General features: G+C 62.0%; 40 protein-coding genes and 2 pseudogenes (1 of these 42 cut by a window edge). 20 read left to right on the forward strand and 22 right to left on the reverse strand.

Annotated features, from left to right (window positions below):
• Window positions 1–1,909 carry the 5' portion of an NADP-dependent isocitrate dehydrogenase gene (locus AB4Z20_RS08045; protein ID WP_442089667.1) on the reverse strand. Its footprint begins 317 nt before the window's first position, so only the first 1,909 of its 2,226 coding nucleotides appear in the window; its start codon is at window positions 1,907–1,909; its stop codon lies beyond the left edge, outside the window.
• A 482-nt stretch (window positions 1,910–2,391) separates the two neighbouring features.
• Here AB4Z20_RS08045 and icd point away from each other — a divergent pair, with 482 nt between their 5' ends.
• Window positions 2,392–3,648, forward strand: coding sequence for an NADP-dependent isocitrate dehydrogenase (icd, locus tag AB4Z20_RS08050; protein WP_018609234.1), 1,257 nt, complete (start codon window positions 2,392–2,394; stop codon window positions 3,646–3,648).
• Window positions 3,649–3,725: 77 nt separating this feature from the next.
• Here icd and AB4Z20_RS08055 read toward each other — a convergent pair whose 3' ends face one another.
• Complete coding sequence (locus AB4Z20_RS08055) at window positions 3,726–3,995, reverse strand: cold shock domain-containing protein (RefSeq protein ID WP_253476213.1); 270 nt, start codon at window positions 3,993–3,995, stop codon at window positions 3,726–3,728.
• Window positions 3,996–4,221: 226 nt separating this feature from the next.
• On the opposite strand from AB4Z20_RS08055, the gene clpS reads away from it, so the two are divergent.
• Together clpS and clpA are read left to right on the forward strand one after the other, a co-directional pair.
• Entirely contained in the window at window positions 4,222–4,584 is a 363-nt protein-coding gene (gene clpS / locus AB4Z20_RS08060; RefSeq protein WP_003180089.1) for an ATP-dependent Clp protease adapter ClpS, read from the forward strand.
• A gap of 29 nt (window positions 4,585–4,613) precedes the next feature.
• Window positions 4,614–6,884: an ATP-dependent Clp protease ATP-binding subunit ClpA gene (gene clpA / locus AB4Z20_RS08065; RefSeq protein WP_053123178.1), complete on the forward strand. Its 2,271-nt coding sequence runs from the start codon at window positions 4,614–4,616 to the stop codon at window positions 6,882–6,884.
• A 458-nt stretch (window positions 6,885–7,342) separates the two neighbouring features.
• Here the strand turns inward: clpA and infA are convergent, their stop codons facing one another.
• The 4 genes from infA to trxB all read right to left on the reverse strand — a co-directional run bounded on the left by infA (window position 7,343) and on the right by trxB (window position 10,172).
• Window positions 7,343–7,561, reverse strand: coding sequence for a translation initiation factor IF-1 (gene infA, locus AB4Z20_RS08070; RefSeq protein WP_002553999.1), 219 nt, complete (start codon window positions 7,559–7,561; stop codon window positions 7,343–7,345).
• A 123-nt stretch (window positions 7,562–7,684) separates the two neighbouring features.
• Window positions 7,685–8,392, reverse strand: a complete 708-nt coding sequence (locus AB4Z20_RS08075; protein WP_014337689.1) for an arginyltransferase — start codon at window positions 8,390–8,392, stop codon at window positions 7,685–7,687.
• A 57-nt stretch (window positions 8,393–8,449) separates the two neighbouring features.
• Window positions 8,450–9,130, reverse strand: a complete 681-nt coding sequence (gene aat / locus AB4Z20_RS08080) for a leucyl/phenylalanyl-tRNA--protein transferase (RefSeq protein ID WP_253476211.1) — start codon at window positions 9,128–9,130, stop codon at window positions 8,450–8,452.
• A gap of 82 nt (window positions 9,131–9,212) precedes the next feature.
• Window positions 9,213–10,172, reverse strand: coding sequence for a thioredoxin-disulfide reductase (trxB, locus tag AB4Z20_RS08085; RefSeq protein ID WP_442089668.1), 960 nt, complete (start codon window positions 10,170–10,172; stop codon window positions 9,213–9,215).
• Between the two features lie 308 nt (window positions 10,173–10,480).
• Between trxB and AB4Z20_RS08090 the strand changes: the two genes are divergently transcribed.
• The 6 genes from AB4Z20_RS08090 (at window position 10,481) to cysG (ending at window position 18,154) form a co-directional block, all read left to right on the forward strand.
• Complete coding sequence (locus AB4Z20_RS08090) at window positions 10,481–12,886, forward strand: DNA translocase FtsK (protein ID WP_003203332.1); 2,406 nt, start codon at window positions 10,481–10,483, stop codon at window positions 12,884–12,886.
• 57 nt (window positions 12,887–12,943) lie between these two features.
• On the forward strand, window positions 12,944–13,567 hold the full coding sequence (gene lolA / locus AB4Z20_RS08095; RefSeq protein WP_123341670.1) for an outer membrane lipoprotein chaperone LolA: 624 nt from the start codon (window positions 12,944–12,946) through the stop codon (window positions 13,565–13,567).
• Between the two features lie 199 nt (window positions 13,568–13,766).
• Entirely contained in the window at window positions 13,767–15,092 is a 1,326-nt protein-coding gene (locus AB4Z20_RS08100; RefSeq protein ID WP_442089669.1) for a replication-associated recombination protein A, read from the forward strand.
• Complete coding sequence (crcB, locus tag AB4Z20_RS08105) at window positions 15,089–15,463, forward strand: fluoride efflux transporter CrcB (RefSeq protein ID WP_013693703.1); 375 nt, start codon at window positions 15,089–15,091, stop codon at window positions 15,461–15,463. The genes AB4Z20_RS08100 and crcB overlap by 4 nt, the downstream gene beginning before the upstream one ends.
• Window positions 15,464–15,478: 15 nt before the next feature.
• Complete coding sequence (serS, locus tag AB4Z20_RS08110) at window positions 15,479–16,759, forward strand: serine--tRNA ligase (protein ID WP_134924964.1); 1,281 nt, start codon at window positions 15,479–15,481, stop codon at window positions 16,757–16,759.
• Window positions 16,760–18,154 (forward strand): siroheme synthase CysG, encoded by a 1,395-nt coding sequence (gene cysG, locus AB4Z20_RS08115; protein WP_063320496.1) that lies wholly within the window; start codon window positions 16,760–16,762, stop codon window positions 18,152–18,154.
• 121 nt (window positions 18,155–18,275) lie between these two features.
• On the opposite strand, the gene AB4Z20_RS08120 is transcribed toward cysG, so the two are convergent.
• The 8 genes from AB4Z20_RS08120 to AB4Z20_RS08155 all read right to left on the reverse strand — a co-directional run bounded on the left by AB4Z20_RS08120 (window position 18,276) and on the right by AB4Z20_RS08155 (window position 22,575).
• A complete protein-coding gene (locus AB4Z20_RS08120; protein WP_253476209.1) occupies window positions 18,276–19,280 on the reverse strand; it encodes a glutathione S-transferase family protein in 1,005 nt (334 codons plus the stop codon).
• Window positions 19,281–19,368: 88 nt separating this feature from the next.
• A complete protein-coding gene (locus AB4Z20_RS08125; RefSeq protein ID WP_258688758.1) occupies window positions 19,369–20,370 on the reverse strand; it encodes a glycosyl transferase family protein in 1,002 nt (333 codons plus the stop codon).
• Complete coding sequence (locus tag AB4Z20_RS08130; RefSeq protein ID WP_253476205.1) at window positions 20,367–20,702, reverse strand: TusE/DsrC/DsvC family sulfur relay protein; 336 nt, start codon at window positions 20,700–20,702, stop codon at window positions 20,367–20,369. The genes AB4Z20_RS08125 and AB4Z20_RS08130 overlap by 4 nt, the downstream gene beginning before the upstream one ends.
• Window positions 20,699–20,992, reverse strand: coding sequence for a sulfurtransferase complex subunit TusB (gene tusB / locus AB4Z20_RS08135; protein WP_003203312.1), 294 nt, complete (start codon window positions 20,990–20,992; stop codon window positions 20,699–20,701). Before tusB ends, AB4Z20_RS08130 begins: the two co-directional genes overlap by 4 nt.
• Window positions 20,992–21,354 carry a sulfurtransferase complex subunit TusC gene (gene tusC / locus AB4Z20_RS08140; RefSeq protein ID WP_014337699.1) on the reverse strand — a complete coding sequence of 121 codons (363 nt, stop codon included), beginning with the start codon at window positions 21,352–21,354 and terminating at the stop codon, window positions 20,992–20,994. The genes tusB and tusC overlap by 1 nt, the downstream gene beginning before the upstream one ends.
• Window positions 21,354–21,746, reverse strand: a complete 393-nt coding sequence (gene tusD, locus AB4Z20_RS08145; RefSeq protein WP_258688757.1) for a sulfurtransferase complex subunit TusD — start codon at window positions 21,744–21,746, stop codon at window positions 21,354–21,356. The genes tusC and tusD overlap by 1 nt, the downstream gene beginning before the upstream one ends.
• A gap of 230 nt (window positions 21,747–21,976) precedes the next feature.
• A complete protein-coding gene (locus AB4Z20_RS08150; protein ID WP_253476201.1) occupies window positions 21,977–22,312 on the reverse strand; it encodes a DUF6388 family protein in 336 nt (111 codons plus the stop codon).
• A 2-nt stretch (window positions 22,313–22,314) separates the two neighbouring features.
• Window positions 22,315–22,575, reverse strand: coding sequence for a hypothetical protein (locus AB4Z20_RS08155; protein WP_014337702.1), 261 nt, complete (start codon window positions 22,573–22,575; stop codon window positions 22,315–22,317).
• Between the two features lie 142 nt (window positions 22,576–22,717).
• On the opposite strand from AB4Z20_RS08155, the gene AB4Z20_RS08160 reads away from it, so the two are divergent.
• Window positions 22,718–23,068 carry a hypothetical protein gene (locus tag AB4Z20_RS08160; protein WP_013693699.1) on the forward strand — a complete coding sequence of 117 codons (351 nt, stop codon included), beginning with the start codon at window positions 22,718–22,720 and terminating at the stop codon, window positions 23,066–23,068.
• Between the two features lie 209 nt (window positions 23,069–23,277).
• Here the strand turns inward: AB4Z20_RS08160 and AB4Z20_RS08165 are convergent, their stop codons facing one another.
• Window positions 23,278–23,709 carry a GNAT family N-acetyltransferase gene (locus AB4Z20_RS08165; protein WP_442089670.1) on the reverse strand — a complete coding sequence of 144 codons (432 nt, stop codon included), beginning with the start codon at window positions 23,707–23,709 and terminating at the stop codon, window positions 23,278–23,280.
• A 164-nt stretch (window positions 23,710–23,873) separates the two neighbouring features.
• Between AB4Z20_RS08165 and ggt the strand changes: the two genes are divergently transcribed.
• The 4 genes from ggt (at window position 23,874) to AB4Z20_RS08185 (ending at window position 28,235) form a co-directional block, all read left to right on the forward strand.
• Window positions 23,874–25,601: a gamma-glutamyltransferase gene (gene ggt / locus AB4Z20_RS08170; RefSeq protein WP_253476197.1), complete on the forward strand. Its 1,728-nt coding sequence runs from the start codon at window positions 23,874–23,876 to the stop codon at window positions 25,599–25,601.
• 40 nt (window positions 25,602–25,641) lie between these two features.
• Window positions 25,642–26,175: a cysteine hydrolase family protein gene (locus tag AB4Z20_RS08175; protein WP_320388988.1), complete on the forward strand. Its 534-nt coding sequence runs from the start codon at window positions 25,642–25,644 to the stop codon at window positions 26,173–26,175.
• Window positions 26,176–26,347: 172 nt separating this feature from the next.
• Window positions 26,348–27,568: a helix-turn-helix domain-containing protein gene (locus tag AB4Z20_RS08180; protein WP_253476193.1), complete on the forward strand. Its 1,221-nt coding sequence runs from the start codon at window positions 26,348–26,350 to the stop codon at window positions 27,566–27,568.
• 34 nt (window positions 27,569–27,602) lie between these two features.
• Entirely contained in the window at window positions 27,603–28,235 is a 633-nt protein-coding gene (locus AB4Z20_RS08185; protein ID WP_024616063.1) for a Vgb family protein, read from the forward strand.
• A gap of 152 nt (window positions 28,236–28,387) precedes the next feature.
• Here AB4Z20_RS08185 and AB4Z20_RS08190 read toward each other — a convergent pair whose 3' ends face one another.
• Together AB4Z20_RS08190 and AB4Z20_RS08195 are read right to left on the reverse strand one after the other, a co-directional pair.
• Window positions 28,388–29,248: a CAP domain-containing protein gene (locus AB4Z20_RS08190; RefSeq protein ID WP_253476191.1), complete on the reverse strand. Its 861-nt coding sequence runs from the start codon at window positions 29,246–29,248 to the stop codon at window positions 28,388–28,390.
• Between the two features lie 177 nt (window positions 29,249–29,425).
• Window positions 29,426–30,391: an EamA family transporter gene (locus AB4Z20_RS08195; RefSeq protein WP_320388985.1), complete on the reverse strand. Its 966-nt coding sequence runs from the start codon at window positions 30,389–30,391 to the stop codon at window positions 29,426–29,428.
• A gap of 549 nt (window positions 30,392–30,940) precedes the next feature.
• Here AB4Z20_RS08195 and AB4Z20_RS08200 point away from each other — a divergent pair.
• Both AB4Z20_RS08200 and AB4Z20_RS08205 read left to right on the forward strand, forming a co-directional pair.
• Window positions 30,941–31,093, forward strand: a pseudogene (locus AB4Z20_RS08200) (ATP-binding protein); the annotation flags it as partial.
• Window positions 31,094–31,189: 96 nt separating this feature from the next.
• On the forward strand, window positions 31,190–32,281 hold the full coding sequence (locus AB4Z20_RS08205; protein WP_442089671.1) for an SMP-30/gluconolactonase/LRE family protein: 1,092 nt from the start codon (window positions 31,190–31,192) through the stop codon (window positions 32,279–32,281).
• Window positions 32,282–32,493: 212 nt separating this feature from the next.
• Here the strand turns inward: AB4Z20_RS08205 and AB4Z20_RS08210 are convergent, their stop codons facing one another.
• Window positions 32,494–33,498, reverse strand: a complete 1,005-nt coding sequence (locus AB4Z20_RS08210) for a LacI family DNA-binding transcriptional regulator (protein ID WP_253476181.1) — start codon at window positions 33,496–33,498, stop codon at window positions 32,494–32,496.
• Window positions 33,499–33,664: 166 nt separating this feature from the next.
• Here AB4Z20_RS08210 and AB4Z20_RS08215 point away from each other — a divergent pair, with 166 nt between their 5' ends.
• The 3 genes from AB4Z20_RS08215 to AB4Z20_RS08225 all read left to right on the forward strand — a co-directional run bounded on the left by AB4Z20_RS08215 (window position 33,665) and on the right by AB4Z20_RS08225 (window position 37,414).
• Window positions 33,665–34,840: a Gfo/Idh/MocA family protein gene (locus AB4Z20_RS08215; RefSeq protein WP_442089672.1), complete on the forward strand. Its 1,176-nt coding sequence runs from the start codon at window positions 33,665–33,667 to the stop codon at window positions 34,838–34,840.
• The gene (locus AB4Z20_RS08220; protein WP_253476177.1) at window positions 34,837–35,916 is read left to right on the forward strand and encodes a sugar phosphate isomerase/epimerase family protein; all 1,080 of its coding nucleotides are present in this window, start codon (window positions 34,837–34,839) and stop codon (window positions 35,914–35,916) included. Before AB4Z20_RS08215 ends, AB4Z20_RS08220 begins: the two co-directional genes overlap by 4 nt.
• A gap of 265 nt (window positions 35,917–36,181) precedes the next feature.
• Window positions 36,182–37,414 carry a nucleoside permease gene (locus tag AB4Z20_RS08225; protein WP_442089673.1) on the forward strand — a complete coding sequence of 411 codons (1,233 nt, stop codon included), beginning with the start codon at window positions 36,182–36,184 and terminating at the stop codon, window positions 37,412–37,414.
• Window positions 37,415–37,438: 24 nt separating this feature from the next.
• On the opposite strand, the gene AB4Z20_RS08230 is transcribed toward AB4Z20_RS08225, so the two are convergent.
• Window positions 37,439–38,095 (reverse strand): polysaccharide lyase family 7 protein, encoded by a 657-nt coding sequence (locus AB4Z20_RS08230; protein WP_442089674.1) that lies wholly within the window; start codon window positions 38,093–38,095, stop codon window positions 37,439–37,441.
• A 245-nt stretch (window positions 38,096–38,340) separates the two neighbouring features.
• Between AB4Z20_RS08230 and AB4Z20_RS08235 the strand changes: the two genes are divergently transcribed.
• The gene (locus AB4Z20_RS08235) at window positions 38,341–38,676 is read left to right on the forward strand and encodes a hypothetical protein (protein ID WP_100264074.1); all 336 of its coding nucleotides are present in this window, start codon (window positions 38,341–38,343) and stop codon (window positions 38,674–38,676) included.
• A 167-nt stretch (window positions 38,677–38,843) separates the two neighbouring features.
• On the opposite strand, the gene AB4Z20_RS08240 is transcribed toward AB4Z20_RS08235, so the two are convergent.
• The 3 genes and pseudogenes from AB4Z20_RS08240 to AB4Z20_RS08250 all read right to left on the reverse strand — a co-directional run.
• On the reverse strand, window positions 38,844–40,607 hold the full coding sequence (locus tag AB4Z20_RS08240; protein WP_253476171.1) for an L-lactate permease: 1,764 nt from the start codon (window positions 40,605–40,607) through the stop codon (window positions 38,844–38,846).
• Window positions 40,608–40,860: 253 nt separating this feature from the next.
• Window positions 40,861–41,196: pseudogene (locus AB4Z20_RS08245) on the reverse strand (DUF6124 family protein).
• Window positions 41,197–41,564: 368 nt separating this feature from the next.
• Window positions 41,565–41,756 (reverse strand): hypothetical protein (locus tag AB4Z20_RS08250; protein ID WP_442089675.1); only part of this gene is annotated, 192 nt, incomplete at its 5' end.

Genomic DNA, 41,756 nt, shown 5'->3' on the forward strand with positions numbered 1-41,756 from the left:
TAGCCTGGTCCAGGGTCTTGGCCAGCACCAGGGCTTTCGGGTTGTTGTAGGTCACGCCCAGGTGCTCGAGGGACGCGGCCAGGGCCAGGAACTCGCCCAGGGAATCCCAGCGCAGGAAGTTTTCTTCCAGCAACTGCTGCACGTGTTTGGGGGCCGAGCCGCCAGCGCCGGTTTCGAACAGGCCACCGCCGTTCATCAGCGGCACGATCGACAGCATCTTGGCGCTGGTGCCCAGCTCCATGATCGGGAACAGGTCGGTCAGGTAGTCGCGCAGTACGTTGCCGGTCACCGAGATGGTGTCCTTGCCTTCGCGGGTGCGGGCCAGGGTGAACTTCATCGCGTCGACCGGCGACATGATGCGGATGTCCAGGCCGGCAGTGTCGTAGTCCTTCAGGTAGGTCTGGACTTTCTCGATCACGACGCCGTCATGGGCGCGCATCGGGTCCAGCCAGAAGATCGCCGGGGTGCTGCTGGCGCGGGCGCGGTTGACGGCCAGTTTGACCCAGTCCTGGATCGGTGCGTCCTTGGTCTGGCACATGCGGAAGATGTCGCCAGCTTCGACGCTCTGCTCCAACAGGGTGCGGCCGTTGCTGTCCGAAACACGGACCACGCCGTCGACCTTGATCTGGAAGGTCTTGTCGTGGGAACCGTACTCTTCGGCTTTCTTGGCCATCAGGCCAACGTTCGGCACGCTGCCCATGGTGGTTGGGTCAAAGGCGCCGTGTTGCTTGCAGTCTTCGATCACCGCCTGGTAGATGGTGGCGTAGCAGCGATCCGGGATCACGGCCTTGGTGTCGTGCAGTTGGCCGTCGGTGCCCCACATCTTGCCGGAGTCACGGATCATGGCTGGCATCGAGGCGTCGACGATGACGTCGCTCGGCACGTGCAGGTTGGTGATGCCTTTGTCGGAGTTGACCATCGCCAGGGATGGGCGCGCTGCGTAGACCGCCTGGATGTCGGCTTCGATCTGCGCCTGCTGCTCGGCCGGCAGGGCCTTGATGCGGGCGTACAGGTCGCCGATGCCGTTGTTCAGGTTGAAGCCGATCTGCTCCAGCACTTGTGCGTGCTTGGCCAGGGCGTCTTTATAGAACTCGGCAACGATCTGGCCGAACATGATCGGGTCGGAGACCTTCATCATGGTGGCCTTGAGGTGAACCGACAGCAGGACGCCTTTTTGCTTGGCGTCTTCGATTTCAGCGGCGATGAAGTCGCGCAGGGCGTTTTTGCTCATCACGGCGCAGTCGAGGATCTCACCGGCTTGTACGGTGGTTTTTTCCTTCAGGACAGTGGCAGTGCCGTCCTGGGCGATCAGCTCGATTTTCACGCTGCCGGCGGCGTCGATCAGGGCGGCTTTTTCGCTGCCGTAGAAATCGCCGGTGCTCATGTGGGCCACGTGGGACTTGGAGTCGGCTGCCCAGGCGCCCATTTTGTGCGGGTGCTTGCGGGCGTAGTTCTTGACCGACAGCGGCGCGCGACGATCAGAGTTGCCTTCGCGCAGGACCGGGTTCACGGCGCTGCCCTTGATCTTGTCGTAGCGGGCGCGGGCGTCTTTCTCGGCGTCGCTGGCCACGGTTTCCGGGTAGTCCGGCAGTGCGTGGCCCTGGGCCTGCAATTCCTTGATCGCGGCCTGCAGTTGCGGTACCGAGGCGCTGATGTTCGGCAGCTTGATGATGTTGGCTTCAGGCGTAACGGCCAGGTCGCCCAGTTCGGCGAGGTGGTCGGCTACGGCTTTGTCACCCAGTTGCTCGGGGAAGCTGGCCAGGATGCGCCCTGCGAGGGAGATATCGCGGGTTTCCACGGCGATATCGGCCGAAGCGGTAAAGGCTTCGACGATCGGCAGCAGCGAATAGGTGGCGAGGGCGGGCGCTTCGTCGGTGAAGGTATAGATGATCTTCGAGCGGGTGGGCATATTCGGATTAACTCTCTTCTTTGCTAAAGCATGCGCAGAAACTCGAGGGGCGCCGGGTAAGCGCGTTCGTTCAAAGTCATCCGTGAACCGAATGTCGAGGTTTCTTCGCGGTGATGTTGGGTGCGTCAGTCGAGCGTCAAGCGGTTGGGCCGCGGTAACGGTCCGGCTTCTAAACTGGCGGAAAGTCCTGTGATAGAGCGCTCAACCAGTGTGACCCTGTGGTCAGCGGCGGCATTATACATAGGTAGCTGGCAATCTGCCGATGGTTCATGGACTTCCGTACACGTCCATTGGTCTAAACGTCGCAGTACCCAAGGAGCGGGCTATGCTCATGTTTGGCGCTTTTCCCTTGGCTTTCAGGGTTGTACACCGCGAACTGCAACGCTTTACCCCGGATGAGCCTAACGTAGGGTTTGCGCGCCGATTCAAGTGGGGTACGCTCGAACGCAGCCAGATGTTCAATCCAAGCAATGGAGTTCAGCATGGGGTATCAAAAGATTCAGGTTCCAGCCGTCGGTGACAAAATCACCGTCAATGCAGACCATTCTCTTAATGTTCCCGACAACCCGATCATCCCCTTCATCGAAGGCGACGGCATTGGCGTCGATATCAGTCCGGTCATGATCAAGGTTGTGGACGCTGCGGTTCAGAAGGCCTATGGCGGCAAGCGCAAGATTTCCTGGATGGAGGTCTATGCTGGTGAGAAAGCGACTCAAGTCTACGATCAGGACACCTGGCTGCCCCAGGAAACCCTGGACGCGGTCAAGGATTACGTGGTTTCCATCAAGGGCCCACTGACCACGCCGGTGGGCGGTGGTATCCGTTCGCTGAACGTGGCCCTGCGCCAGCAGCTCGACCTGTACGTGTGCCTGCGTCCGGTGCGCTGGTTCGAAGGCGTGCCAAGCCCGGTCAAGAAGCCTGGCGACGTAGACATGACGATCTTCCGCGAGAACTCCGAGGACATCTACGCTGGCATCGAGTGGAAGGCCGGTTCGGCCGAAGCCACCAAGGTCATCAAGTTCCTGAAAGAAGAAATGGGCGTGACCAAGATCCGTTTCGACGAGGATTGCGGCATCGGCGTCAAGCCGGTTTCCAAGCAGGGCACCCAGCGCCTGGCTCGCAAGGCTTTGCAATATGTGGTCGACAACGACCGCGATTCGCTGACCATCGTGCATAAAGGCAACATCATGAAGTTCACCGAAGGTGCCTTCAAGGAATGGGCCTACGAAGTGGCAGCCGAGGAGTTCGGCGCGACCCTGCTCGACGGCGGGCCGTGGATGCAGTTCAAGAACCCGAAGACTGGCAAGAATGTCGTCGTCAAGGACGCCATCGCCGATGCGATGCTGCAGCAGATCCTGCTGCGTCCGGCTGAATATGACGTGATCGCCACCCTGAACCTGAACGGTGACTACCTGTCCGACGCCCTGGCGGCGGAAGTGGGCGGTATCGGTATTGCGCCGGGCGCCAACCTGTCCGACACCGTGGCAATGTTCGAAGCCACCCACGGTACCGCGCCCAAGTATGCCGGCAAGGACCAGGTCAACCCGGGCTCGCTGATCCTGTCGGCGGAAATGATGCTGCGTCACATGGGTTGGACCGAGGCGGCCGACCTGATCATCAAAGGCACCAACGGCGCGATTTCGGCCAAGACCGTGACCTATGACTTCGAACGTCTGATGGAGGGCGCCAAGCTGGTGTCGTCCTCGGGCTTCGGCGATGCCCTGATCTCGCACATGTAAGCGGATCGGCGCTCAGCGCGAATGCCCGGCTCGAGTGATCGAGCCGGGCATTTTCATTTGTCCGGTGCGGCGGCCGGTCAATGAGTCTCGGTGACCCTGACATTGACAGGGGTGGGCACATCTTCGACGGTGACAAGCCTGATGTTGACCGCGTGCAGGCCCTTGGGTCCCTGGATGACGTCGAACGTCACAGGCTGTCCGGCCTTCAGGGTTTTATAGCCTTCCATGTTGATGGCCGAGTAATGGGCGAAAAGGTCTTCATCATCCCTGCCGGCCGCGATAATGAAACCGTAGCCCTTGGCATTGTTGAACCATTTCACCTTGCCATTCATCTTGACTACCGACATAACCCATTTCCCTCTGCAACGCACTCCATCACTGGAGTATCATCCAGTCCATCCGCAGGCTAATCTTGAAGTAAGGATAGATTCCACGGACCTTTTTAACCCACGATGGGCTCTATTGGTTGTAACACCGTTTTGCCGATAGTCAAGGTGGCCGGGTGGTCGTGGTTGAAATCGTCCACAAGCGCCCCCATCACTGTATTCGCCAACTAAACGAACCTTTCTTTCCATGCATGCAGTCAGCCAGATTCGACTAACATTCAATCAGGATCGCCCGGATCTACACGACGACGATTCCGCAGGCATTGCTGTTCAGGAGGCAAAGCCTGCATTACAGGCGCCACCGATGTACAAGGTGGTTTTGTTCAACGATGACTACACACCGATGGATTTCGTCGTCGAAGTGCTCGAGGTGTTTTTTAACCTGAATCGCGAGCTGGCGACCAAGGTCATGCTGGCCGTCCATACAGAGGGACGGGCAGTATGTGGAGTGTTTACCCGCGACATCGCCGAGACGAAGGCCATGCAGGTCAACCAGTACGCCCGGGAAAGCCAGCATCCGCTACTCTGTGAAATCGAGAAGGACGGTTAACGCCGACCACTTGGGTATGAGGTGAAGCTATGTTAAACCGCGAGCTCGAAGTCACCCTCAATCTTGCCTTCAAGGAGGCTCGTTCGAAGCGTCATGAATTCATGACCGTCGAACACCTGCTGCTGGCCCTATTGGATAACGAGGCTGCCGCCACCGTTTTGCGTGCCTGCGGCGCGAACCTCGATAAACTCAAGCATGATCTGCAGGAGTTCATCGACTCCACCACGCCACTGATCCCCGTTCATGACGAGGATCGCGAAACCCAGCCAACCCTGGGGTTCCAGCGTGTCCTGCAGCGTGCTGTCTTCCATGTACAGAGCTCGGGCAAGCGTGAAGTCACCGGCGCCAACGTGCTGGTTGCCATCTTCAGCGAGCAGGAAAGCCAGGCGGTGTTCCTGCTCAAGCAGCAGAGCGTTGCGCGTATCGATGTCGTCAACTACATCGCACATGGCATCTCCAAGGTGCCGGGGCATGGCGATCATTCCGAGGGTGAGCAGGATATGCAGGACGACGAGGGCGGTGAGTCTTCTTCTTCAGGCAACCCATTGGATGCCTATGCCAGCAACCTGAACGAACTGGCGCGCCAGGGGCGCATTGACCCGCTGGTCGGGCGCGAAGCGGAAGTCGAGCGTGTTGCCCAGATCCTGGCTCGGCGTCGCAAGAACAACCCATTGCTGGTGGGCGAGGCGGGCGTGGGCAAGACCGCAATCGCCGAAGGCCTGGCCAAGCGCATCGTCGACAACCAGGTGCCGGACCTGCTGGCCAACAGCGTGGTGTATTCCCTCGACCTGGGTGCCTTGCTGGCCGGTACCAAGTACCGCGGCGATTTCGAGAAGCGCTTCAAGGCGTTGCTCGGCGAGTTGAAAAAACGTCCGCAAGCGATCCTGTTCATCGACGAAATCCACACCATTATTGGTGCCGGGGCGGCGTCGGGCGGGGTCATGGATGCGTCGAACCTGCTCAAGCCATTGCTGTCGTCGGGTGATATCCGTTGCATCGGCTCGACCACGTTCCAGGAGTTCCGCGGGATCTTCGAGAAAGACCGTGCCCTGGCCCGGCGTTTCCAGAAGGTCGATGTGTCGGAGCCTTCGGTGGAGGACACCATTGGTATCCTGCGCGGCCTGAAAGGGCGTTTCGAGCTGCACCACAACATCGAGTACAGCGATGAAGCCCTGCGCGCGGCGGCTGAGCTGGCCTCGCGCTACATCAACGACCGGCACATGCCGGACAAGGCCATCGACGTCATCGACGAGGCGGGTGCCTACCAGCGCCTGCAACCGCTGGAGAAACGCGTCAAGCGCATCGAAGTGCCTCAGGTCGAGGACATCGTGGCGAAAATCGCGCGTATTCCGCCTAAACACGTCACCAGTTCCGACAAGGAGTTGCTGCGTAACCTGGAGCGTGACCTGAAGCTGACCGTGTTCGGCCAGGATGCGGCCATCGACTCGCTGTCGACCGCCATCAAGCTGTCCCGTGCCGGTCTCAAGTCGCCGGACAAGCCTGTGGGTTCGTTCCTGTTCGCCGGTCCTACCGGTGTCGGCAAGACCGAGGCCGCGCGGCAACTGGCCAAGGCAATGGGTATCGAGCTGGTTCGCTTCGACATGTCCGAGTACATGGAGCGCCACACCGTATCGCGTCTGATCGGTGCGCCTCCAGGCTATGTCGGTTTCGACCAGGGCGGCTTGTTGACCGAAGCCATCACCAAGCAACCGCACTGCGTATTGCTGCTCGACGAGATCGAGAAGGCGCACCCGGAAGTCTTCAACCTGCTCCTGCAGGTCATGGACCACGGTACGCTGACCGATAACAACGGGCGCAAGGCGGACTTCCGCAACGTGATCGTCATCATGACCACGAACGCCGGTGCCGAAACCGCAGCTCGCGCTTCGATCGGTTTCACCCATCAGGACCACTCGTCCGATGCGATGGAAGTGATCAAGAAGAGCTTCACGCCTGAATTCCGCAACCGCCTGGATACCATTATCCAGTTTGGTCGCCTCAGCCATGAAGTCATCAAGAGCGTGGTGGACAAGTTCCTTACCGAACTTCAGGCGCAGCTCGAAGACAAGCGTGTATTGCTGGAAGTCACCGATGCGGCCCGCAGTTGGCTGGCAGAAGGTGGTTACGATGTGACGATGGGCGCGCGGCCTATGGCTCGCTTGATCCAGGACAAGATCAAGCGTCCGCTGGCCGAGGAAATCCTCTTTGGCGAACTGGCCGAGCATGGCGGTGTGGTGCACATCGACATCAAGGACGGCGAACTGACCTTCGACTTCGAAACCACGGCCGAAATGGCCTGACCATTAGTCGCAACAAAGCAAAAGGCGCCGAAAGGCGCCTTTTTGCTATCCAGCCCCACACCACCCCCCTACAGTTTGTCTGGGGCAAGGCACAAGATGAGTTTCACCGCCAATCTCTGTGGGAGCCGAGCTTGCTCGCGATGGCGGCGGCACATTCGGCATCGATGCAAGCTGACCCTCCGCTATCGCGAGCAAGCTCGCTCCCACAGTTTGTCTTGGGCAAGACACAAGATTGAGCAGCGCCGCCAATCCCTGTGGGAGCCGAGCTTGCTCGCGATGGCGGCGGCACATTCGGCATCGATGCGCGCTGACCCACCGCTATCGCGAGCAGGCTCGCTCCCACAGTTTGTCTTGAGCAAGGCACAAGATTGAGTCTCACTGCCAATTCCCTGTGGGAGCAAGCTTGGCTCCCACAAACAAAAACGCCCGGCATCAGCCGGGCGTTTTGTATTGACTTGTTAGCGAGCGCGGTAAGTGATGCGCCCTTTGCTCAAGTCATAGGGCGTCAGCTCGACGCGCACTTTGTCACCGGTAAGAATACGAATGTAGTTCTTGCGCATCTTGCCGGAGATATGCGCGGTTACGACGTGCCCATTTTCCAACTCCACACGAAACATGGTGTTGGGCAGGGTGTCGACGACAGTGCCTTCCATTTCGAAGCTGTCTTCTTTCGACATGCAGTAAAGCCCTCGGTATCCAGTGAATGGCCCGGTGCAACTGCGCCAGGCAAAAGCGGCGTGCATTGTGCCCGAAAAAGGGGGTTCAAGCCAAGGGGTTCTAGCTTTATAAGCCGAAGGGGTCTAACTCAGGACAACCCACCGCTGGTTAATCAGCAGTTCAATGGGGCGATATTGGGTCTTGTAGTTCATTTTCTTGCAGTTCTTGATCCAGTAGCCCAGGTACACCGCTTCCAGTCCCAGGCGCCGGGCTTCGTTGATTTGCCAGAGAATGGCAAACCGTCCCAGGCTGCGCCGTTCTTCGTCCGGCTCGTAGAAGGTGTACACCGCCGAAAGCCCATTGGGCAGCAGGTCCGTGACGGCGATGGCGACCAGGCGCCCGTCCAGTCGGAACTCGTAGAAGCGGGAAAACGGCAGGTCACGCACCAGGAAGGTCGAGAACTGATCCCGACTGGGCGGGTACATGTCGCCATCGGCATGGCGTTGTTCGATGTAGCGCTGATACAGGTCGAAATATTCTTCGGTGAACTGCGGCTTGGCCGGGCGGACCTGAAGGTCGGCGTTGCGCTTGAAAATGCGTTTCTGCTGACGATTGGGCAAAAATTGCGCCACAGGGATGCGCGCCGGGACACAGGCGTTGCAATGCTGGCAATGGGGCCGGTAGAGGTGGTCACCGCTACGACGAAAGCCCATTTCCGACAGGTCTGCGTAGACATGCACATCCATGGGCTGGCTAGGGTCGAGGAACAGCGTCGTGGCCTGCTCCTCCGGCAGGTAACTGCAAGAGTGGGGCTGAGTGGCATAGAACTTCAAGCGCGCCAACTCGGTCATGATCAACCCTCGGATAAGCTTTTAAATTTAAGTGTAAGCCACGCACGCGAATGTCGCTCAGCAAACCCAGGTTGCGTGGCTGGGTTGATCCAGGTGGGCCTTGAGATAGCCAGCAAACTCAGCTCGTGGAATCGAGCGGGCGCCCAGGCTGTGCAGATGCTCGGTGGGCATCTGGCAGTCGATCAGCACGAAACCGGCGGCCTTAAGGTGTTGGACCAGCCTCGCGAAGCCGAATTTCGACGCATTGTCGGCCCGGCTGAACATGGACTCGCCAAAAAACAGCTGCCCCATGGCCAAGCCATACAGGCCGCCCACCAACGCCCCTTGGTCCCACACTTCCACCGAATGGGCGAAACCGCGTCGGTGCAGTTCCAGATAAGCGGTTTGCATGGCGTCGGTGATCCAGGTGCCCTCGGCATAGTCCCGCGGCGCGGCGCAGGCCTGGATGACCGCCGCAAAATCCCGATCGAACGTCACTTCATAACGCTGCTTGCGCAGCAGTTTGCCCAGGCTGCGGGATATGTGCAGTTCGTCGGGAAACAGCACCGTGCGCGGGTCCGGCGACCACCAGAGGATCGGTTGCCCCTCGGAAAACCATGGGAAGCAACCGTGGCGATAGGCCTGGATCAGCCTGTCGGCGGATAGATCGCCACCGGCGGCCAATAACCCGTTGGGATCGCGCATGGCTTTTGCCAATGGCGGGAACTCGAAGGTGTTGCGTTGTAACCAGGTCAGCATTGTTGTCCGGCTTAAGTAGAAGGGGAGGGCGGCAGGTGGCGGGCTTCGCCCATCAGCGAGCGCCCGCCTGGAAGGTTAACCGTCAAACGGCAGGGATGTCATCGAGATACTTCTCTGCGTCGAGTGCGGCCATGCAGCCGGCGCCGGCGGAGGTAATTGCCTGGCGATAGACGTGGTCGGCCACATCGCCAGCGGCGAACACACCTTCGATATCGGTCGCGGTGGCATTGCCCTCGCTGCCGCCGCGCACGATCAGGTAGCCGTCGCGCATCTTCAACTGGCCCTGGAACAGCTCGGTATTGGGTTTATGGCCGATGGCAATGAACACGCCGGCCAGGGACAAGGTGCTGGTTTCGCCGGTCTCGCTGTGGCGCAGGCGCGCGCCAGTCACGCCGCTGGCGTCGCCCAGGACTTCATCCAGGTTCTGGTTCCAATGCAGCTTGATATTGCCGCTGGCGGCCTTTTCGAAGAGTTTGTCCTGCAGGATCTTCTCTGAACGCAGCTTGTCGCGACGGTGGATCAGGTGTACTTCCCTGGCGATGTTCGACAGGTACAGGGCTTCCTCGACCGCGGTATTGCCGCCGCCGACCACGGCCACCACCTGGTTGCGATAGAAAAAGCCATCGCAGGTCGCACACGCGGAAACCCCTTTGCCGGCGAAGCTTTCTTCCGAAGGCAGGCCCAGATATTGCGCCGAGGCACCGGTGGCAATGATCAGTGCGTCGCAGGTGTAGGTGCCGCTGTCGCCGATCAATTCGAATGGGCGCTGTTGCAACTCGGCGGTGTGGACATGGTCGTAGACGATCTGCGTGTCGAAGCGCTCGGCGTGCCGTTGCATGCGTTCCATCAGTACCGGGCCCGTCAGGCCTTCGACGTCGCCGGGCCAGTTATCGACTTCCACCGTGGTGGTGAGCTGGCCACCGGCCTGCAGGCCGGTAATGACTACGGGTTTGAGGTTGGCGCGGGCAGCATAGACGGCCGCGCTGTACCCCGCAGGGCCGGAACCGAGAATGATCAGGCGTGAATGCTTCACTTCGCTCATAAAAAACACCTCATAAGCCTTTGTCACAAAAGAGAATGCATGGTCCAATTGGCGCGTGTACACCCTGTATCCGGCTATGCTGTCAGGCAATGCCTTGGCGCGGACAAACCCGTACAATGCTTGAGTTTTGAACGCAGGATGGGCTAAAGATCAAAATCTTCGGCAACACCTGCGGTTTTCTGGATGCACCCCACAGTGGTAAAAGTAGTACCGGTTGTGCACATTCACTTTTTTACCTGCTCGTCATGGGCAGTTTTTTATAGTCATTCAACAGATGGACGCGCCGTTGGCGCAGGAAAAGAAGCGTTTTGAAGAAATCCACCGCAGCACCCAAACCAGTCGTTCCGCTCTGGCGCCAGCAATTGCACTACCGGCTCAAGGAAGGTGCGTTGATCGCCATCGGCGCCCTGTGCCTGTTCCTGATGATGGCCCTGCTGACCTACGGCAAGGATGATCCGGGCTGGAGCCATAACAGCAAGATCGACGACGTGCAGAATTTCGGCGGTCCGGCCGGTTCCTACAGCGCCGACATCCTGTTCATGGTGCTGGGCTATTTCGCCTACATCTTCCCGCTGCTGCTGGCGATCAAGGCCTACCAGATCTTTCGTCAGCGCCACGAGCCGTGGCAGTGGAGCGGCTGGCTGTTCTCCTGGCGGCTGATCGGCCTGGTGTTCCTGGTGCTGTCGGGGGCCGCGTTGGCCCATATCCATTTCCACGCGCCCACCGGCTTGCCGGCCGGGGCGGGCGGGGCGCTGGGGGAAAGCCTCGGCGACCTGGCCAGGAACGCCCTGAACATCCAGGGCAGCACGCTGCTGTTCATCGCCCTGTTCCTGTTCGGCCTGACGGTGTTCACCGACCTGTCGTGGTTCAAGGTCATGGACGTCACCGGCAAGATCACCCTCGACCTGATCGAACTGATCCAGGGCGCCATGAACCGCTGGTGGGCGGCGCGCACCGAGCGCAAGCAACTGGTGGCGCAACTGCGTGAAGTCGACGACCGCGTCCACGACGTGGTAGCCCCGACGACGCCGGACAAACGCGAGCAGGCCAAGGTCAAGGAGCGCCTGATCGAGCGTGAGCAGGCGCTGAGCAAGCACATGTCCGATCGCGAGAAACAGGTGCCGCCGGTCATCACCATGGCCCCGGCCAAGCCGCCCGAGCAAAGCAAGCGCGTCCAGAAAGAGAAACAGGCGCCGCTGTTCGTCGACAGCGCGGTGGAAGGCACCTTGCCGCCGATCTCGATCCTGGACCCGGCCGAGAAGAAACAGCTCAACTATTCCCCCGAATCCCTGGCGGCCGTCGGCCATTTGCTGGAGATCAAGCTCAAGGAGTTCGGGGTCGAGGTCTCGGTAGACTCGATCCACCCGGGCCCGGTCATCACCCGCTACGAAATCCAGCCGGCCGCTGGCGTGAAGGTCAGTCGCATCTCCAACCTCGCGAAGGACTTGGCGCGTTCCCTGGCCGTGACCAGCGTGCGGGTGGTAGAAGTGATTCCCGGCAAGACCACCGTGGGCATCGAGATTCCCAACGAAGACCGGCAGATCGTGCGCTTTTCCGAAGTGCTGTCGACGCCTGAGTACGACAACCACAAGTCGCCGGTCACCCTGGCCCTGGGCCACGACATCGGCGGCAAGCCGGTCATCACTGACCTGGCGAAAATGCCCCACCTGCTGGTGGCCGGTACCACCGGCTCCGGTAAGTCGGTGGGTGTGAACGCGATGATCCTGTCGATTCTGTTCAAGTCAGGTCCCGAAGACGCCAAGCTGATCATGATCGACCCGAAAATGCTCGAGCTGTCGATCTACGAGGGCATCCCGCACCTGCTGTGCCCGGTGGTCACCGACATGAAGGACGCCGCCAATGCCTTGCGCTGGAGCGTCGCCGAGATGGAGCGCCGCTACAAGCTGATGGCGAAGATGGGCGTGCGCAACCTGTCGGGCTTCAACGCCAAGGTCAAGGAAGCCGAAGAGGCCGGTACGCCGTTGAGCGACCCGCTGTATCACCGCGAAAATATCCACGACGAGGCGCCGCTGCTGCACAAGCTGCCGACCATCGTGGTGGTGGTGGACGAATTCGCCGACATGATGATGATCGTCGGCAAGAAGGTCGAAGAGCTGATCGCCCGTATTGCCCAGAAGGCTCGTGCGGCCGGTATCCACCTGATCCTCGCCACACAGCGGCCGTCGGTGGACGTGATCACTGGCCTGATCAAGGCCAACATCCCGACCCGCATGGCGTTCCAGGTGTCGAGCAAGATCGACTCGCGGACCATCATCGACCAGGGTGGCGCCGAGCAACTGCTCGGTCACGGTGACATGCTCTACATGCCGCCGGGCACCAGCCTGCCGATTCGTGTGCATGGCGCGTTCGTCTCCGACGACGAAGTGCACCGCGTGGTGGAGGCCTGGAAACTGCGTGGCGCTCCTGAATACAACGACGACATCCTCAACGGTGTCGAAGAAGCTGGCAGCGGTTTCGAGGGTAGCAGTGGCGGCGGTGACGACGATGCTGAAACCGATGCGCTCTACGACGAAGCGGTGCAGTTCGTCCTGGAGAGCCGCCGGGCCTCGATTTCTGCCGTTCAGCGCAAGCTGAAGATTGGCTACAACCGCGCCGCCCGCATGATCGAAGCCATGGAAATGGCCGGGGTGGTGACGGCCATGAACACCAACGGCTCGCGCGAAGTACTGGCGCCGGGCCCGATGCGCGACTAACGACCCGGGCGGCCTGCTGACACGCCGCTCGACCCCCACGACTTCATGAGGACTCCCATGCGCCTGATTCGCATGTTGCTGTTGCCCGTACTGGCCCTGACCACCTTGTCGGCCCACGCCGACGAAAAGGACGTGGCCCGCCTGACCCAGTTGCTGGAGCGCTCCCAGACCCTGACCGCACGCTTCTCCCAGCTGACCCTCGACGGCAGCGGCACCCAGTTGCAGGAAACTGCCGGCGACATGGCCCTGCAGCGCCCGGGCCTGTTCTACTGGCATACCGATGCGCCAGCTGAACAGTTGATGGTCTCCGATGGCAAGAAAGTCTCCCTGTGGGACCCGGACCTGGAGCAGGTCACCATCAAGACCCTCGACCAGCGCCTGACCCAGACCCCGGCGCTGCTGCTCTCGGGTGACATCTCCAAGATCAGCCAGAGCTTCGACATCAGCGCCAAGGAAGCCGGTGGCGTGATTGACTTCACCCTCAAGCCCAAGACCAAGGACAGCCTGTTCGACAGCCTGCGCCTGTCGTTCCGTAACGGCCTGGTCAACGACATGCAACTGATCGACAGTGTCGGCCAGCGCACCAATATCCTGTTCACCGGGGTCAAGGCCAACGAGCCGATCGCCGCGTCCAAGTTCAAGTTCGACATCCCCAAGGGTGCGGACGTGATCCAGGAATAAACCCAAGACTCCTGTGGGAAATGGCCTGTAGGAATGGTCTGTGGGAGCAAGGCTTGCCCGCGATACAGGCACCTCGGTGTATCTGGTAGACCGAGGCGATGCAATCGCGGGCAAGCCTTGCTCCCACAGGTCTGCTCCCATAGATCTGCTTCTGCAGAGAGAATCGGCAACAGGACCCAGCGGAGGTTTTGTAGTAATCATGGACCTGTTTCGAAGTGCCCCGATTGCCCAGCCCTTGGCCGCCCGCCTGCGTGCGACCAACCTGGATGAGTACGTCGGCCAGGAGCATGTGCTCGCCCGCGGCAAGCCTCTGCGCGAGGCCTTGGAGCAGGGTGCGTTGCACTCGATGATCTTCTGGGGGCCGCCGGGCGTGGGCAAGACCACCCTGGCGCGACTGCTGGCGGAAGTCTCGGATGCCCACTTCGAAACGGTGTCGGCGGTGCTGGCCGGGGTCAAGGAGATCCGCCAGGCGGTGGAAGTGGCCAAGCAGCAGGCCGGGCAATACGGCAAGCGCACGATCCTGTTCGTCGACGAAGTCCACCGTTTCAACAAGTCCCAGCAGGACGCGTTCCTGCCGTACGTCGAAGACGGCACGCTGATTTTCATCGGCGCGACCACCGAAAACCCTTCGTTCGAACTCAACAACGCCTTGCTGTCGCGGGCGCGGGTCTATGTGCTCAAGAGCCTCGACGAGGCCGCGATGCGCAAGCTGGTGCATCGCGCGCTGACCGAGGAGCGCGGCCTGGGCAAGCGGCAGTTGAGCCTCGGCGATGAAGGCTTCCAGATCCTGTTTTCAGCCGCCGATGGCGATGGCCGACGCTTGCTCAATCTGTTGGAAAACGCCTCGGACCTGGCCGAAGACGACAGCGAGATTGGCGTCGAGCTGCTGCAAAGCCTGCTGGGCGATACCCGGCGGCGCTTCGACAAGGGCGGCGAGGCGTTCTACGATCAGATTTCGGCGCTGCACAAATCCATCCGCGGTTCCAATCCTGACGCGGCCTTGTACTGGTTTGCGCGCATGATCGACGGCGGCTGCGATCCGCTGTACCTGGCGCGGCGCGTGGTGCGCATGGCCAGCGAAGACATCGGCAATGCCGACCCGCGGGCCCTGAGCCTGTGCCTGGCAGCCTGGGATGTACAGGAGCGCCTCGGCAGCCCGGAAGGTGAACTCGCCGTAGCCCAGGCGATCACCTACCTGGCCTGCGCGCCGAAAAGCAACGCCGTGTACATGGGCTTCAAGGCGGCGATGCGCAGCGCTACCGAGCATGGCTCCCTTGAAGTGCCGCTGCACCTGCGCAACGCGCCGACCAAACTCATGAAGCAGCTGGGTTACGGCGAAGAATACCGTTACGCCCACGATGAGCCGGACGCCTATGCCGCCGGCGAAGACTATTTTCCCGATGAACTCGAACCCCAGCGCTTCTATCAGCCGGTGCCCCGGGGCCTGGAGCTGAAGATCGGCGAGAAGCTCAACCACTTGGCGCAACTGGACCGCTTGAGTCCACGGCAGCGGAGAAAACCTTGATCCCCTTGATTCTTGCTGTTTCTGCCGGTGGCGTTGCGGGTACGTTGGTGCGCTTCGCGACCGGCAATTGGATCAACGCAAATTGGCCGCGGCACTTCTATACCGCGACGCTGGCCGTTAATATCGTGGGCTGTCTGCTGATCGGTGTTCTATACGGTCTGTTTTTGATGCGCCCGGAAGTGCCTATCGAGGTGCGTGCGGGCCTGATCGTCGGCTTTCTTGGCGGCCTGACGACCTTTTCATCCTTTTCACTGGATACGGTGCGCTTGCTGGAAAGCGGGCAAGTGCCGCTGGCCCTGGGCTATGCGGCCATCAGCGTATTCGGCGGGCTGCTCGCCACCTGGGCTGGCCTGTCCTTGACCAAACTTTGATAACGAGAGACCGACATGCTCGATTCCAAACTGTTACGTAGCAACCTTCAGGACGTAGCGGACCGCCTGGCTTCCCGTGGCTTTGCCCTGGACGTCGCGCGCATCGAAGCGCTGGAAGAACAGCGCAAGACCGTCCAGACCCGCACCGAAGCCCTGCAGGCTGAACGTAACGCGCGCTCCAAATCCATCGGTCAGGCCAAGCAGCGCGGCGAAGACATCGCGCCGCTGATGGCCGATGTCGAGCGCATGGCGGGCGAGTTGAGCGCCGGCAAGGTCGAGCTGGACGCGATCCAGACCGAGCTGGATTCGATCCTGCTGGGCATCCCGAACCTGCCTCACGAATCGGTGCCGGTCGGTGAAGACGAAGAGGGCAACGTCGAAGTGCGCCGTTGGGGCACGCCGAAAGCCTTCGATTTCCCGGTGCAGGACCACGTGGCCCTGGGCGAGAAATTCGGCTGGCTGGACTTCGAAACCGCCGCCAAGCTGTCGGGCGCGCGTTTTGCCTTGCTGCGCGGGCCGATTGCCCGTCTGCACCGGGCCCTGGCGCAGTTCATGATCAACCTGCACGTCACCGAGCACGGCTACGAAGAAGCCTACACGCCGTACCTGGTCCAGGCCCCGGCGCTGCAAGGCACCGGCCAGTTGCCGAAGTTCGAGGAAGACCTGTTCAAGATCAGCCGCGACGGCGAGGCCGACCTGTACCTGATCCCGACTGCCGAAGTGTCGCTGACCAACATCGTGGCCGGCGAAATCGTCGACGCCAAGCAACTGCCGATCAAGTTCGTTGCCCACACGCCGTGCTTCCGCAGTGAAGCCGGGGCGTCGGGCCGTGACACCCGTGGCATGATCCGCCAGCACCAGTTCGACAAGGTCGAGATGGTGCAGATCGTCGAGCCTTCGAAGTCCATGGAAGCGCTGGAAAGCCTGACCGCCAACGCCGAGAAGGTCCTGCAACTGCTGGAGCTGCCGTATCGCACCCTGGCGCTGTGCACCGGTGACATGGGCTTCAGTGCGGTCAAGACCTACGACCTGGAAGTCTGGATCCCGAGCCAGGACAAGTACCGCGAGATTTCTTCGTGCTCCAACTGCGGCGACTTCCAGGCCCGCCGCATGCAGGCGCGTTTCCGCAACCCGGAAACCGGCAAGCCGGAACTGGTCCACACCCTCAATGGCTCCGGCCTGGCGGTGGGGCGTACCCTGGTGGCGGTGCTGGAAAACTACCAGCAGGCTGACGGTTCTATCCGTGTGCCTGAAGTGTTGAAGCCCTACATGGGCGGCATCGAGGTCATCGGCTGAATGGACTATTTGCCACTGTTCCACAACCTGCGCGGCAGCCGCGTGCTGGTGGTCGGCGGCGGGGAGATTGCCTTGCGCAAGTCCCGCCTGCTGGCGGATGCCGGCGCGTTGCTGCGGGTGGTCGCACCCGACATCGAACCGCAGCTGCGGGAACTGGTCAGTGGCAGCGGCGGTGAATGCATCCTGCGTGGTTACGTCGAAGCGGACCTGGACGGCTGCGGCCTGATCATCGCCGCTACCGACGACGAACCGCTCAATGCCCAGGTCTCGGCCGATGCTCATAAGCGTTGTGTGCCGGTCAACGTGGTGGACGCGCCGGCGTTGTGCAGCGTGATCTTCCCGGCGATTGTCGACCGTTCACCCTTGGTGATCGCGGTGTCCAGCGGCGGCGACGCGCCGGTGCTGGCGCGGCTGATCCGGGCCAAGCTGGAAACCTGGATTCCGTCGACCTACGGGCAGTTGGCTGGGCTGGCGGCGCGTTTTCGCAGCCAGGTCAAAGGCTTGTTTCCCGATGTGCAGCAACGACGGGCGTTCTGGGAAGAAGTGTTCCAGGGCCCTATCGCCGACCGGCAACTGGCCGGGCAGGGCGCTGAAGCCGAGCGTCTGCTGCGGGAAAAGATCGATGGCCAGGCGCCGAACGCGCCGGGCGAAGTTTATCTGGTGGGCGCCGGGCCGGGCGATCCGGACCTGTTGACCTTCCGCGCCTTGCGCTTGATGCAGCAGGCAGACGTGGTGCTGTACGACCGCCTGGTGGCGCCGGCGATCCTGGAACTGTGCCGGCGCGACGCCGAGCGCATCTACGTCGGCAAGCGCCGCTCCGAACACGCCGTGCCCCAGGACCAGATCAACCAGCAATTGGTGGACCTGGCCCGCCAGGGCAAGCGCGTGGTGCGGTTGAAGGGCGGCGATCCATTCATCTTCGGCCGTGGCGGCGAGGAGATCGAAGAACTGGCGGCCCATGGCATCCCGTTCCAGGTCGTCCCGGGCATCACCGCGGCCAGTGGTTGCGCGGCCTACGCCGGGATCCCGCTGACCCATCGCGACTACGCCCAATCGGTGCGTTTCATCACCGGCCATCTCAAGGACGGCACCAGCGACTTGCCATGGGCCGACCTGGTGTCGCCGGCGCAGACGCTGGTGTTCTACATGGGCTTGGTCGGCCTGCCGATGATCTGCAGCGAGCTGATCAAGCATGGCCGTGCGGCGGATACGCCAGCGGCGTTGATCCAGCAGGGCACGACGTCCAACCAACGGGTCTTCACCGGCACTTTGGCGGACTTGCCACGGCTGGTGGCTGAGCACGAGGTGCATGCGCCGACCCTGGTGATTGTTGGGGAAGTGGTGCAACTGCGCGAGAAGCTGGCGTGGTTTGAAGGGGCGCAGGGGCAGGTCTGAAGACCGCGTTGGCCCCAATCGCGAGCAAGCTCGCTCCCACATTGGACCGTGTTTGAATACAGTCCACTGTGGGAGCGAGCTTGCTCGCGATGAGGCCCTCAAATACAGCGAAAACCCAGGATCAATCCCCCGCCCCGCGCCAAATCCCTTTCCCACTCAACCTTCCCCGATCATGGGCGACCGTAAAGTCCTGCTTCGGCCCCTTGGGCACGATCCCATTCGGGTTGATGGTCTTGTGGCTGCCGTAGTAATGGCCCTGGATGTGGGCGAAATCCACGGTCTCGGCAATGCCTGGCCACTGGTACAACTCCCGCAGCCAGTTCGACAGGTGCGGATAATCGGCGATGCGCCGCAGGTTGCATTTGAAGTGGCCGAAGTACACCGCGTCGAAGCGGATGATCGTAGTGAATAGGCGAATATCCGCCTCGGTCAGGTATTCGCCAGCCAGGTAGCGGCGGGTTGCCAGTAACGCTTCCAGCCAATCCAGCTCGGCAAATAGCCGGTCGAAGGCTTCTTCATACGCTGTTTGGGTCGTGGCGAATCCGGCACGGTATACACCGTTGTTCACCGCCGGGTAGATCCGCTCGTTCAAGGCGTCGATATCGCGACGCAGGTGCTCGGGATACAGGTCCAGGTCGTTGCCGGTCAAGCCGTCGAAGGCACTGTTGAACATGCGGATGATTTCCGCCGATTCATTGTTGACGATGCGTTGTTGGCGTTTGTCCCACAGCACCGGCACGGTGACGCGGCCGGTGTAGTCCGCTGTGTCGGCGGTGTAGCGCTGATGCAGGAAGCTCAGGTTGTCGAGTTTGTCGCCAGTGGAGCCATGGGCCTTGTCGAAGGTCCAGCCGTTTTCCAGCATCAGGGAGCTGACTACCGACACATCGATCAAGTATTCCAGGCCCTTGAGCTTGCGCAAGATCAGCGTGCGGTGCGCCCAGGGGCAGGCCAGGGAGACGTACAAATGGTAGCGCCCGGCCTCGGCGACAAAACCGCTGTCGCCCGAGGGGCCGGCGCTGCCGTCGGCGGTCACCCAGTGGCGGCGTTGTGCCTGTTCGCGCTGGAAGGTGCCGTCCTTGCTTTCATACCACTGGTCCTGCCAGCGGCCCTCGACCAACAAACCCATCTGGATGTCCTCGCTCAATAGTCATTGGAGGCGAGTCTATTCCTATAGGTTCGAAGTAAAAGCGCAAAGGTTGGGCGCTAATGATCGGTTAAATCGAACGATCCCGGGCATCCCAATACTGCCGGGCTTTGTCGAACGCTTCTTCGCGAGCCAGGCCCAGGCCACGCAAGGCCAGGGCCATGGTGGCGATCAGCGCCAGTTGCGGGTAGCTGTCTTCGACGTCACCGCGCCAGATCGCTTTCAAGTGCTCGGGATCGAGGTTTTCCGGTTTGACGTGGCGCTGCTCGGCCAGTCGCGGCCATTCTTCGTCCCAGCTGACGCCGCCGGTGGTGCCGTACAGGTGGCTGTCGGCGTCCGGGTTGATCTCGATCTCGCCGCCGTCGCCCTTGATGACGATGGCGGTATCACCGAGCAAACCGCTGGCATCGCGGTGCACGGCCTGATAGCCCGGGTGGAAGATGCTTTGCAAGCCGCAACGGGCGGCCAGCGGGTTGAGGATGCGTGCCAGGGAGTGGATCGGCGAGCGCAGGCCCAGGGTGTTGCGCAGGTCGATCATCCGCTGCATCTGCGGCGCCCAGTCCACCAGCGGCATGAAGGCCAGGCCGCCGTTGTCCAGCGCGCTGCCGACCCGCTGCCAATCCCGGCACAGCGGAATCTGCAACAAGCCCAGCAATTGTTCGGTATAGAGCCGACCTGCCGTATGAGCGCCGCCGCCGTGCATGAAGATCCGCACGCCGTTCTGCCCAAGGCACTTGGCCGCCAGCAGGTACCACGGCAAATGGCGCTTCTTGCCGGCGTAGGTCGGCCAGTCGAGGTCCACCGCCAATGCCGGGACCACCAGGCGTTCACGCAGGGCCTCGGTGAAACCGGCCATCTCCTCGGCACTTTCTTCCTTGTGTCGCAGCAGCATCAGGAAGGCGCCAAGCTGGGTGTCCTCGACCTTTTCGTCGAGCACCAGGCCCATGGCTTCGCGGGCTTCCTCGCGGGTCAGGTTGCGGGCGCCGCGCTTGCCTTTGCCAAGGATGCGCACGAACTGGGCGAACGGGTGTTCGGCCGGGGTCTCAAGGGTCAGCGATGGGAAGTCGGTCATAAGCAATTCGTCGGTTTGGGCAGGCCCGCCAGCTTGGCGGCGAGTTTGGCGGGAGTGCCTTTGAACAATCGGTTCAGGTGCAGGCTGTTGCCTTTGTCCGCGCCCAGTTTCAGCGTCGTGTACTTGATCAGCGGCCGGGTCGCGGGGGAGAGCTGGAATTCGTCGTAGAAACCGCGCAGCAGTTCGAGGATTTCCCAGTGTTCGGGACTCAACTCGATGTCCTCAGCGGTGGCCAGGGCCGTGGCGACCTCGGCCGACCAGTCGTCAAGGTCGGCCAGGTAGCCGTCCTTGTCCAGCGCGATGGCGCGGTCGCCCACGTTCAGCGTCTTCATAGCCAGGTGTTGACCTTGTCGTGTTCGATCGACAGCTCGACGAAACCTGAGTAGTTGATGGCTTCGGCCCAGTCTGGCGTGTCCAGGGCGCGAGCCTGGAGGTCTTCGGCGAGCACGAACAGGTTCACACCGGCGGCCTGCAGCACTTCAAACGGTGGGCTGCCCGGTTGCAACGCGTACGTCGCGTCGCCGCACAGCAGCAGCGCATCCTGATTGCCCAGCACCCGCAGGCAACTGGCGAGGCGGTTATCGCCGAAGGGCGAATGAGACAACACATGCAAAGTCGACATCAGAGGGTGATCACCTGGTCGTAACGGTCAATGAGCGCGGCGATTTGCGGCGCGGTCAGTGCTTTCACGTCGCCCAGCGCCAGGGTATCGGTGGCGATACCTCGTTCGGCGGCGCTGTCGGCACAGAGGAACAGGTCCTCGACACCGAACATCGGCAACGCCTGCAGGTTGGCGCTCAGGTCTTTTTGCTGGACCGCCTTGGCGTTTTGGCCGGCCGTGAGCTGGAATACTCCGTCATCGAGAAACAGCAGGCCGATGGGCAGGTCGAACGCACCGCCGGCCAGGACGATGTCCAGCGCTTCCCGGGCACCGGGGCCGGACCATGGGGCCTGGCGGCTGATGAGCAATAAAGACTTGGCCATCACGCGCCTCCAAAGCAGATCAAACGGTCGGCGTCCTGGATCGCATCGTGCAACTGGCCCAGCCCGGACAAGGCCCAGGGCGCCTCGACGCTAACCGCCGAACGCTGGTAGCGCTGGGCCTCTTCCTCGTTCAACACCCCACGACGCAACGCCGCCGCGATGCAGACCACGCCGTCGAGCTGGTTGTCGCTGACAAAAGCACGCCACTGCTGGGGCAGGTCTTGTTCGTCCTGGGGCGTGACGACACTGGCGCAGGCGTTATAGACGCCGTCCTGATAGAAAAACAGCCGCACGATCTCATGCCCGCCCGCCAGCGCCGCCTGGGCAAATAGCAAGGCACGGCGCGAGGAGGGCGCATGGGCGGCGGAAAACAGCGCGATGGCGAACTTCATGACAGACCCGATCAGCAAAACTGCGGCCATGATAAAGCTTTATGGGCGGTGGGGCGATTGTGAGGAACGGGCAAGATCTTTGGAGGTTGACCCTGTGGCGAGGGAGCTTGCTCCCGCTGGGTCGCGCAGCGGCCCCAAAACCTGCCAAGGGAGTGTGTCAGGCGAACGACGGAGAATGAACGGGGGCTGCTTCGCAGCCCAGCGGGAGCAAGCTCCCTCGCCACAGGGGGTCAGTGCTTAACCTTTAGGCCATGCAACTCGCAATACTCCGCCCATTCCATCCCCGCCATCTCCGCCACTTCCTTGTGCACCTCCAGGCGCTGGGCCTGGTAGTCCTGGGGCGAGGCGGCGGTCAGTTGCAGGGTCAGTTCCCAGGCAAACAGGCCCAGGCGCTCGGCCTCGGCTTCGAAGGCTTCATGCAACCGCTCGGCGCGGTACTGCGCGGCGGTCTCGCCCTTGGCCTGGGCCAGCAGCGGGTTGAGGTGGTCCAACTCGACGCGCAGCTCGGGGCGCTCGTCGAGGAATTTTTCCAGGGCTCGTTCGTGTTGCTGTTCGGTTGCCGCCATGGTCACTCCTTGGGGGATGCAGACTGCTTCTTGCTGGCCTTGGCCGCAGCCGCCAGGCATTCGAGGGCGAACTGTTCGGTGTAGGTCATCTGGATCGGCGTGGTTTCGCCCTTGACGGTGCGTTCGCCGTCGAGGATGTAGCGAATCCGCTTGTCGGTGACGCCGATGCGCTTGGCGATCCAGGACGGTGTCTGGCCGATCTGGCTGATCAGTTTGTCGGCGTATTCGGCGGTGGGTTTGTAGAATTCGGCGTTGGGGGTCATGGGGTGTTCCGCGTGGCTGGTGGCAATGGCGCGACAGGGTGCGCGAATCGCAGGCCGATGTCCCGTGTAAATTTCAGTAAAGCAGCACGAAGGCCCGGGCCGCAGTGCTACAGTCCGTTTTTTTTCTTGATGAGTGAACGCAATGCGAATGTTGACCGTGGCCCTGGCCGCAACCTTGCTGGCCGGCTGCGCGGGTTCTGCGATGAACGAGGCCCGGACCCAGGCCCCTTACAAGACCCTGACCTCGGACAAACCAGAACAGGTCGTGGCCCAGTGCGTGCAATTCTCCTGGCAGGACGAAGCGGTGTTCGGTGTCGATGCCGGCGCCTACCTGCAACCGGGCAAGAAGGGCGGCTCGACGGTCTACACCCGCTCTGCCGAATCGTTTGTCGATTTGCATGCCGGTGCGACAGGCACCGAGTTGAGTTATTACGCCAAGCATGACGACTTCGTGGCCAAGCGCCGGTTGGCGGCGCTGGCGACGTGTCTTTAAGCAGATAGACCGATCGCGAGCAGGCTCGCTCCCACAGAGGATTGGCGGTGAATCCGGCCCCTTGTGGGAGCGAGCTTGCTCGCGATGGCGGTGGGTCAGACAACGGAAATATTGATTGTTAGATCGCTATCGCGAGCAAGCTCGCTCCCACACTGGTCCGGGGGGGCCGAAAGATTGCCATCTACCGCAACCCCCACAGGGGCTGGTTTTTAGTCAGAGGGTGTCAGGCGCTTCTGTAAGAAGAAGCGCTGGTGGCCTGGCGGGTAGTCGTCGATCTGGCCGATTTCCGTGAAGCCGTGTTTGCGGTAGAACTCCGGGGCCTGGAAGTCGAAGGTATCCAGCCAGATGCCCACGCAGTTTTTCTCCCGGGCCAGTTTTTCGGCCATCTGCATCAGGGTCGAGCCGGTGCCCTGGCCCCGGGCCTGTTCCGGTACTACCAAGAGCTCGATATACAGCCAGCGAAAAAACACCCGACCATACAGCCCGCCGACAATTTCGTCCTGTTCGTCCCGCACCAGCCAGGCCACCAGTTCAGGTGCACTGCCGCCGGTCTTCGCTGTGTTATAGGCGCGTAGCGGGGCGATGATGGCTTGGCGTTCTTCGTCGGTGGGCGTGTCCGTGCGTTCGATTCGTAGCGTCATCGGCGATGTCCTTATGCAGTCAAGATGAACCGCAGGAGCCTATCGCAAAGGCTACCGTGGCGTCACCCGGTCGACGGGTAAACAGGCGCATTACGCAAACCGGGCCATACTAGCTAGTTGCTTGATGCGATCCCCGACTTTTTAAAACAAGAAGAGGCCGACTCATGAAGTTCGAATCCTTTGCCCGGACCCTCGTTGCCACCACCCTGACCCTCAGCTGTTTGTATGCCCAGGCCGCCTCCCAGGCGCCAGTGGCCGCCGAGAACGGCATGGTGGTCACCGCCCAGCACCTGGCGACCCACGTGGGTGTCGATGTGCTCAAGAACGGCGGCAATGCCGTGGATGCGGCGGTGGCGGTGGGGTATGCCCTGGCGGTGGTGTATCCGGCGGCGGGTAATCTGGGCGGGGGTGGGTTCATGACCCTGCAACTGGCCGATGGCCGCAAGACGTTCCTGGATTTCCGCGAAAAGGCCCCCCTGGCCGCCACCGCCAACATGTACCTGGACAAGGACGGCAACGTCGTGCCCGAACTCAGTACTCGCGGCCATCTGGCGGTAGGCGTGCCTGGTACCGTGTCCGGCATGGAGTTGGCGCTGAAGAAGTACGGCAGTAAACCGCGGGCGGAATTGATCGCCCCGGCCATCAAGTTCGCCGACGAAGGTTTCACCCTGGAGCAGGGCGATGTCGATCTGCTGGAAACTGCCACCGATGTGTTCAAGAAGGACATGCGTGACTCCGGGGCGATTTTCCTGCACAACGGCGAGCCCATGCAGGTCGGCCAGAAACTGGTGCAAAAAGACCTCGCCAAGACCCTGCGGGAAATCTCCGCCAAGGGCGCCGACGGCTTCTACAAGGGCTGGGTCGCCGATGCCCTGGTCACCTCCAGCCAGGCCAACAAAGGCATCATCACCCAGGCCGACCTGGACAAGTACAAGACCCGCGAGCTGGCCCCGGTGGAGTGCGACTACCGCGGCTATCACATCATCTCGGCGCCGCCGCCCAGTTCCGGCGGGGTAGTGCTGTGCCAGATCATGAACATCCTCGACGGTTATCCGATGAAGGACCTGGGGTTCCATTCGGCCCAGGGCATGCACTATCAGATCGAAGCCATGCGCCACGCCTACGTGGACCGCAACAGTTACCTGGGTGACCCGGACTTCGTGAAGAACCCCATCGACCATCTGCTGGATAAAAACTACGCCGCCAAACTGCGGGCCGCGATCGAACCGCAAAAGGCCGGCGACTCGCAGAAGATCAAGCCCGGCGTGGCGCCCCATGAGGGCAGCAACACCACCCATTACTCCATCGTCGACAAGTGGGGCAATGCTGTTTCGGTCACCTACACCTTGAACGACTGGTTCGGTGCCGGTGTCATGGCGAGCAAGACCGGGGTGATTCTCAACGATGAAATGGACGACTTCACCGCCAAGGTCGGCGTGCCCAACATGTACGGCCTGGTGCAGGGCGAAGCCAACGCCATCGCGCCGGGCAAGGCGCCGCTGTCGTCCATGAGCCCGACCATTGTCACCAAGGACGGCAAGACGGTCATGGTGGTGGGTACCCCGGGCGGCAGCCGGATCATCACCGCGACGTTGCTGACTATCCTCAATGTGATCGACTACGGCATGAACCTCCAGGAGGCGGTCGACGCACCGCGTTTCCACCAGCAGTGGATGCCGGAGGAAACCAACCTGGAGACCTTTGCGGCCAGCCCGGATACCCGCAAGCTGCTGGAGAGCTGGGGGCACAAGTTTGCCGGCCCGCAGGACCCCAACCACATTGCCGCGATCCTGGTCGGTGCGCCGTCGTTGGCCGGCAAGCCGGTGGGCAAGAACCGCTTCTATGGCGCCAACGACCCCCGTCGCAACACTGGGTTGTCGCTGGGGTATTGAGTCATCGCGCGGCTCCGATATCGTTTGAAGAGGGAAGGTCATGAACACCGCATTGCTGATCATCGATGTCCAGAACGCGCTGTGCTCAGGCGAAGAGGAATGCTTCGACAGCCAGCGCATCATCCGGACCATCAACGAGCTGGCGGCCAAAACCCGGGCCCTGGGCTTGACGGTGATCCTGATCCAGCACGAAGAGTTGGAAGGTTCGCTGACGTATGGTTCTGCCGCCTGGCAACTGGCCGCCGACCTGTTGACCGCTGCCGATGACCTGCGGGTGCGCAAGACCACCCCCGATGCCTTCTACCAGACCGACCTGCAACCGTTGTTGCAGGCCCGAGGCATCGACCGCCTGGTGATCTGCGGGCTGCAAACCGACTATTGCGTCAACGCCACCGTGCGCCAGGCCCATGCCCTGGGGTACGACGTGGTTCTGGCGGCCGATGCCCACTCCACGGTGGACAACGGCAGCATGGCCGCCGAGCAGATCATCGCCAATCACAACAACCGATTGGGACGGCTGAGCAGTGCGGTATCGCGGATCGATGTGGTGGCGGCGGCTGACATTCGCTTGTAGCCGATACCCATTGCTTGGATTGGGCTGTAGGAGCTGGCGAAGCCTGCGATCTTTTGATCTTATCTTTCGCTCTCGACTCAATGAGCGCTGGAAAGATCGCAGCCTCGTTACACTCGTCAGCTCCTACAGCGTCCAGCGGGAGCAAGTTCCCTCGCCACAAAGGTCATCGTTCATGGATCACGAGATCACCACGGCAGCGCGCGCACTGGCAGCGGGCGACCCTGTCGCTGCGCTCAGTCGCGTAGCACTGCGCAACGATGCCCCGGCCCTCGCGCTTCGCGGCATTGCCATGGCGCAGTTGGGGGATCTGGTTCGGGCCAGGGCGCTGATGCGTCGGGCGGGCGCGGCCTTCGGGCCCAAGGAGGCCGTGGCACGGGCGCGCTGTGTGGTCGCCGAAGGCGAAATCGCCCTGGCGTCCCGTGACCTGGCTTGGCCGATGAAGCGCCTCGCCGCCGCGCGGGCGGTGCTTGAAACCCACGGCGACCGGGCGAACGTTGCGCATGCCCACACGATCGAAATCCGTCGGCTGCTGTTGATCGGTCGGCTCGACGCGGCCGAACGCAGGCTCGTTGACCTGGAGCTTGCCTGCCTGCCCTTGGCATCACGGGCGGCTTGCGAGTTAGTGGCTGCGGGAATCGCCATGCGGCGCCTGCAAACACAGGCCGCCCACGCCGCCCTCGATCGGGCCGGGCAAGCCGCAGGGCAAGCGGGAATCGGCGCGCTGAGCGCCGAAATTGAAAGCGCCTGGCGGCTACTGCGCACCCCCGCCGCGCGGCTGATCGCCCGAGGCGAAGAGCGCTTGCTCCTGCTGGAAGAGGTGCAAGCGCTGTTGGCCGGGCCGGCGTTGGTGGTGGACGCGTGCCGCTACGGGATCAGCGGTGCCGGCATTCAGGTCAGCCTTGCCCGGCGTCCGGTATTGTTCGCCCTGGCGCGAGGGCTGGCGCAAGCCTGGCCTGGCGATGTGTCGAGGGAAACGCTCATGACCCAGGCCTTCGGCTTGAAACTGACGGATGAATCCCATCGCGCCCGGCTGCGGGTCGAGATGGGGCGGTTGCGTGCCACGCTTCGTCCGTTGGCTGGCGTGAGGGCAACCCAGCGCGGTTTTACCCTGATGCCGCGATATGCCGATGAGGTTGTGGTGCTGGCGCGAGTGGTCGAGGAGCCCTATGGCGCGGTGCTGGCATTGCTGGCCGACGGTGAGGCCTGGTCCAGTTCAGCCCTGGCGCTGGCCCTGGACATCAGTCAGCGTAGCGTGCAGCGGGCCTTGGAAACGCTGGCCGCCGCCGGTAAGGCGCAGTCGTTCGGGCGCGCCAGGGCCCGTCGCTGGCTGGCGCCACCGATGCCTGGATTCGCGACGGTATTGTTACTCACTGCGCTGCCATCGGAGGATTAGGCTGCAGTCACACACCACTGATGAGGCGAGTGAGATGAAACGTTCAGAGGCACAGATCCTGCGTGAATACGGTCCTTTCCCGGGCGTCGATTGCGTGCACGGCGTGAGCCATGACGGCGAGCGCGTCTGGTTCGCTTCAGGCGACAAGCTGCATGCCCTCGATCCCGCCAGCGGCCAGACCGTGCATTCGCTCGATGTCCCGGCGAATGCGGGCACGGCGTTCGACGGTGAGCACTTATTCCAGATCGCCGGCGACAGCATCCGCAAGATTGATCCACGCACCGGTCAGGTATTGGCGACGATTCCGGCCCCCAACAGCGGTGATGATTCCGGCCTGGCGTGGGCCGAAGGATCGCTCTGGGTCGGTCAGTACAAGGCGCGCAAGATACTGCAGATCGATCCCGCCGATGGAAGGGTCCTGCGCACCATTGAATCCAACCGCTTTGTCACGGGCGTGACCTGGGTCGACGGAGAGCTTTGGCACGGCACCTGGGAAAACGACGAGAGCGACCTGCGGCGTATCGATCCGCAAACGGCACAAGTGCTGGAAAGCGTGACGATGCCGCCTGGGATCGGTGTGTCGGGGCTGGAGTCCGACGGGGCTGACCGGTTTTTCTGTGGCGGCGGTGGCAGTGGCAAGGTGAGGGCGGTGCGTCGGCCGGCGTGAGCGTTGGCGGATTCGCCGTAGCCCTGGTGGCGAGGGAGCTTGCTCCCGCTCGACCGCGAAGCGGTCGCCAATGCCTTGGGCCTGCTTCGCAGTCCAACGGGAGCAAGCTCCCTCGCCACAACAGCGGATGGCTCAGCGCTGGGAATGGTGTTTCACGGCGCGCCAAGCACCATCGTCCAGTACACCCCCGCATCACTGCGCGAATCGCTGGCGGAAGCTGCGCCCATCTGGGTGAACATCGGGTTCATCAGGTTGGCGCAGTGCCCCGGGCTGGCCAGCCAGTCTTGCATGGCCTGGCTCGGCGAGCGTTGACCGGCGGCGATGTTCTCGCCCAGTTTATGCCCGCGAAAGCCGGCGCTCTTGGCGCGATCGGAAGAGGAGCGGCCGTCCGGGTCGCGATGGGCGAAATAATTCTCGCGGGCCATCGACCGGCTGTGGCCTTGGGCGGCGGTTCCCAACGCGGCGTTCCAGCTCAGCGGCCGGGCCGCCGCGAAGCGCTGGCGCCCGCACATCCGCGGCCTGGCCCTGGCGGCGTTGACCTGGGCCAGCAGCGACTTGTCCGTCGCCCCCGCGTCGTTTATCCGCGTGCCAGCCATGGGCTGCGCGAGCACCACACGCCATTCATCACCGACCCGATTGACGCCGATGTCGGCGTATTGGTTGTCCAGCAGCGCTGCGCAATGTTCATCGGCCAACATGTCGAAGGCTTCTTCGGCGTCCCGCGCATCGGTCAGGCGGATGCTGCGCACGGCCCGGGCTTGATAGCCGGCGTCTTTCAAGGTTTCCCGCAGGCCACCACGAAAGCCCATCGGCAAGCCCAGGTTCGAACGCAGCACCAGCGGCGGCGTGGCACGCACCGTGCGCCATTCACAGCGGCGTGATTGGCTACGGAAATCGTTGATGGCGTCCACCAGCTGCCTTTCGCCGCGGGCGTGGGCAGGGCTGGCAAATAAGGGGAACAGGGCAAGCAAGCACAGCGAAACGAAACGGCAAGAGCGAACAGGGTGGCGCATGGGGCGAACGGCTCAAGAGGGGGAGTTGCCATAGCGCCAGGCTTGGCGCCGATCAGCTGGAAAACCCGTCGCTGCAGATTGGCGGGGTTTTCACGGCTGGGGTAGGACTGTCGGTTTGGAAACAAGTTTCCGAGGACGAAGACTATCTACGAACTGGCACAACGGTGTTCAGTCGGTTCAATTCGCCGTTTCAGCCACAGGCGCCTTGACCCGCTCAACCTTGCGATAGGTCAGCAGCACGATGCCCGTCACCACAATCGCGCCACCCATCACCTGGCCCGGGTTGAGCATTTGGTCCAGCACCAGCCAGCCGATCAGCAGCGTGGCCAGCGGTTCGATGTTCATCACCGGGGCGTTGCGCGGCATGTCCAGGCGGGGCACGGAAATGAACAGCACAGTGAACCCGGTGCCGTAGAGCACCACCAAGGTCGCCAGGGCGAACCAGCCGGTGCTGCTGGCTGGCAGGTCGAAACCACCGGGCAGGGCGCCGGTCAGGCCAGCGAGGTTGACGCTGCTGAACACGATGAAGATCGTCAGCAGGCTGCGGACCGAGCCGCGCACCTGGGACAACTTGTGATCGGTGATCCACAGTGCGCAGGCAAAGGCGCAAGCAGCGCAAAAGGCCAGGCCCACCCCCAGCAGCCATTGCGGGCCGACGCCTTGCCCGGACGATAACCGCGCCGGCACTTCCAGCACGAACACCAGGCCCACCAGGATCATGCCCATTAACGCGGCGGTACGCGCCGTCGGACGTGGCCCGCCCAGGGCCCAGGTCAGCAAAGCAAGCAGGATTGGAAACACGTTGCCCACCAGCAACGCCAATGCCACTGGCACCCGGGCCACGGCGGAGTACAGGCACAGGCTCTGGGCGCCGATCAACAGCCCCAACGTCAATTGCCAACGCCACGCGCCGGGCGGCAAGCGCAGGCTCTGTCGTTGCCAGAGCACCATCGCAGCCAGCACCAGCAGCGTCCCGCCCGAGCGCAGCAAGATCGCCAGCAGCACACCAGCACCGTCGTCGAACGCGGCCCGCGCGGCGACGTGGTTGCCGGCGAAGGCACAGCCCATGCACAGCAGGACGAGCACCGCGAGGTGGCGGGGTAACGGCGTGGGGGTGTCAGGTGCGGCGATGGAGCGGGTCATGGCAGGTGTCTCGAAGGCGACCGCCAAGGCAAAAGGCCCCGGATCGGTTGTTAGTTATAGGTTGTCGTACGACTGTAAGGTTTTTACCTCGTGGGGTGCAAGGGACAGGGTGCGCAGGCCTGTGGGTTCTGGTGCATGGGGGTGGTCGTCTCGGTGTTTACTGCTTTGGTGTGTATATCCGTTATTTCGGTAACGGCGGCTGGCGGTTCCGCTCTTACAGCGGGTCACTTTTGGAAGAGCGCCAAAAGTAACCAAAAACGCTTTGCCCCACCACTCGGTGCCTCGCTAGGGCTCGGCATGCCCTCACTCCGGCATTGCTCCGTGGGCCGCCGCGAAGGGCCATCCATGGCCCAGCGCGGCTACCTCGGCATCCATGCCGAGGTGCCCACTGCGCAATGCCTGCGTTCGGCCAGCGTGGTTAACGGGGCGCCGAGATCAACGTCCACCGCGAGGCGGCCTAACGGCCGGCCTGGTTCTTGGTGGAGACCGCGTTTCTCCTGTGGGAGCGGGCTTGCTCGCGAAGGCGGTGGGTCGGTTTGTGGTGATGTTGGATGTGCCGAGTACGGTTCCACGGCTGGGCTCGGACTTGGCCTGCACATCGCTTCGGCGATCGTATCGGCCCATCAGRGCACCATCAAGGTCCACTCGCAGGCGCAAGTCGGCACGACCTTTACCGTTCGTATACCGCTGAACCCGGCCTGATCGACTGTCTGCAAGAGCAGGCTCATATACTTGTACGATGTCTTATCACGTAGTAAAACAGTCGTCCCGTCCAATAATAATTAACGGAGACGCACGATGGATGCTTCGCAATCTGCAACCGCCGCCGATCAGGGCCGCCGGCTATTCCTGAAAAAATCCCTGGTGGTCTCGGCCGCTGCCGCCGCCCTTGGCAACCTGCCCGGGCTCGCCCAGGCCGAGCCCTTGAGCCAGCGTTACCCAGACCCGCTGATCAATATCCTTGACCCCAGCTTCATGGACTTGCGCATCTTCAACGCCAGCGTGGAGAAACTCGCCAGCGGCCTGCGTTGGGCAGAAGGGCCGGTGTGGGTCGGTGACGGTCGTTACCTGCTGGTCTGCGACATTCCCAACAACCGCATCGTGCGCTGGGATGAAATTACCGGTGGCCTGTCGGTCTACCGCGAGAATTCCAACTTCTCCAACGGCATGTGCCGCGATCGCCAGGGGCGGTTGCTGGTGTGCGAAGGCTCTACCACCGCCAGCGAAGGCCGACGCATCACCCGCACCGAGCACAACGGCACGATCACCGTGCTGGCGGACAGTTTCGAAGGCAAGCCGCTGAACTCGCCCAACGACATCGTGTGCAAGCGCGATGGCTCGGTCTGGTTCACCGACCCACCGTTCCAGACCGGCAACAACTACGAGGGGCACAAAGTCACGCCTGTCCAGCCCCATGCGGTGTATCGCATCGACGGCGAAACGGGCAAGGTCACCCGGGTCATCGACGATCTGGCGGGGCCGAACGGGCTGTGTTTTTCCCCGGATGAGAAAATCCTCTACGTGGTCGAAGGCCGGGCCAAGCCCAACCGCTTGATCTGGGCGATCACGGTCAAGGATGACGGCACGCTGGGTGAGCGGCGCAAACACATCGAAGGCCTGGATTACGCGGCGATCGACGGAATCAAATGCGATGAAAGCGGCAACCTCTGGTGCGGTTGGGGCGGCAATGGCGACCCCAAGGCCGACCTGGAGAAACTCGACGGCGTGCGGGTGTTCAACCCTGAAGGCAAGGCCATCGGGCACATCTCCCTGCCGGAACGCTGCCCCAACGTTTGCTTCGGCGGGAGGGAAGGCAATCGGTTGTTCATGGCTGGCAGCCACTCGCTGTATTCGCTGTTTGTGAATACACGGGGGGCGACGTTTGCCTGAGTGAATCACTCATGCTCGGTGGATGAATGGATTTTGTGGCGAGGGAGCTTGCTCCCGCTGGGCTCTGTAGGAGCTGGCGAAGCCTGCGATCTTTTGATTTTGATCTTTCGCTTGAGACTCAAGTGTCTTGGGAAAGATCGCAGCCTCGTTGCACTCGACAGCTCCTACAGGCGCGACCCAGCGGGAGCAAGCTCCCTCGCCACGGGTTCCACTCACTGTCTGGTTCTAGGAGCCGTACTGCCACGCACCGTCAACTCAAACGGCAACACCACATGCCGTTCGGCAATCGGCTTCTTCTCGATCAGAGCAATCAGCATCTGCACCGCTTTTTCCCCAAAGACTTCGGCAGGCTGTGAAATGGTGGTCAGGGGCGGGTCGCAATAGGCGGCGAACGGGATGTCGTCAAACCCCACCAGGGAAATATCCTCGGGCACCCGCAGGCCCATTTGCTTGATGCGCCTGAGCGCGCCGATGGCCATCTCGTCGTTTTCACAGAACAGCGCGCTGGGCCGGTCGGCCAGCGCCAGCATCGCGCCGGCCCCGTCATCACCGGCCTTCAACGTGAAGTCGCCATGGCAGATCAGGCTTGGGTCGACGGCGATATCGGCCTGGTTCAGGGCATCCTGGTAACCGGCCACGCGGTCCAGGGTCAAGGGGCTGCTGCGTGGCCCCTTGATGATGCCGATGCGGCGATGGCCGAGGCCGATCAGGTGCTCGGTCATGGCCTGGGCGGCGGCGCGGTTGTCGAGGCTGATGGTCGGGTAGGGGGCGTGCTTGACCACTTCGCAGGCGTTGACCAACGGCAGGCTTTCGGCGCCTGCGGGCATCGATTCGAAAGGATCGCTGGCACGCAACTGAATCACCCCGTCGGCCTGGTGGGCGTAGACCAGCGCGGCAAATTCCCGCTCGATCTGCGCGCGGCCCTGGGTGTCGCACAGCAGCAATCGATAACCCGCCGCCTGCGCGGCCTGCTGCGCGCCGCTGATGACCCGGGCGAAAAACGTATTGGCGATGGTCGGCACCAGGATCACCAGGTTGCCGGTGCGCCGGGAGCGAAATTGCACCGCCATCAGGTTGGGCCGATAGCCGGCCTGTTCCACCGCCGCGTTGACCTTGTCCCGCGTTTCGGGAAGCACCCGCTCGGGCGATTTCAGGGTTCTGGACACCGTGGCCACCGAAACACCGGCCAGCCGGGCCACTTCACGAATGTTGGACAAAATCACCTCGGGGGCAGGGGCTACGGTTGGGGAGCTTACCGCAGGTTGGGCGCCTCACAAATGTTCATGCGTAACCTCGTGGGGTTTGACACGCAGGAAAACTGAGCCTAGATTTCCGCCATGATGTAACCGGTTACATCATCATCCAGACAGGAAGACAATCGCGATGAATCCTGTAGCACCGAAAATAAGAATGGGCTTCGTCGGCGGTGGAGAGGGCGCGTTCATCGGCCAGGCCCATCGTCAGGCTGCGGGCCTGGACGGCAGTTTCGAACTGGTCTGCGGCGTATTCAGCCGCGACCCTCGCAACACTCGGCAGACCGGCGCGGCCCTGGGCCTGGCCGGGTCCCGTTGCTACCACGACTGGCAGCAGATGCTCGACACCGAAGCGCTGCTGCCGCTTGATCAACGCATGGAACTGCTGGTGATCGTCACGCCCAATCATCTTCATGCGCCCATTGCCAGCCAGGCCTTGAAAGCCGGTTTCCATGTGTTCAGCGAGAAACCCGCTGCGCTGGACCTCAACGAGTTGCTGGCCCTCAGGGAGGTGCTGCAAGGCAGCCGTTGCCTCTACGGCCTGGCCCACACCTACCTGGGCTATCCCATGGTTTGGCAGGCGCGGGAGATGGTGCGTTCGGGCGAGATCGGCCAGGTGCGCAAAGTGCTGGTCGAGTACCCCCAAGGCTGGCTCAGCCAGGATGTCGCCGCCCAGGGCAATAAACAGGCCGAGTGGCGCGACGACCCCGGGCAGTCCGGCCTGGGCGGATGCATTGGCGACATCGGCACCCACGCGTTTTCCTTGGCCGAATTCGTCGCAGACCAGCCTATCCAACAGCTATGCGCCGTCTTGGGTACGCACATCCCGGGCCGACAATTGGATGACGACGCCGCGATGCTGTTCAAGATGGCGGGCGGTGCCAGCGGCGTGTTGATCGCGAGCCAGGTCTGCACCGGCGAAGAGAACCCGCTGAAGATTCGCGTCTACGGTGACAAGGGCGCCTTGGAGTGGCGCCAGGAAGAACCGGCGAGCCTGATCCATCGCGCCGTTGACCAACCTCTGCGCATCTTGCGTAGCGGCGTCGGCCAGCCGTGGCTGTGCGCGGCGGCCACCCAGCGTATGCGCCTGCCGGCCGGGCATCCCGAGGGCTACCTGGAGGCCATGGCCAACCTCTACGGCGATTTCGCCCAGGCCATTCGCAGCCATGTCGAAGGCCCCGACGCCCCCGGAGTACCCGGCATCGAGACCGGCTTGCGGGGCATGGCGTTCATTGAGGCCGCCATCCTCAACCACCGTGGCGAGACGAAGTGGACCGCCGTGCAAACCGGAGCATCCCTGTTGTGAATACCCTCGACAAGACACCGAGCGGCCTGCGTGGCCCAGGCATTTTCCTGGCGCAATTCATGTCCGCCGAAGCGCCGTTCGACACCCTGGCCAACATCGCCCAGTGGGCCGCTTCGCAAGGCTACAAGGCCATTCAACTGCCAACGTCGGGCACGCAGTACATCGACTTGGCCCGGGCCGCCGAGAGCCAGGATTATTGCGATGAACTCAAGGCCACCTGCGCCCAGGCCGGTGTCGAGATCAGCGAGTTATCGACGCACCTGCAAGGCCAGTTGGTGGCGGTGCACCCGGCGTTCGACGCGCTGTTCGACGACTTCGCCCCGGCCCATCTGCGCGGCCAGCCCCAGGCGCGCACCGAGTGGTCGATCGAGCAACTCAAGCTGGCCGCCCGCGCCAGCCAGCGGCTGGGTCTCAAGGCCCATGCGACGTTTTCCGGCGCGCTGCTGTGGCCGTATCTCTATCCCTGGCCGCAGCGCCCGGCGGGCCTGGTGGAGCAGGGGTTCGCCGAACTGGCCCGGCGCTGGTTGCCGATTCTCGACTGCTTCGACGCGGCGGGGGTGGACCTGTGCTACGAGATCCACCCCGGCGAAGACCTCCACGACGGGGCCTCGTTCGAGCGCTTCCTGGAGGCCGTCGATCACCACCCACGGGCGGCGATCCTCTACGACCCCAGCCATCTGCTGCTGCAACAGATGGACTACCTGGGTTTCATCGATCGCTACCACGCGCGCATCCGCATGTTCCACGTCAAGGACGCCGAGTTCCGCCCCGATGCCCGTTCCGGGGTGTACGGCGGTTACCAGGGCTGGGTCGATCGGCCCGGGCGGTTCCGTTCGTTGGGCGATGGCCAGATCGATTTCAAATCGATCTTCAGCAAACTGACCCAATACGATTTCAGCGGTTGGGCGGTCCTGGAATGGGAGTGCTGCCTGAAGGATTCGCAACAGGGTGCGGCAGAAGGCGCTGCGTTTATCCAGCGGCACATGATCAGCAAGACTGGCAAGGCGTTCGATGACTTCGCCAGCGTCACGGCGGATGAGGATTCCAATCGGCGGTTGTTGGGCCTTTTGAGGTAGCCCGCGCAACACAAAGCCCCTGTGGCGAGGGAGCTTGCTCCCGCTGGGCCTGTAGGAGCTGTCGAGCGAAGCGAGGCTGCGATCTTTCCCGGATACATGAGCCTTAAGCGAAAGATCAAAAGATCGCAGCCTTCGGCAGCTCCTACAGCGCAGCCGAGCGGGAGCAAGCTCCCTCGCCACAAAAGCAGGCAGCCCACAAAGCAGGCCACAAAAGCGGCGCAAGGTTTTTCATTTTCACAAGAACAACAATAAAACGGTGACTGTCATGACCACGATGAACGCACGCCTCAGCGTGATGATGTTCCTGCAGTTTTTTATCTGGGGTGGCTGGTTCGTCACCCTGGGGACATTTCTCTCCAGCACGCTGGGCGCCAGCGGCGGGCAGATCGGCATGGCGTTTTCCACTCAGTCGTGGGGGGCGATCATTGCGCCGTTTGTCATCGGCCTGATCGCCGACCGCTACTTCAATGCCGAACGGATCCTGGCGGTGTTGCACCTGCTGGGCGCGGTGTTGCTGTATCAGTTGTATTCGGCGGCGGATTTCAGCGTGTTCTACCCGTATGTACTGGCGTACATGGTGGTCTACATGCCGACGCTGGCCCTGGTCAATTCCGTGGCGTTCCGGCAAATGCGCGACCCGGCGCTGGAGTTCTCGCGCATCCGGGTGTGGGGCACGATTGGCTGGATCGTCGCGGGCGTGGTGATCAGTTTTGTGTTCGCCTGGGATTCGCGTGAAGCGATCTCGGCAGGCGGCTTGCGCAATACGTTCCTGATGGCGGCCGTCGCTTCCCTGGTCCTGGGGCTCTACAGCTTCACGCTGCCGGCCACGGCGCCGCTCCAGGAGCAGGCGAGCGGTGGTGGCATCAAGCAGCTGTTGGGCTTGGATGCATTGGGGCTGTTGAAGGACCGCAGCTACCTGGTGTTCTTCATCGCCTCGATCCTGATCTGCATTCCCTTGGCCTTTTATTACCAGAATGCCAACCCGTTCCTGGCCGAAACCGGCATGACCAACCCAACGGCGAAGATGGCCATCGGGCAGGTCTCGGAAGTGTTGTTCATGCTGCTGTTGCCGCTGTTCATCCAGCGCTTCGGCATCAAGCTGGCGCTGTTGGTGGGCATGTTGGCGTGGGCGCTGCGCTACCTGTTGTTCGCCTACGGCAATAACGGCGACCTGGCGTTCATGCTGTTTACCGGCATTGCCCTGCACGGCATCTGCTACGACTTCTTTTTTGTCTCGGGGCAGATCTACACCGATGCCAAGGCGCCGAAGCATTTGCGCAGTTCGGCCCAGGGCCTGATTACCCTGGCGACCTATGGCGTGGGGATGTTGGTCGGTTTCTGGGTGGCGGGGCAGGTGACCGATCACTTTGTCCTGGAGGGCGGCCACGATTGGAAAAGCATCTGGCTGTTCCCGGCCGGTTTCGCGTTGGTGGTGTTCGCCTGTTTCCTGTTTTCCTTCAGCGGCCGGCAGGTGGTTAACGCGCCATCAAAGGCCTGAAGCAGAAGAGAGGCTGGGCGTCAGTCATTGATGGCTCACGTCCAGCTTGGTGTAGGTCACTTTTCCGCCTTCGTTGGAATAGCCGACGTTGTCCAGGGTGTAGACGCCGGCTTTGAAATAGAAGTTGTAGCCGTACCAGGACGGGTCGAGCTTCACTTGCTTGCCGAGGTTGTTGATCAGGACCGTGAGCTTGCCCTGTTTGTCTATCTGCAAGGAGTAGGTGAAGACTTTGTTCAAGGCCACGTTCGGCACGGTGAAGATCACCGGGCTTTTCGGGTCCTTGGGTTTGACCCGGTATTCGACGTCCAGGTTACCGCTGCCCTTGACAAAGCGGTATACCAGCTTCAGCAAGGGGGCGGGGGCATCCTTGGCATGGATCTGTGCGACAACCACACGACCGGCGGAAGGTACCTGGTTCACGGCCAGGGTGCCTTTGAGGGTGTTGACGCCGCTGTTGTAACGCCAGTTGCGCAATTTGCCGTCTTTCGAGGTTTCCCGCAGCTCGGAGCGTGGGTACTCGCTTTTGCCGGTATGAGAACCGGTCACCGGCGCCCAGAACACGATTTTGTCACCGGTGTTGGTGAAGTACTGGTTGCGCAGCGTTGGAACGGCCTTGGTCGCAACGGTCAAGGCGGGTGTCTGTATAGGAAGCGTGATGTTCCAGACGGTCAGGTCGATCATGGTTACAAGCTCTGGCAGGCTGGCGCTCATACGCATTCAGCCGGGGTGTGCGCGAGCCGTCCATGGCGCTGTTTTCAGCGTATCGACAGGGAATTGTTCCGCTGGAGGGACATCTGACGGATGGCTCTGGGGTGAGCCTGACAGGCGGTTTGCGGATTGCGGGGATAATGTCAATTTGTTGCTGATCGGTTAGAGTACGCGCCGCCCGAGAGACGGATCCCGGGCGTTTTCTCATGGAGTATTCAATGAACCACATCAGCAAAGTTGTCGCCTGCGCAGTGTTCGGCCTGGCCCTGGCGGGTTGCACCGGCACCCCGATGAAAACCCAGCAATACGACAGCAGCCAATACACCGTTGTCGGCCACAGCGAAGCCAAGGCCACCGGCCTGCTGCTGTTCGGCGTGATCCCGATTCGCCAGAACAACCGTTTCGTGCGTGCCCAGGACGCGGCAATCAAGGCCAAGGGCGGCGACGCCATGATCAACACCCAAGTCCAGGAAAACTGGTTCTGGGCCTGGGTCCTGACCGGCTACACCACCTCGGTGTCCGGTGATGTGGTCAAGCTGAAAAACGTTCAGTAACACCCTGCTTTAAAGGTAGGGCGCCAATCGGTTTTGAAGGTGTTCACCTGTGGCGAGGGAGCTTGCTCCCGCTGGGGCGCGCAGCGGCCCCGTTTTTTGCGGTCGCTGCGCAACCGAGCGGGAGCAAGCTCCCTCGCCACAAAAGCACACCCTCACGTCCCTATCTATCAATGTCCGCCGACGACCATATGCGTGAACGGCGCCACATACGCCTGCAACGTCACCAGCCCGCCCACCAGAATCGCCAGCACCACCGAGTGGAAAAACACGTAGCGCAGGATCTCGCCTTCGTGACCGTACCAACGGGTGGCGGTGGAGGCGACCACGATCGACTGGGCGTCGACCATCTTGCCCATGACCCCGCCGGAACTGTTGGCCGCAGCCATCAACACCGGGCTCAGGCCCAACTGCTCGGATGTGACTCGTTGCAAGCCGCCAAACAATACGTTGGACGCCGTGTCCGAACCGGTCAGCGCCACGCCGAGCCAGCCCAGCAAGGTGCCGAACATAGGGTAGAAAATGCCGGTGGCGGCGAAGGCCAGGCCCATGGTCGCGTCCAGGCCTGAGTAGCGCGTGAGAAACCCCAGGGCCAACATCGCCACGATGGTGATCAGCGAGTAGCGCACCACCCAGAGCGTTCGCACGTAGTGGTGCAGCAGTTGCGGGATGGAATAGCCCATCAGCAAGCCACCGAGAATCGCCGCCAGGAAAATGCCGCTGCCAGTGGCGGTGAACCAGTTGAACTTGTAGACCGCTTCCTCGGTTTTAGGCTGGGGCACCACGGGCGGGACTTTCTCGATCTGCTGGTGGATGGTGCCGAAGGTCACCAGGGGCGAGAAGATCGGGTTGGCCTCACGCATCGGTTTGCCTTGGGGATCAAGCTTGGCCGATTGGGTCTGCGGGTCCAGCGCCGGGCGGGTATCGAACAGGTTCTTGAAACCCTGGGTGCCCCAGGCGAACACGAAGACCGTAAGGATGATCCATGGCATCCAGGCCCGTAGCACAGCCGGTTGCGCATCACTGGAAAAGGTGCCGCTGGCCTGCGGTTTTTCATCTTCGCTGGCGTCGATTTTCGAATCATCGACCCGTCCCGACAACGCTGCGGACGTATGCACCGTGGCCGGTTTCCAGACCTTGAGAAAAGCGGTTAGGCAGGCCATGGAAATCAGCGCGGCAATCACATCCACCAGCATCGGCCCGTGGTAGTTCGACACCAGGAACTGCGGGACGGCGAAGCTGACACCGGCCACCAGAATCGCCGGCCAGATTTCCAGCATCTTGCGCCACCCGGCAAACGCCCAGATCAACCAGAACGGCACGATCACCGAAAAAAACGGTAACTGCCGACCGACCATCATCGACAACTCCATTTCATCCAGCCCGGTAACCTTGGCCAGGGTGATGATCGGCGTGCCCAGGGCGCCGAACGCCACGGGCGCAGTGTTGGCGATCAGCGCCAGGCCCGAGGCGGCCAAGGGGGAGAAACCCAGCCCGATCAGGATCGCCCCGGTCACCGCCACCGGCGTGCCGAAACCCGCGGCGCCCTCGAAGAACGCACCGAAGCAAAAGGCGATCAGCAGCAATTGCAGGCGCCGGTCGTCGGTGATGCGTGCGAGGGAATCCTGCAAGACCTTGAACGAGCCGTTCTCGGTGGTCAGCCGGTGCAGAAAGATGATGTTGAGGACAATCCAGCCAATGGGCAGCAGCCCGTTGGCCGCGCCATAAAGTGCCGCCGAACCGGCCATGCCGGCGGGCATGCCGAAGGCGAAGATCGCGATCAGCAAGGCCGAGGCCAAGGCCATCAACGCCGCCAGGTGCGCCTTGACATGAAAGAACGCCAGGGACGCCAGCATCACCACCACCGGAACCGCCGCCAGGAGCGTCGACAGCACTGCATTACCGAAGGGATCGTAGACTTGTTGCCAGACCATGTTCCACCTCTGCTTTTTATTGTTGGAAGTGCAGGCCCCGGGGGGATTGGCAAAGAAGTATAGGCGGGGATTGGGGGAGGGGATTGTCCAGGGAATAGCCGGGCATACTCCAGTCGATCGTCCCCACGCTCCGCGTGGGAATGCCGCCAGGGACGCTCCGCGTTCCGCTTCTGGGATGTGACGCAGAGCGTCACGGGATGCATCCCCACGCAGAGCGTGGGAACGATCAAATACAGGCCTTTTGTGATGAAGGCTAGCGTGCTTCGACGTTATCCAGCGCGCGGTTCGCCAGCAATGCGCCCAGCTCGATCAGTTGCTGGATACCCAGGATAATGTGGCGCCTGGGACCTTCCTGGTCGAACGCCAGGTCACTGACCATGGCATTGGCCGAGGCCAGGGTTTAGCTGAGGTTGGCGAGCAGGGTTTCGGTGTCGACGCCATGGGCGACGGTGAAGAGCTGGCCTGGATCGGCCTCGGGTTTGTTGGGTTTGGGCTTGAGGTAGTGATCGAGGATGCGGTCGGCGGCTTTGTCGAACGCTTTTGAGTTGGCTGGATCGGTGTCCGGTGGGTTGGGTGTTGGTTTGAACATGGTTGAATCTCCAAATCGAAAAATGGAGCCATCACTCTCGCTACCAAACGAAGGGTGGCGGCCATACGCGGGTTGGTAGACCGGTGACTTGGAGAACCGGCGCGTCCGAAGACGCCCTGCGCATGACCGCCATAAAACAGTTCCGAAATGGACTGTATGACAAGGGCTATGCGACAAGTCAAAAGCCGGGCTACCAAACCCGATCGCTGATTCAATCAGCGACCCAGAAACGATAGAGCCCTGGCCCAAGGCGCACAAGCCGGCGGATTCTGGCGCAGTTGTAGGCAACGGCGCAAGACAACGTAGCCCGATCCCGAATGCTCCTACATCTGGATAAACAAGGTCCGCTGCTGGACTGGGAGCCTGGGTTAACAAAACACCTGTGGCGAGGGAGCTTGCTCCCGCTGGGTTCTGTAGGAGCTGGCGAAGCCTGCGATCTTTTGATCTTGATCTTGATCTTGATCTTGATCTTGATCTTGATCTTGATCTTGATCTTGATCTTGATCTTGATCTTGATCTTGATCTTGATCTTGATCTTGATCTTGATCTTGATCTTGATC

The organism is Pseudomonas sp. KB_12, assembly GCF_052114545.1.
Taxonomy (GTDB): Bacteria; Pseudomonadota; Gammaproteobacteria; order Pseudomonadales; family Pseudomonadaceae; genus Aquipseudomonas; species Aquipseudomonas brassicacearum.

Bases quoted from the DNA above. Each gene is read 5' to 3' on its own strand.
- aat (WP_253476211.1), bottom strand. From the start codon at position 9,130: ATGCTGACCTGGTTACAACGCAACACCTTCGAGTTCCCGCCATTGGCA.
- AB4Z20_RS08155 (WP_014337702.1), bottom strand. From the start codon at position 22,575: ATGACCCCCAACGCCGAATTCTACAAACCCACCGCCGAATACGCCGAC.
- AB4Z20_RS08120 (WP_253476209.1), bottom strand. From the start codon at position 19,280: ATGGGTTTGTTGGTCGAGGGCCGCTGGCAGGACCAGTGGTATGAAAGC.
- tusB (WP_003203312.1), bottom strand. From the start codon at position 20,992: ATGTCGACTTTGCATGTGTTGTCTCATTCGCCCTTCGGCGATAACCGC.
- lolA (WP_123341670.1), top strand. From the start codon at position 12,944: ATGCGCCTGATTCGCATGTTGCTGTTGCCCGTACTGGCCCTGACCACC.
- tusC (WP_014337699.1), bottom strand. From the start codon at position 21,354: ATGGCCAAGTCTTTATTGCTCATCAGCCGCCAGGCCCCATGGTCCGGC.
- AB4Z20_RS08130 (WP_253476205.1), bottom strand. From the start codon at position 20,702: ATGAAGACGCTGAACGTGGGCGACCGCGCCATCGCGCTGGACAAGGAC.
- trxB (WP_442089668.1), bottom strand. From the start codon at position 10,172: ATGAGCGAAGTGAAGCATTCACGCCTGATCATTCTCGGTTCCGGCCCT.
- AB4Z20_RS08180 (WP_253476193.1), top strand. From the start codon at position 26,348: ATGGATCACGAGATCACCACGGCAGCGCGCGCACTGGCAGCGGGCGAC.
- clpS (WP_003180089.1), top strand. From the start codon at position 4,222: ATGCATGCAGTCAGCCAGATTCGACTAACATTCAATCAGGATCGCCCG.
- tusD (WP_258688757.1), bottom strand. From the start codon at position 21,746: ATGAAGTTCGCCATCGCGCTGTTTTCCGCCGCCCATGCGCCCTCCTCG.
- AB4Z20_RS08190 (WP_253476191.1), bottom strand. From the start codon at position 29,248: ATGCGCCACCCTGTTCGCTCTTGCCGTTTCGTTTCGCTGTGCTTGCTT.
- AB4Z20_RS08075 (WP_014337689.1), bottom strand. From the start codon at position 8,392: ATGACCGAGTTGGCGCGCTTGAAGTTCTATGCCACTCAGCCCCACTCT.
- cysG (WP_063320496.1), top strand. From the start codon at position 16,760: ATGGACTATTTGCCACTGTTCCACAACCTGCGCGGCAGCCGCGTGCTG.
- AB4Z20_RS08225 (WP_442089673.1), top strand. From the start codon at position 36,182: ATGACCACGATGAACGCACGCCTCAGCGTGATGATGTTCCTGCAGTTT.
- AB4Z20_RS08175 (WP_320388988.1), top strand. From the start codon at position 25,642: ATGAACACCGCATTGCTGATCATCGATGTCCAGAACGCGCTGTGCTCA.
- infA (WP_002553999.1), bottom strand. From the start codon at position 7,561: ATGTCGAAAGAAGACAGCTTCGAAATGGAAGGCACTGTCGTCGACACC.
- AB4Z20_RS08205 (WP_442089671.1), top strand. From the start codon at position 31,190: ATGGATGCTTCGCAATCTGCAACCGCCGCCGATCAGGGCCGCCGGCTA.
- clpA (WP_053123178.1), top strand. From the start codon at position 4,614: ATGTTAAACCGCGAGCTCGAAGTCACCCTCAATCTTGCCTTCAAGGAG.
- AB4Z20_RS08230 (WP_442089674.1), bottom strand. From the start codon at position 38,095: ATGATCGACCTGACCGTCTGGAACATCACGCTTCCTATACAGACACCC.
- AB4Z20_RS08160 (WP_013693699.1), top strand. From the start codon at position 22,718: ATGCGAATGTTGACCGTGGCCCTGGCCGCAACCTTGCTGGCCGGCTGC.
- AB4Z20_RS08125 (WP_258688758.1), bottom strand. From the start codon at position 20,370: ATGACCGACTTCCCATCGCTGACCCTTGAGACCCCGGCCGAACACCCG.
- AB4Z20_RS08240 (WP_253476171.1), bottom strand. From the start codon at position 40,607: ATGGTCTGGCAACAAGTCTACGATCCCTTCGGTAATGCAGTGCTGTCG.
- AB4Z20_RS08215 (WP_442089672.1), top strand. From the start codon at position 33,665: ATGAATCCTGTAGCACCGAAAATAAGAATGGGCTTCGTCGGCGGTGGA.
- AB4Z20_RS08185 (WP_024616063.1), top strand. From the start codon at position 27,603: ATGAAACGTTCAGAGGCACAGATCCTGCGTGAATACGGTCCTTTCCCG.
- ggt (WP_253476197.1), top strand. From the start codon at position 23,874: ATGAAGTTCGAATCCTTTGCCCGGACCCTCGTTGCCACCACCCTGACC.
- AB4Z20_RS08100 (WP_442089669.1), top strand. From the start codon at position 13,767: ATGGACCTGTTTCGAAGTGCCCCGATTGCCCAGCCCTTGGCCGCCCGC.
- AB4Z20_RS08235 (WP_100264074.1), top strand. From the start codon at position 38,341: ATGAACCACATCAGCAAAGTTGTCGCCTGCGCAGTGTTCGGCCTGGCC.
- AB4Z20_RS08165 (WP_442089670.1), bottom strand. From the start codon at position 23,709: ATGACGCTACGAATCGAACGCACGGACACGCCCACCGACGAAGAACGC.
- AB4Z20_RS08055 (WP_253476213.1), bottom strand. From the start codon at position 3,995: ATGTCGGTAGTCAAGATGAATGGCAAGGTGAAATGGTTCAACAATGCC.
- serS (WP_134924964.1), top strand. From the start codon at position 15,479: ATGCTCGATTCCAAACTGTTACGTAGCAACCTTCAGGACGTAGCGGAC.
- AB4Z20_RS08150 (WP_253476201.1), bottom strand. From the start codon at position 22,312: ATGGCGGCAACCGAACAGCAACACGAACGAGCCCTGGAAAAATTCCTC.
- icd (WP_018609234.1), top strand. From the start codon at position 2,392: ATGGGGTATCAAAAGATTCAGGTTCCAGCCGTCGGTGACAAAATCACC.
- AB4Z20_RS08195 (WP_320388985.1), bottom strand. From the start codon at position 30,391: ATGACCCGCTCCATCGCCGCACCTGACACCCCCACGCCGTTACCCCGC.